Origin of the sequence: Solitalea lacus (genome assembly GCF_022014595.1) — a bacterium.
Classification (GTDB): Bacteria; Bacteroidota; Bacteroidia; order Sphingobacteriales; family Sphingobacteriaceae; genus Solitalea; species Solitalea lacus.
In genome coordinates this window covers 2,479,872-2,537,542 of the sequence record NZ_CP091740.1, presented here as the reverse complement: position 1 = coordinate 2,537,542, position 57,671 = coordinate 2,479,872, and the positions used below count along the sequence as shown (strand labels likewise).

General features: G+C 36.1%; 50 protein-coding genes and 1 pseudogene (1 of these 51 only partly in view). 24 read left to right on the top strand and 27 right to left on the bottom strand.

All coding sequences use genetic code 11. The features are described from left to right. The 3 genes from L2B55_RS10755 to L2B55_RS10745 form a co-directional block, all read left to right on the top strand. On the top strand, positions 1-282 hold the end of the coding sequence (locus tag L2B55_RS10755) for an ABC transporter ATP-binding protein (protein ID WP_237845432.1). The gene continues 1,542 nt to the left of window position 1, outside the view; the window shows 282 of its 1,824 coding nt (coding positions 1,543-1,824); its start codon lies beyond the left edge, outside the window; it ends in the stop codon at positions 280-282. A 170-nt stretch (positions 283-452) separates the two neighbouring features. Then, positions 453-761: a hypothetical protein gene (locus tag L2B55_RS10750; protein ID WP_237845429.1), complete on the top strand. Its 309-nt coding sequence runs from the start codon at positions 453-455 to the stop codon at positions 759-761. Between the two features lie 185 nt (positions 762-946). After that, positions 947-3,187 (top strand): bifunctional SulP family inorganic anion transporter/carbonic anhydrase, encoded by a 2,241-nt coding sequence (locus tag L2B55_RS10745; protein ID WP_237845427.1) that lies wholly within the window; start codon positions 947-949, stop codon positions 3,185-3,187. Between the two features lie 199 nt (positions 3,188-3,386). On the opposite strand, the gene pnp is transcribed toward L2B55_RS10745, so the two are convergent. The 6 genes from pnp to ribD form a co-directional block, all read right to left on the bottom strand. Continuing rightward, the gene (gene pnp, locus L2B55_RS10740) at positions 3,387-5,579 is read right to left on the bottom strand and encodes a polyribonucleotide nucleotidyltransferase (protein WP_237845425.1); all 2,193 of its coding nucleotides are present in this window, start codon (positions 5,577-5,579) and stop codon (positions 3,387-3,389) included. 213 nt (positions 5,580-5,792) lie between these two features. Beyond that, complete coding sequence (gene rpsO, locus L2B55_RS10735; protein WP_237845424.1) at positions 5,793-6,062, bottom strand: 30S ribosomal protein S15; 270 nt, start codon at positions 6,060-6,062, stop codon at positions 5,793-5,795. A 100-nt stretch (positions 6,063-6,162) separates the two neighbouring features. Then, complete coding sequence (locus L2B55_RS10730; protein WP_237845422.1) at positions 6,163-6,633, bottom strand: hypothetical protein; 471 nt, start codon at positions 6,631-6,633, stop codon at positions 6,163-6,165. Positions 6,634-6,826: 193 nt separating this feature from the next. After that, positions 6,827-7,825 carry a zinc-binding dehydrogenase gene (locus L2B55_RS10725; RefSeq protein ID WP_237845421.1) on the bottom strand — a complete coding sequence of 333 codons (999 nt, stop codon included), beginning with the start codon at positions 7,823-7,825 and terminating at the stop codon, positions 6,827-6,829. A 124-nt stretch (positions 7,826-7,949) separates the two neighbouring features. Further along, positions 7,950-8,564, bottom strand: a complete 615-nt coding sequence (locus L2B55_RS10720; RefSeq protein ID WP_237845420.1) for a YigZ family protein — start codon at positions 8,562-8,564, stop codon at positions 7,950-7,952. Positions 8,565-8,599: 35 nt separating this feature from the next. Further along, positions 8,600-9,655 (bottom strand): bifunctional diaminohydroxyphosphoribosylaminopyrimidine deaminase/5-amino-6-(5-phosphoribosylamino)uracil reductase RibD, encoded by a 1,056-nt coding sequence (gene ribD, locus L2B55_RS10715; protein WP_237845418.1) that lies wholly within the window; start codon positions 9,653-9,655, stop codon positions 8,600-8,602. Between the two features lie 81 nt (positions 9,656-9,736). Between ribD and prmC the strand changes: the two genes are divergently transcribed. The 3 genes from prmC to L2B55_RS10700 are packed head-to-tail and all read left to right on the top strand — an operon-like array spanning position 9,737 to position 11,874. Continuing rightward, positions 9,737-10,597: a peptide chain release factor N(5)-glutamine methyltransferase gene (prmC, locus tag L2B55_RS10710; RefSeq protein WP_237845416.1), complete on the top strand. Its 861-nt coding sequence runs from the start codon at positions 9,737-9,739 to the stop codon at positions 10,595-10,597. Positions 10,598-10,606: 9 nt separating this feature from the next. Next, positions 10,607-11,185: an acyl-CoA thioesterase gene (locus L2B55_RS10705; RefSeq protein WP_237845410.1), complete on the top strand. Its 579-nt coding sequence runs from the start codon at positions 10,607-10,609 to the stop codon at positions 11,183-11,185. A 2-nt stretch (positions 11,186-11,187) separates the two neighbouring features. After that, positions 11,188-11,874 (top strand): TlpA family protein disulfide reductase, encoded by a 687-nt coding sequence (locus L2B55_RS10700; RefSeq protein WP_237845409.1) that lies wholly within the window; start codon positions 11,188-11,190, stop codon positions 11,872-11,874. 46 nt (positions 11,875-11,920) lie between these two features. On the opposite strand, the gene L2B55_RS10695 is transcribed toward L2B55_RS10700, so the two are convergent. The 4 genes from L2B55_RS10695 to L2B55_RS10680 form a co-directional block, all read right to left on the bottom strand. After that, positions 11,921-12,673, bottom strand: coding sequence for a DUF3307 domain-containing protein (locus tag L2B55_RS10695; RefSeq protein ID WP_237845407.1), 753 nt, complete (start codon positions 12,671-12,673; stop codon positions 11,921-11,923). After that, a complete protein-coding gene (locus tag L2B55_RS10690) occupies positions 12,666-13,301 on the bottom strand; it encodes a SatD family protein (protein ID WP_237845404.1) in 636 nt (211 codons plus the stop codon). Before L2B55_RS10690 ends, L2B55_RS10695 begins: the two co-directional genes overlap by 8 nt. 147 nt (positions 13,302-13,448) lie before the next feature. Further along, on the bottom strand, positions 13,449-13,904 hold the full coding sequence (locus tag L2B55_RS10685; protein ID WP_237845397.1) for a hypothetical protein: 456 nt from the start codon (positions 13,902-13,904) through the stop codon (positions 13,449-13,451). 29 nt (positions 13,905-13,933) lie between these two features. Then, the gene (locus L2B55_RS10680) at positions 13,934-14,890 is read right to left on the bottom strand and encodes an ABC transporter substrate-binding protein (RefSeq protein WP_237845390.1); all 957 of its coding nucleotides are present in this window, start codon (positions 14,888-14,890) and stop codon (positions 13,934-13,936) included. Between the two features lie 132 nt (positions 14,891-15,022). Between L2B55_RS10680 and L2B55_RS10675 the strand changes: the two genes are divergently transcribed. Beyond that, a complete protein-coding gene (locus L2B55_RS10675) occupies positions 15,023-16,168 on the top strand; it encodes a methionine aminotransferase (protein ID WP_237845388.1) in 1,146 nt (381 codons plus the stop codon). A gap of 26 nt (positions 16,169-16,194) precedes the next feature. Then, entirely contained in the window at positions 16,195-16,983 is a 789-nt protein-coding gene (locus tag L2B55_RS10670; RefSeq protein ID WP_237845381.1) for an amidohydrolase, read from the top strand. A 1,207-nt stretch (positions 16,984-18,190) separates the two neighbouring features. Here L2B55_RS10670 and fbp read toward each other — a convergent pair. The 6 genes from fbp to L2B55_RS10640 form a co-directional block, all read right to left on the bottom strand. Next, entirely contained in the window at positions 18,191-19,231 is a 1,041-nt protein-coding gene (gene fbp, locus L2B55_RS10665; protein ID WP_237845379.1) for a class 1 fructose-bisphosphatase, read from the bottom strand. A 222-nt stretch (positions 19,232-19,453) separates the two neighbouring features. Next, complete coding sequence (locus L2B55_RS10660) at positions 19,454-19,948, bottom strand: metallophosphoesterase family protein (protein WP_237845377.1); 495 nt, start codon at positions 19,946-19,948, stop codon at positions 19,454-19,456. A 17-nt stretch (positions 19,949-19,965) separates the two neighbouring features. After that, positions 19,966-20,673, bottom strand: coding sequence for a tRNA1(Val) (adenine(37)-N6)-methyltransferase (locus L2B55_RS10655; RefSeq protein ID WP_237845370.1), 708 nt, complete (start codon positions 20,671-20,673; stop codon positions 19,966-19,968). Positions 20,674-20,683: 10 nt separating this feature from the next. Further along, complete coding sequence (locus tag L2B55_RS10650) at positions 20,684-21,322, bottom strand: YiiX/YebB-like N1pC/P60 family cysteine hydrolase (RefSeq protein WP_237845362.1); 639 nt, start codon at positions 21,320-21,322, stop codon at positions 20,684-20,686. Positions 21,323-21,390: 68 nt separating this feature from the next. Beyond that, positions 21,391-23,616 (bottom strand): phosphoribosylformylglycinamidine synthase subunit PurL, encoded by a 2,226-nt coding sequence (gene purL / locus L2B55_RS10645; RefSeq protein WP_237845355.1) that lies wholly within the window; start codon positions 23,614-23,616, stop codon positions 21,391-21,393. Positions 23,617-23,736: 120 nt separating this feature from the next. Continuing rightward, entirely contained in the window at positions 23,737-24,252 is a 516-nt protein-coding gene (locus L2B55_RS10640) for a ferritin (RefSeq protein WP_237845353.1), read from the bottom strand. Positions 24,253-24,350: 98 nt separating this feature from the next. Here L2B55_RS10640 and L2B55_RS10635 point away from each other — a divergent pair, with 98 nt between their 5' ends. The 4 genes from L2B55_RS10635 (at position 24,351) to L2B55_RS10620 (ending at position 33,267) form a co-directional block, all read left to right on the top strand. Further along, positions 24,351-25,250, top strand: coding sequence for a 3-hydroxybutyryl-CoA dehydrogenase (locus L2B55_RS10635; protein WP_237845351.1), 900 nt, complete (start codon positions 24,351-24,353; stop codon positions 25,248-25,250). Between the two features lie 315 nt (positions 25,251-25,565). Next, on the top strand, positions 25,566-30,143 hold the full coding sequence (gene gltB / locus L2B55_RS10630) for a glutamate synthase large subunit (RefSeq protein WP_237845349.1): 4,578 nt from the start codon (positions 25,566-25,568) through the stop codon (positions 30,141-30,143). Positions 30,144-30,224: 81 nt separating this feature from the next. Continuing rightward, the gene (locus L2B55_RS10625; RefSeq protein WP_237845341.1) at positions 30,225-31,649 is read left to right on the top strand and encodes a glutamate synthase subunit beta; all 1,425 of its coding nucleotides are present in this window, start codon (positions 30,225-30,227) and stop codon (positions 31,647-31,649) included. Positions 31,650-31,827: 178 nt separating this feature from the next. Further along, a complete protein-coding gene (locus L2B55_RS10620; protein ID WP_237845339.1) occupies positions 31,828-33,267 on the top strand; it encodes a M20 family peptidase in 1,440 nt (479 codons plus the stop codon). Positions 33,268-33,349: 82 nt separating this feature from the next. On the opposite strand, the pseudogene L2B55_RS19050 reads toward L2B55_RS10620, so the two are convergent. The 4 genes and pseudogenes from L2B55_RS19050 to proS form a co-directional block, all read right to left on the bottom strand. Continuing rightward, positions 33,350-33,601: pseudogene (locus tag L2B55_RS19050) on the bottom strand (hypothetical protein); the annotation flags it as partial. Then, positions 33,540-34,565, bottom strand: coding sequence for a group II intron reverse transcriptase/maturase (gene ltrA / locus L2B55_RS10615; RefSeq protein WP_420854503.1), 1,026 nt, complete (start codon positions 34,563-34,565; stop codon positions 33,540-33,542). The gene ltrA and the pseudogene L2B55_RS19050, both read right to left, overlap by 62 nt. After that, on the bottom strand, positions 34,523-34,744 hold the full coding sequence (locus tag L2B55_RS10610; RefSeq protein WP_237845335.1) for a hypothetical protein: 222 nt from the start codon (positions 34,742-34,744) through the stop codon (positions 34,523-34,525). Before L2B55_RS10610 ends, ltrA begins: the two co-directional genes overlap by 43 nt. Before the next feature lie 505 nt (positions 34,745-35,249). Further along, a complete protein-coding gene (gene proS / locus L2B55_RS10605; protein ID WP_237845333.1) occupies positions 35,250-36,725 on the bottom strand; it encodes a proline--tRNA ligase in 1,476 nt (491 codons plus the stop codon). Between the two features lie 147 nt (positions 36,726-36,872). Here proS and L2B55_RS10600 point away from each other — a divergent pair, with 147 nt between their 5' ends. The 5 genes from L2B55_RS10600 to L2B55_RS10580 all read left to right on the top strand — a co-directional run bounded on the left by L2B55_RS10600 (position 36,873) and on the right by L2B55_RS10580 (position 42,055). Next, on the top strand, positions 36,873-37,796 hold the full coding sequence (locus L2B55_RS10600) for a hypothetical protein (RefSeq protein ID WP_237845331.1): 924 nt from the start codon (positions 36,873-36,875) through the stop codon (positions 37,794-37,796). 122 nt (positions 37,797-37,918) lie between these two features. Then, entirely contained in the window at positions 37,919-39,421 is a 1,503-nt protein-coding gene (locus L2B55_RS10595) for an OmpP1/FadL family transporter (RefSeq protein ID WP_237845323.1), read from the top strand. A gap of 126 nt (positions 39,422-39,547) precedes the next feature. Continuing rightward, entirely contained in the window at positions 39,548-41,458 is a 1,911-nt protein-coding gene (locus tag L2B55_RS10590) for a menaquinone biosynthesis decarboxylase (protein ID WP_237845321.1), read from the top strand. A gap of 74 nt (positions 41,459-41,532) precedes the next feature. Beyond that, the gene (locus L2B55_RS10585) at positions 41,533-41,754 is read left to right on the top strand and encodes an SRPBCC family protein (protein WP_237845313.1); all 222 of its coding nucleotides are present in this window, start codon (positions 41,533-41,535) and stop codon (positions 41,752-41,754) included. A 40-nt stretch (positions 41,755-41,794) separates the two neighbouring features. Then, positions 41,795-42,055 (top strand): SRPBCC family protein, encoded by a 261-nt coding sequence (locus L2B55_RS10580; RefSeq protein ID WP_237845305.1) that lies wholly within the window; start codon positions 41,795-41,797, stop codon positions 42,053-42,055. Between the two features lie 44 nt (positions 42,056-42,099). On the opposite strand, the gene L2B55_RS10575 is transcribed toward L2B55_RS10580, so the two are convergent. Together L2B55_RS10575 and L2B55_RS10570 are read right to left on the bottom strand one after the other, a co-directional pair. Further along, positions 42,100-43,203, bottom strand: coding sequence for a fatty acid desaturase family protein (locus L2B55_RS10575; RefSeq protein ID WP_237845303.1), 1,104 nt, complete (start codon positions 43,201-43,203; stop codon positions 42,100-42,102). A gap of 78 nt (positions 43,204-43,281) precedes the next feature. Further along, entirely contained in the window at positions 43,282-44,622 is a 1,341-nt protein-coding gene (locus L2B55_RS10570) for an NfeD family protein (RefSeq protein ID WP_237845295.1), read from the bottom strand. Between the two features lie 46 nt (positions 44,623-44,668). Here L2B55_RS10570 and L2B55_RS10565 point away from each other — a divergent pair, with 46 nt between their 5' ends. The 3 genes from L2B55_RS10565 to L2B55_RS10555 are packed head-to-tail and all read left to right on the top strand — an operon-like array spanning position 44,669 to position 46,997. Beyond that, the gene (locus L2B55_RS10565) at positions 44,669-45,445 is read left to right on the top strand and encodes a DUF4905 domain-containing protein (RefSeq protein WP_237845293.1); all 777 of its coding nucleotides are present in this window, start codon (positions 44,669-44,671) and stop codon (positions 45,443-45,445) included. Between the two features lie 21 nt (positions 45,446-45,466). After that, entirely contained in the window at positions 45,467-46,357 is an 891-nt protein-coding gene (locus L2B55_RS10560) for a LysM peptidoglycan-binding domain-containing protein (RefSeq protein WP_237845286.1), read from the top strand. Positions 46,358-46,364: 7 nt separating this feature from the next. After that, positions 46,365-46,997, top strand: coding sequence for a uridine kinase family protein (locus tag L2B55_RS10555; protein WP_237845281.1), 633 nt, complete (start codon positions 46,365-46,367; stop codon positions 46,995-46,997). A 46-nt stretch (positions 46,998-47,043) separates the two neighbouring features. On the opposite strand, the gene L2B55_RS10550 is transcribed toward L2B55_RS10555, so the two are convergent. After that, positions 47,044-47,427 (bottom strand): hypothetical protein, encoded by a 384-nt coding sequence (locus L2B55_RS10550; protein WP_237845276.1) that lies wholly within the window; start codon positions 47,425-47,427, stop codon positions 47,044-47,046. 215 nt (positions 47,428-47,642) lie between these two features. Between L2B55_RS10550 and L2B55_RS10545 the strand changes: the two genes are divergently transcribed. Continuing rightward, positions 47,643-48,983, top strand: coding sequence for a cytochrome ubiquinol oxidase subunit I (locus L2B55_RS10545; RefSeq protein WP_237845274.1), 1,341 nt, complete (start codon positions 47,643-47,645; stop codon positions 48,981-48,983). A 59-nt stretch (positions 48,984-49,042) separates the two neighbouring features. After that, entirely contained in the window at positions 49,043-50,056 is a 1,014-nt protein-coding gene (locus tag L2B55_RS10540) for a cytochrome d ubiquinol oxidase subunit II (RefSeq protein ID WP_237845272.1), read from the top strand. Between the two features lie 235 nt (positions 50,057-50,291). Here the strand turns inward: L2B55_RS10540 and L2B55_RS10535 are convergent, their stop codons facing one another. From L2B55_RS10535 to L2B55_RS10525, 3 genes are all read right to left on the bottom strand, one after another. Then, entirely contained in the window at positions 50,292-51,596 is a 1,305-nt protein-coding gene (locus tag L2B55_RS10535; RefSeq protein ID WP_237845259.1) for a TolC family protein, read from the bottom strand. Between the two features lie 117 nt (positions 51,597-51,713). After that, positions 51,714-53,291 (bottom strand): DHA2 family efflux MFS transporter permease subunit, encoded by a 1,578-nt coding sequence (locus L2B55_RS10530; RefSeq protein ID WP_237845252.1) that lies wholly within the window; start codon positions 53,289-53,291, stop codon positions 51,714-51,716. A gap of 5 nt (positions 53,292-53,296) precedes the next feature. After that, a complete protein-coding gene (locus tag L2B55_RS10525) occupies positions 53,297-54,346 on the bottom strand; it encodes an HlyD family secretion protein (RefSeq protein ID WP_237845245.1) in 1,050 nt (349 codons plus the stop codon). A gap of 84 nt (positions 54,347-54,430) precedes the next feature. Between L2B55_RS10525 and L2B55_RS10520 the strand changes: the two genes are divergently transcribed. Together L2B55_RS10520 and L2B55_RS10515 are read left to right on the top strand one after the other, a co-directional pair. Then, a complete protein-coding gene (locus L2B55_RS10520; protein ID WP_237845244.1) occupies positions 54,431-54,907 on the top strand; it encodes a MarR family winged helix-turn-helix transcriptional regulator in 477 nt (158 codons plus the stop codon). Positions 54,908-55,019: 112 nt separating this feature from the next. Next, positions 55,020-56,405 (top strand): exonuclease domain-containing protein, encoded by a 1,386-nt coding sequence (locus L2B55_RS10515; protein ID WP_237845242.1) that lies wholly within the window; start codon positions 55,020-55,022, stop codon positions 56,403-56,405. Positions 56,406-56,413: 8 nt separating this feature from the next. Here L2B55_RS10515 and L2B55_RS10510 read toward each other — a convergent pair whose 3' ends face one another. Continuing rightward, on the bottom strand, positions 56,414-57,655 hold the full coding sequence (locus L2B55_RS10510; protein WP_237845228.1) for a competence/damage-inducible protein A: 1,242 nt from the start codon (positions 57,653-57,655) through the stop codon (positions 56,414-56,416). Between the last annotated feature and the right edge of the window lie 16 nt (positions 57,656-57,671).

Genomic DNA, 57,671 nt, shown 5'->3' with positions numbered 1-57,671 from the left:
AGAGCATTGCTTAAAAACCCTGTTATTTTAATCTTAGATGAAGCCACAAGCTCGCTTGATTCAGAGTCGGAGCGTTTGGTTCAGGAAGCTTTAGAAGAGTTAATGAAAAACAGAACGTCAATAATTATTGCTCACCGCTTATCCACAATTCGTGAAGCTGATAAAATTGTAGTCCTTGAAAAAGGAAAAGTAATTGAACAGGGCACTCATAATGAGTTGATCTTGAAAGATAATGGTTTGTATCGATATCTTTCTGAATTACAACTGGAATCAAATAATTAATTAGTAAAAGTAATTACTAAAAAAATTATTTGATAGCGATAAATCGAGTCTTGCTCTTAAATTTAAGTTGTCTTATCGACTATCTTGGGCTTGATTAAATAGTCTACTTAGTTTGTAGTAATAATTTTTTTACGAGATTTTTAAAGTAATTATTTCTACTTTTACGGCCGATGTTGAAAAAACTAATACATATTACATTCGTTTTCTTACTGGCAAATATTATGCTGGCTGAGGTTTGTACTATGTATTCGTGGTTCAATTCAACTCAACAGGTTTTTGTTGAAGAAGAAGATCATAAAGACAATCATGATCCAGCTAAAAAGTTAAAGAAAAAAGCATTTGAAGAGTATTTTAATAGAAATGCAGTTCTAATGCAAAGTATTGATGCTTTTCTGCGTTCAAAAAATCCTGGATTTGAATTGATTTTGCATCAAGATCCTCATATAGAGATGCATTGCCCCCCTCCTAACTTATCGTAGTTTCTTCCCTTATTTAACTAATTGCTGTAAGCTTTTGACTCTTGAAATTTCAAGTTATATCAATTGCTTATGCTTAAATGAAACTAAAAGATTGTAAATCTTAGGTTTTAGGTGCTTATCTAATATAGGTATGCCTATTTCTATGAGTTTTACTCAAATTGATCATCTCAACAAAAAATAATTCGATGAACAAATCAGGTTTGTTTTCAAATATAAAAAGCGATTTTCCAGCTAGTATTGTAGTCTTTCTGGTAGCTCTGCCCTTGTGTTTAGGCGTTGCCATGGCCTCGGGGGCACCATCTTTGTTTTCAGGTTTAATTGCCGGTATGGTTGGCGGTATTGTCGTAGCCAGCTTAAGTGGCTCACAATTGAGTGTTAGTGGGCCAGCTGCGGGTTTAACAGCCATTGTATTAAGTGCAATTACTGAGTTAGGAACTTATGAAACATTTTTATTAGCAGTTGTAATAGCAGGAGCTTTACAGCTGATTTTAGGTTTGGCTAAAGCAGGTACAGTTTCAAATTACATTCCTTCAAATGTTATTAAAGGAATGCTTGCAGCTATTGGTATTATTTTGATTTTAAAGCAGGTCCCTTATGCGTTTGGTTATGATGCTAATATTGAGGGTGATATGGCATTTTCTCAGCATGATCAACACAATACTTTCTCTGAATTGTATTTCATGCTTAATAAAATACATTATGGAGCCACTATAATAGCAGCAATCTCCATTGGAATTTTATTGCTTTGGGAGCGTCCTTTCTTCAAGAAGTTTAAATTATTTCCTGCCCCTCTTGCAGTGGTGGCTGTTGGTACAATTTTGAATCAAATATTTATTGGTACCGGTTCAAGCTTGGCTATTCAGGCTTCTCATTTAGTAAATATTCCGGTAAGTGATAGTTTAGGTAGTTTCTTTAATAATTTCACTTCACCTGATTTTTCAGCATTTACAAACCCGCAGGTATATATTGTTGCCATAACATTGGCAATTGTAGCTTCAATAGAATCGTTGTTAAGTTTAGAGGCAGTTGATAAACTTGATCCAGAGCGTAGATATTCTTCTACCAATCAGGAGTTAAAGGCTCAAGGTATTGGCAATATGATTTCGGGTTTAATAGGTGGTTTACCAGTAACATCGGTAATTGTACGTAGCTCGGCAAACGTAAACTCGGGTGCAAAGACCAAACTTTCAGCAATTATGCATGGTGTGCTATTGCTATTATGTGCCATGTTTATCCCTGGACTTTTGAATATGATTCCTCTCTCGGCTTTGGCAGCTATACTAATTATGACAGGCTATAAACTTGCCAAGGTCAAGCTGTTCAAAGAGATGTACAACAATGGTTGGGGACAGTTCATTCCATTTGTTGTTACCATTGTGGCCATTGTATTTACAGACTTATTGATTGGTATTGCAATAGGTATTGCCATTTCTGCATTGAGTATTTTAAATAAGAACTTGCGTAATGCTTATTTCTTCAAAAAGGAACAATTCCATGTTGGAGAGGTTATCCGTGTAGAGCTTTCGGAAGAAGTGTCATTCTTAAATAAAGCATCATTATTGTTAACTCTTGAAAATATTCCTCATAACAGCAATGTGGTTATTGATGCCTCAAAATCTGTTTATATTGATTTTGATGTTATAGAATTAATTAAAGAGTTTAAGGATGTTAAAGCACCTGATAGAAATATTCAACTTAATCTTGTAGGTTTTAAGGATGAATATAAAGATTATAATAATGTAAGCTTTATAAGTAGCGCTCCTACTAAAGAAACACAATCCCAGCTTACTCATCAGCAGGTTTTGCAGATCCTGAAAGATGGTAACGAACGATTTGTAAATAACAGTCGTTTAAATAGAAATCACTCCCATTTGGTGCATACTACTTCTCATGGGCAGTACCCACATGCTGTAATTTTAAGCTGTATTGACTCCAGAACTTCATCAGAGGTAATTTTTGATCAAAGTATCGGTGATATTTTCAGTATTCGTATTGCTGGAAATATTGTAAATGATGATATTCTGGGTAGTATGGAGTTTGCTTGTAAAGTTGCAGGTTCAAAAATCATAGTTGTACTGGGTCATACAAATTGCGGAGCTATTAAAGGGGCTTGTGATTGTGTTGATATGGGGAATTTGACAGCTTTACTAAGCAAAGTTAAACCTGCACTAGATGCCGAAATTGTAACAATAAATAACAGAAATTCTAAGAATGTTGATTTTGTTAATAATGTTACCCGCTTAAATGTTTTCACCACCAAGAAGAAAATTCGTCAGATGAGTCCAATTTTGGATGAAATGATTGCTAATGGTGAAATTGCATTGGTAGGTGGATTGTATAATGTAGAAACAGGTAAAGTAATCTTCTACGATCAAGGTTTGCATAATCAAAAAGATACCCCTATTCAAATTTTACAGGAAGCGTAATAAGTGTCAACTTTTATTACTAAAGAGCTTTTAGTTGTGTTAGTTTTTTGGCAGAGGTGCATGAAAATGCACCTTTTGCTTTTTTAGCCTTCATGTTTAGGATATTACATTTACATAAACAATGATATTCCTATCAATCCTATATATAGAAAAAGGCTGCTTCCATATGGAAGCAGCCTTTTTCTATAGCAATCCTAAATTATTGCTCTGATTTAGGTTGACTGTGATTGTTTTCCTTTTTTTCGCCAGCAGGACGTTCTGGACGAGGAATTAATACTTTACGTGAAAGTTTTAATTTGCCTGTTTTCTTGTCGATATCAAGCAATTTTACTTTAATTTTCTCTCCTATTTCCAACACTCCATCCATGGTTTCAAAGCGTTTCCAGTCAATTTCTGAAATATGCAATAGACCATCTTTGCCTGGTAAAATCTCAACAAAAGCACCAAAAGGTTGAATGTTTTTAACAGTACCTTCATATACCTCACCAATTTCAGGAACTGTAGTGATTCCTTTAATTTTTGCGGTAGCTTTATCAACGCTTTCTTTTTCAGTACCAAAAATTTGCACTTTACCGAACTCACCAACCTCTTCAATGTTGATAGTCGCACCGGTTTCACGTTGCATCTCCTGAATTACTTTACCTCCAGGGCCAATCACTGCACCGATGAATTCACGAGGAATTAGCATTTCAATAATACGTGGTGCATGTGGTTTGTAATCTTCACGAGGCTCTGACAGGGTTTTATTCATTTCACCCAAGATATGTAAACGGCCCTCACGAGCTTGGTTTAATGCCTGAGTTAATGTTTCGTAGGATAAACCATCAATTTTAATGTCCATTTGGCAAGCGGTAATACCATTAGCAGTACCGGTTACTTTAAAGTCCATATCACCCAAGTGATCTTCATCACCTAAGATGTCTGATAAAATAGCGAATTTACCGGTTTCACTATCTGAGATTAAACCCATTGCGATACCAGAAACTGAACCTTTAAGCTTAATACCTGCATCTAATAATGCTAAAGTACCAGCACAAACCGTTGCCATTGATGAAGAACCGTTAGATTCTAAAATGTCAGAAACGATACGGATGGTATAAGGATTTTCGCCTTCAACAGGTAATACTTGTTTCAATGCGCGCATGGCAAGGTTACCATGACCCACTTCACGACGACCTGGACCGCGATTAGGGCGAACTTCACCAGTTGAGAAACCTGGGAAATTGTAGTGTAATAAGAATTTGTTGTAACCGAAGAAAATTGCTCCGTCGATCATTTGCTCATCATCTTTAGCACCTAATGTTACAGTTGTTAAAGATTGAGTTTCACCACGTGTGAACACAGCTGAACCGTGTGCAGCAGGTAAATAATCAACTTCTGACCAGATAGGACGAACTTGAGTTACGCTACGACCATCTAAACGAACTCCTTCGTTTAAAATCATATTACGCATTGCTTCTTTTTCGATATCATGGTAGTAACGTTTAATCAACATTAAGGTCACATCATCAAGACCTTCTTCGCCTTTGGCAGCAGTTTCCTTTTCAATAAAGGCATCAAGTACAGCTTTAAAAGCAACACTGCGTTCATCTTTACCGCTACCACCTTTAGCTACTTCGTAAATTTTAGCATAAAGTTCTTCTCTGATACGGTTTTTAAGATCAGCATCATTGTCTTCGTGATTATATTCACGTTTAGGCTTGTTACCTGTTAATTCACGTAATTCTAATTGAGCCTGAACTTGAATTTTGATAGCATTGTGACCAACTTTAATAGCCTCAATCATATCTTGTTCAGAACACTCTTTCATTTCACCTTCCATCATTACGATGTCTTTGGCAGAACCGGCAAGCATGATATCCATATCAGCTAATTCAAGTTCTTTGATGGTAGGGTTTACAACAAATTTACCATCGATACGAGCAACACGAACTTCAGAGATTGGACCATTAAATGGAATATCACTGATAGTGATCGCTGCAGAAGCAGCTAATGCAGCTAATGCATCTGGCATAATATCTTTATCAGCAGAAATTAAGCTGATCATTACCTGAGTATCAGCATGATAATCATCAGGGAACAATGGACGTAGTGCACGGTCAACTAAACGGCTAATTAACACTTCATAGTCAGAAAGACGAGCTTCACGACGTAAAAATCCACCAGGGATACGACCGGCAGATGCATATTTTTCTTGATAATCTACAGACAAAGGTAAAAAGTCGGTTCCCGGCTTTGCCTCTTTTGCTGACACGACAGTAGCCAATAACATGGTATCACCCATTTTTACCACTACACTGCCGTCAGCTTGTTTTGCCAGTTTACCTGTTTCGATTGATACTAGTCTTCCATCACCAATATCAAACGTTTTTGTAATTCCAATTTGCGACATATTTATTTTTCTACAACTTATTTGCGACTAAAAATAAGTAAAACTTCAATACTTATTAGGTTAATCGCGATTTATATTTTTTAGACTTTTTGATTGCTGAGTTTAATGATAAAGAGCTGCGTAATTGGGTTTCTAAGCTCTTAAATCTAAAGGAGAAGTAAAACAAAAAGAGCCGTCAAAATAAAAAGACGGCTCTTTATGATAAATCTTAAACTATTTTCTTAATTCTAGTTCTTTTACAATTGCACGGTAACGAGCAATGTCTTTCTTCATTAGATAATCTAATTGTGAACGACGTTTACCAACTAGTTTCTGAACGGCTAACTGCGTACCAAAGTCTTTTTTATTCTTCTTTAAGTGTTCAGTCAAATGTTTAATACGGTGAGTAAACAACGCAATTTGACCTTCCGCAGAACCAGTATTGGTTTCGCTTTGACCGTGTTTTTTGAAGATTTCTTTTTTTACTTCTGAACTTAAATACATTTCTTGAATGGTATTAAAGCGTTTAACAAAAATTTAATTAAGGCGCAAAGTTACATTTCTTATACAAAAAAAAGAAACGTATATAAATATTTACTTTAAATTACTTAACTAATGGAATGGTACCTGCCAAGTCATACCTAGCTACTGCATCCAGTTTATGCTCGGCCTGAAAATATTTTGTCACAAGTTTTCCTGGTAATTCTTTTTGAAAACGTTTGATGTATTTGTTTTCAAGATCTAAATACTGCTTTTGAATTACTTGATATTGTTTCAGTAGGGTATTGGCCTGACTGTCAGAAATGGAATCGTATGATTTCGCGTAGTCTTCAATCAACTTAATGCTTTTATCATTTAAGCTAATTTTTGCAGCTTGAAACTCTTTGTATAGGGGCCAAAATTTGGCAGACTGGTCTTCGGATAAATTCATTACCTGTGCAATGACGTCCTGTTTCATAGTTTGTAAGGCACTTCTGGTAACTTCAATCTGAGATTTGGTATCCTGTGCATAGCTTTTATGCAATGGAAAAATACTGATAAACAGTATTAAGAGCGAGAACGTAATTTTTTTCATAGTCTATTTATTTAATTATTTAATCTACTTAAAAAACTTTAAAGTTCGATGGTAAATAAATTATGTTTTAATTAGCCAAATAAAATTCTTTTTGCTTATGTAATAAATTGTATATCAGTAATATATATAGATTTACATAAATTGATTCTTTAATTGTTTTCAACCTGTAAATAATTGGGCCCTTTACAGAAGACTACTCTATCTTTATTATAATTTTTCCAAATTGTTCTGCTTTTTTCATCCGGTCAAGAGCGTCATTTGCCTCCTCAAGAGGAAATACTTTATCTATAACCGGTAACAATTTGTGTTGTTCAATAAAGCGAATCATAGAATCGAAATCAGTCTTATTTCCCATTGTTGATCCTAAAATGTTAAGTTGTTTCCAAAAAATGCGTCTTGGATCTAAGTCTTTAATTGTTCCTTTGGTAGCACCATAAAACACGATTCGGCCACCAGGATTAGCTAATTCTACTAACTCCTTAAAACCCTCTCCGGCAGCGCTGTCTACAATCACATCAAAACCACCTGCTAGTTCTTTCAAATCCTGAACCCAATTGGTTGATTTATAGTTTACACCTCCGTAAGCGCCTAAAAACTTGGCATTTTCAATTTTCTCATTAGAGCCTGAGGTAACATAAACCTCACATCCTTCGGCAACGGCAAATTGCATGGCAAACAAAGCCACTCCACCACCTACTCCATTTATCAAAACTCTTTCTCTTGGTTTTAATTGAGCTCTTGTAAATATTGCCCTGAAAGCCGTTAGGCCTGCCAAAGGTATAGCTGCGGCTTCTTCAAAACTTAGATGCGATGGTTTCTTATAGAGATATTCGGCTTTGCAAAGTGCAAATTCAGCCAATGTTCCATTATCGGGTAGACCTAATATTTTAAACTCTTTTGATTGCGCCTTAGGATTATCACCCCAATTGAATGAAGGGTTAATAATAACTTCCCTGTTTAGCCAATCTTTATCAACATTAAGACCAGTTTCAACAACAATGCCGGATCCATCAGAACCCAAAATTATAGGATATTTAATTCCTGAATATAAGCCTTCCTGTATCCATTTATCTCTATGGTTAAAAGCCGCAGCCTTTATCTTTACAAGTACTTCATCGGGCTCTAATACTGGTTTTTCAACTTCCTTTATCGTTAGAGGTTCTTTTAATCCGTTTAATACTAAGGCTTTCATATTAGTTGTTATTTGTTGGATATACGCTGAAGAAATTGATTCTTTACGCATATTGCTCGATTGGGTTTAGGGATATGTTAAAAATGGTTATGAACTTAATAAATTTACGATTTAGAAATTGTAATTATACTGTTCGTAGGTATTGAATCTTAATGCTTTCTATATCCTCTAGTTTACCTATGATTCGATTTATTTCTGATTTTTTTAACTCAAATTCAATAGTACATGAATTATCAAAATGTTGAATTAGAATCACTACGGAATCGTCTTTCATTACTTTCATAACATCATTCATTTGTAGGTATTCAAAATCAATGCGGTAAGTGTCGTTTACTGTTCGCTGAATAACTTTAGTATTGTTTAAGGCCTCAACGGTTGCTGTTTTATAGGCATTAATCAGCCCAGGAACGCCTAATAAGGTTCCTCCAAAATACCGGACTACAAATACAACAATGTTGGTTAAATCTTTTGAAAGTAATACGTTTAAAATAGGTCTTCCGGCAGAACCAGAGGGTTCACCATCATCATTGGCTCTGAAAACCGTTCTGTCTAATCCCAAACGCCAGGCATAGCAATAATGTCGGGCTGTTGGGTGCTCTTTTTTTAGTTTTTGCAGCCATTCTTTTACTTCATCCTCTGTTTTTATGGGATATGCGTATGCAATGAATTTGCTGCCTCTGTCTCGAAAAATCCCTTCCGATGGTAATTCTATAGTTTGATATGTATCTTCAAAAAGCATTAATTATTGGTGATAATGTGTAAGTTTTTAATCGATTAAGACTGTGTGGATTCGTTAAAAATAATCCGAAGTTCATCATTGCCCACGTTTACCTTCGAGATTAATTTACCTGATAAAATTGGGGCTACAATACCATCAGTTAAAACTTTATCTCCAGTAAAAATACGGGCCTCATCCCATAAATTGTATTTAATGAATTGATTTAAAAGATTAGCTCCACCCTCAATAATCACAGATTGAATATCCTGTAAGTATAATTGATACATCATAAACTGGGGTAAATATTCATTAAACTCAAGTTGATTGTAATATATATTGTCAAACACCTTCGTTTTTTGTTCGTTATAAACTATTGTTTTAGCTGATTTATCAAATAGCTTTAAGGTTGAAGGAAGTTTAAGATTTTTATCAACTACAACTCTAATTGGGTTCCTGCCAATCCATTCTCTTACTGTAAGTTGTGGGTCGTCAATTAAAGCAGTTCTTGAACCAATTAAAATGGCATCTTCCTCGCTACGCCATTTATGAACAAGTTCCATAGCTCGCTTGCCTGTAATCCAAAACTGAGAGCCATCTTTAGGAGCAAAGTAACCATTGGAAGTTTGGGCCCATTTCAGGATAATGTAAGGACGTTTTTGTTTTTGTGAAGTAATAAATCGTTTATTTAACGATAAACAATCCTTCTCTAAAATACCTGATATTACTTCTATGCCATGGCTTTTTAGTTTTTCAATTCCTTTTCCGCTTACTTTTTCAAATGGATCAATACAACCCACAACCACGCGCGGAATTTGGTGTTTGACAATCAAATCAGCGCAGGGTGGAGTTTTGCCATAATGAGAACAAGGTTCTAAACTTACATAAATGGTTGATTGTTTAAGTAATTCAGAAGCATTGCTATATTGCTTAAGTACGGCATTTATAGCATTCACTTCAGCATGTGCCTGTCCAAATTTTTCATGAAAGCCTTCACCAATAATTTTTCCATCACACACGATTACCGATCCAACCATAGGGTTCGGACTTACATTTCCCTGTCCGGTTTGCGCAAGTTCAATACAGCGCTTAATATAAAGTTGATGTTCATTCATGCAGACTGCAAAAATAAGAAACTTGATAATACTCTATCGGTTTAGGCGAAATTATGATTTAGGGAATGTTAACTTTGCTTTATGCCAACAGTAAAAGACTTTGAAAGTCATCTTAGCCAAAAATTAGTTGATTTATACGATACGGTAGAGGCTAAAAGTATCTCACAATTAGTGTTAATGCACGTATTGAATGTGAATAAGACTCAGCTGTCTATGAAGGGTCTAAGAGAACTTAATGTACAGGAAATTATCTCTTTAGAGATGATACTTGAAGAGCTACTTTCAGCAAAACCGGTACAATATGTTTTGGGTGAAACTGAATTTTATGGTTGTAGAATTAAGGTGAACGAACACGTACTAATTCCTCGTCAGGAAACAGAAGAATTGGTGCATTGGATATTGGCCGATTTAAAATACAATAAAGCTGGTGATTTAAACATCTTAGATATTTGTACGGGTAGCGGCTGTATTCCAATCGCTTTAAAGAAGAATTTACCTAATGCTAAATTAAGTGGACTGGATATCTCTTATAACGCATTGGAAACGGCAACACAAAACGCAGTACTAAATAAAGCGGAAGTGCAGTTTTATTATCAGGATATACTAAATGCCGAAGCTTCGACCCCAAACTCCTTTGACATTATTGTTAGTAATCCTCCGTATGTAAGAGAGCTAGAAAAGGAGAAAATGCATAAGAATGTATTGGATTTTGAACCTCACCTGGCTTTGTTTGTAACAGATAACAACCCATTGATTTTTTATAAGGCCATAGCCGATTATGCTTCTAAATACTTAAAAAAAGGTGGTAGCCTTTACTTTGAGATAAATGAAGTGCTTGGTTCAGAAACTAAAGCTGTTATGGAAGCCGCAGGTTTTTATAATGTTGAAGTAAGAAAAGACCTGTACGATAAAGACAGAATGATAAAAGGAATTTTAAAATAACACATCCTAATGAAACCAAACAATCCTAAAGAGTTTTATTCAGTTAAACATTCTCAAACAACAATTACAGAATTGATGATCCCATCTTACGCTAATTTTGGAGGGAAAATTCATGGTGGGATATTGCTTTCATTGATGGATAAAGTTGCTTATGCTTGCGCTTCCCGTCATGCAGGTACTTATTGTGTAACAGTTTCGGTTGATGAAGTTAACTTCTTGGCGCCTGTTGAGGTGGGTGATCTCGTGTCAATGCATGCTTCTGTTAATTATGTGGGTAATACCTCTTTGGTTGTGGGGATAAGAGTTGAAAGTGAAAATGTAAAAACACGTGAGGTGAAACACACAAATACCTCCTATTTTACAATGGTAGCTAAAGATGAGGATACTAATAAACCTAAGCAGGTGCCAGGACTGATATTGGAAAACCATGTGCAATTACGACGTTTTATTGAAGCAATTAAAAGAAGGGAAATAAAAAAGCGTTATGCTCATGAGTTTGATAATATAAAGGCTTTCGAAAATCTGGATGATGAAATTAGTCTTTTGGATAATGAACGCTGTATTTTAGATCTTAACCACGCAAAATAATAATGAGAACATTATTGTTGATGCTTTTGTTGGTGCCGATTTTAAGTTGCGGGCAACAAAAGAAACAGGAGATTATAATAAAAGACGCTAATAATAAGGTTATTTCTTATGATGAAATGAGTTACTTATTGTTGACAGGTGATTATAAAATGCAGAACGTTCAAAATGATGCAGGCGAGTTTACTGAAATTAAATTGCAGAAAAACTCGCTGGAGGAAAAAGACGCAGCATTAACAGCCATAATGACTCCCAATCGCTTTTTCACAAAGGATGTTCGGGTTCCGAATTTTCAGTTTACAACGCTAGATGGAAAATCCTTAAGTTTTGAACAGTTGAAAGGAAAGGTAATTGTTGTAAACTTTTGGTTTACAACCTGTGCACCTTGTTTAAAGGAATTACCCGAATTGAACGAAATAGCTGAATATTATAAACAGAATCCGAATGTGGTTTTTCTGGCTTTTTCAACAGATAAAAAAGAAAAGGTCGAACTGTTTTTAGCAAAGAGGGAATTTAATTACCAGCAAGTTGTTGATGCGGAGAAGCAGATTGAAGAGTTAGAAATAGGCACTTTTCCAACTAACCTCATTATTACTCCTCAAGGTAAAACTCAATTCATTGTCGGTGGTTTCATCCCTCCTATTAAATCAATTTTGATGTATCAAATTGATAAAGCGTTAAGAATTAAATAGTTCTAATTTTTTATTTAAAGTAATTAAATAGATAGAATACTTGATTTTATTTTAAAAGTAGGTTTATAGCCACTCCTATTAGTATACTTAATGAAAAGCTGATTAATGTGCCAATAAGCACATATTCGGTTTGTTTTCGAGCTTTGTTCTTATCGGTATCCTGATCACTGTAACGCAATATCGATTTGGCAGCAATCAGAAATCCTATGCCTTCGAATTGTTGCATTAACAAAAAAGTAAGCACCATAATACGCTCAAAAATACCGATCCACTTACCGGCATTTTCCAAACTTGCCAGGTCATCATTGATTTTTTCGCGCCAGTGCTTTGTAGCTATATTAATGATGATGCCCAGTGGCCATATCACCATTAGGTAAGCAGCAAGGATTAGTATGATTTTAAAATTACTTAACTGTTGTATGATGATGTTGATGAATAATCCCCAACCTTTAATTAACCAAAGCCAAACAATTAGAATAACAACAAGGTGAAGTAGTTGGTCAATAAGGAAGATTGATAAGCTGTATTTGTGTTGGCGAACCTTCCAGTAATCAATTAAGGTATGTGAAATGGCTAAAATAATTCCTGCGGTTACTACCTTTCCTCCTAATGTTACCAATAAAAGAACAGAGATTAGTCCTGAAAGAAATCCATGTAAATATAAAAAGCCTGTTGAGGCTTTAATGCTTTGTTTATGTTGTACCCATTTTTTGGGTTGAAAAACGAAATCAACCAATAGGTGTGCAATTAATAATCTAACTAAAATAGACCCTTGTTCATAGGTAAATAAATCATGCATTGGATTTAGTTTTTGCTTGTATAATTGTTTGGTAGCGGTTTAATACAGTCTGTAAAGCATCAAATTCAGCTAATTTTAGGCGATTGTTTACCGAGGCTTGTGAAATCCCAAGCTTTTGGGCTATGGCCATTTGGTTAAACCCATTTAAACGTTCCCAGATAACTTCTGCTTGCGCCAATGTCCATTTATTGATAATTACGTCGAGTAATATGCAAAGTACTTGCATTTCGGCATTAATCTCCTCCCAAGGACTTTTAAATAATAACCTTTTAGAGCTTTTTTCATCCAGAAGTTGACCTGAGTTTCGGAAAGCCTCCCCGTCTGATTCTTCAATGGTCTCAGCTTTGAGGCTAACGCCTCCCAGTCCAATAGCCATTCGTGCATCAAAACACACCGAGCGTGATGATGTGTTTGTTTTTAGAAGATAAGCGCGAGTTTTAATACATTGTTCTAAGGCTAGCCAAGGTTTCTCACTTAAACCTTGAAAGGCATCTCCCCTGAAAATATGAAATTCAATTCCGTCGATTTGGCTTGATAATCCTTTTAGTGTATTCAATAAAAGTTCCCTGTCGGCTTTATCCAAACTAGTTGAATTTACAATATCTGCTGTTAGTACTGCATAAATCATCACTCTAATATAGATTAATTAATCTATAAAGTAAAATTATAGTCTAATTAAACTATAATTAATTATTATAGACTTAATAATCTATAATTTAAAGGTTTTATGAAGAGGAAGAAATGCTTAACAGAACAAATACCGTTGATATTTAGTTTATTCCAATGTTAATCTACTATCATTTGCAATGTCTGTTCTTTTATCAAAATGAAAATCAACATACTTTGCTTCATCTTTAATACCTTTAATGTTTATTTTAACTCTACCCATTTCAAGGTTGTTTTTATCAAATGCTTTTGCAGTTATAGTCCCTTTATAATTTTCATTAAATATTAAATAGGCAGTTAAAATATTGTCAATATTAGATGAATCACCGGAAACAGTCATTTTGCCAAAATCAATACCAACCTTTTTTAACCTAGCATTTATTTCAATTTTAGGTTCAACAGCTTTTTCTACACCTGTTTTTACACCACTACTAAACTCTCCCAAAGCCTGCCCTGCAACGTCTCCTGTTTTATTTATTTTTTCCTTAATCTTATCTGTAGTACAAGAGTTAAAGATTATAAATGAAATGCTAAATAGTAAATAGTGTAGGTTCAACTTTTTCATATTTCGTTTAATTGTCCTTGTATTAAAGTTTACTTTACCTCCTCAAACCCTTCACCCACTTTAATTCCGAATTTGGAAGCAACAGTTGGGTTATATACACGCTTACGAACTTTCACCACTTCAGGTTTGAGATTACTTGTTTTAGGATCTTTTAAATAAGCAACGGCTTGCTCACCCGATTGATACCCCCATTGATACAAATCTGCTCCAAAGGCTGCAACAGCACCACGTTTAACCAAGCCGGCTTCACTAGTAAATACTGGAACATTGGCTTTGTCACAACTTTTTACAATGGTTTCAAAGGAAGCAAACACAGTATTGTCGGGTAAGGCAAAAAAGGCATCCACCTTCTTAGACAATAATGATTCAACAACCAATTGGGTTTCAGCAGAGCTATTTACAGGCAAAACTACCAATTCCATTCCCGAAGCTTTTGATTGTTTAACAATACTATTGTAGGCATCCACAGATTGCGGTTCTGATTGATTGTAAATTGCGGCCAGGCGTTTAACAGATGGTTTTAGGATTTTTATGAGTGCAACTGACGTGTCTATGTAATTCGTAGTTTCATATACTCCATATAAATTTGCAGGCGGATTGCCAGCCTGATCAGTTAAACCAGCCATTTTAGGGCTTGAAGAAACCATCATAAAAATTGGAATGGATCGCTCTCGTTGTGCTGCAGTAATGGTTGGCAAAGTTGCATTAGTCGCAATTAGTTCAACCTTTTCACTAACGGCATAATTTATAGATTGTATAAGCGTTGGGATATTATTTTGTGCATTACTATAAATAATTTCAATATTTTTTTTGTCTTCAAATCCTCCTTTTTTCAATGCATCATAAAAGCCTTGCTTGGCTTGAGCTAAAGTGGCATCTTCAAAGGCATCAACAAAAGCAATTTTGCGCAATTTTGATTTGCTTGAATTTGAAGTACATCCGAATAAAAAAATAACACAGTAAAGTAAAAGAAATCCTTTTTTCATCTGTTTAATTTGTTTTTTATAGTTTAGGCAACGTTTTTAAAAATCTTTTAATAAAAATCATTACGTTAAACATTGGCATATGTTGATGTAAAGATAAATTTTGAAATCAAAAATTCTGTACGCTACTAAAATATGATTGCAATTAATTCTAAACTACCTCAGGTTGGTGCTTCAATTTTTCCTGTTATGACGGGATTGGCAATTGAGTATAAGGCAGTTAATTTAGCTCAAGGGTTTCCTGACTTTCCTACTTCGCCCCAATTAATCAGTTTGGTGAATGACTATATGAAAAAGGGCATGAACCAATATGCCCCACCTGCAGGAATATTGCCTCTCCGCGAGCGCATAGCTGAAATGACCTATAGCTTAACAGGGAAAAATTACTGTGCAGATACAGAAGTGACCATTACTGCCGGAGGTACTCAAGCTATATTTTCTGTAATTGAGGCCTTTATTAGAGATGGTGACGAAGTAATCATTTTTGAGCCTGCTTACGATTGTTATTCGCCAAACATCCGCGTACATGGTGGTATTCCACGGCCTATCGAACTAGCTCCTCCTGATTATAAAATTGACTGGGAGAAAGTAAAAAAGTTGATTTCGCATAAAACACGAATGATTATGCTCAATACTCCACATAATCCTACAGGAACAGTTTTGAGTAAGAGTGATATTGATGAACTCATTAAGATTGTGAAAGGTACCGATATTTTGATTTTGAGCGATGAAGTGTATGAGCATATTATTTTCGACGGTAAAACTCATCATAGTGTTGCAAAATATCCCGAACTGGCAGAACGTAGTTTGATTGTTTCATCATTTGGAAAAACATTTCATACTACAGGTTGGCGTATGGGGTACTTATTAGGTCCGGATTATTTAATGGCTGAAATTCGTAAGTTGCAACAGTTCGCAATTTATACTTGCGTTACCCCTATTCAATATGCCCTCGCCGATTTTATGGCTATCCCTGATAATTACTTAAGTATAAAAGAGATGTATCAGCAAAAGCGAGATTATTTTGCTGGTTTAATGAAAAATACCAAGTTTGATTTGCTACCAGTGGCAGGTTCTTATTTTCAGACGGCTCATTACAACAAAATTTCAGATGAAGGTGATTATGATTTTGCTGTTCGTATAACAAAAGAGTTTGGTGTAGCAACTATTCCTACTTCTGTTTTTTATACAAGTTCAGCTGATCATAAAGTAATCCGTTTTTGTTTTGCTAAAACTGAGGAGACACTGAATAAAGCGGTAGAAAGATTGATGAAAATTTAAGGTTCTTTGATGATCATAACATAAACATGAAATCTAATATAACCATAACTATCATACAAACTGCATTGTATTGGGAGAACATTGATGCCAATTTATCAATGTTGGGGCAAAAAATGCTTGCATTAAAAGAAAAAACAGACCTAATAATTTTACCGGAAATGTTCAGTACCGGTTTTACCATGAATGCATCAATGTTGGCAGAACAAGCCAAAGGTAAAACCGTAAGATGGTTAGCTGAAATGGCTGGCCATATGAACGCCGTAATAACAGGAAGCATAATTGTTGAAGAGCAGAATAAGTTCTACAATCGTTTGGTTTGGATGCGTCCGGATGGCAGTTTTGAAACATATGATAAACGGCATCTTTTTGGTTTAGGTAAAGAGGATGATACCTATGCAGCTGGAGATAAAAAGCTATTGGTTGATCTTAAGGGCTGGAATATATGCCCGATGATTTGTTATGATCTGCGTTTTCCTGTTTGGGCTCGAAATAAAAAAGATAATCCGTATGATTTATATCTGATTGTGGCCAACTGGCCTGAGCGTCGCTCCCTGCATTGGAAAACTCTTTTGCCAGCCAGAGCTATTGAAAATCAGAGTTATGTTGTAGGTGTGAATCGGGTTGGTAATGATGGAAATGAAATTTACCATAGCGGAAATAGTATGATTATTGCTCCTGATGGCGTTGTGTTATATCATAAAGAACATGATGAAGATATGTTTACTTTAGAGCTATCTGGTGAGACCTTGGAATTTGTGCGTAGAGCATTTCCCTTTTTAAAAGATCAGGACGATTTTAATATAAAGAGAGTGTAAGCACTATCCAGTGATAAAAACGAAAAAGGGCAATTTTACAATTGCCCAGGCTCTTGGTTTTGATTAAATTATGCCTTTTACAAGGCTAATGTTTTGTGTTTCAGTATAATAAATTAATCCTCTTTTTGAAAGAAGGATTAAGTATTTAGCTTTGAGAACAACTACGACAACAAGTGCCGCAGTTGTAACTATGAAGAAAAGAAGGTTATTTTATTCCTTTTAAAATCCCCTACTGGGATTAAGACAAATATCCTCATTCTTACCACCCAAACAAATGGACTATGCAAGGGAATTCATGTACTTTTCATACGATTTTCGCCGTGATTCTAATCGTTATATGTTAATTATCAGGTATTTATATTTAGTGGTAAGGTTTTTATAGTAAGAAAACAAATGAGAATGTAACTTATTTATACGAACGAAGGGCAATTGTATAATTGCCCTTGATCTTGGTCTTTCGGTTAAATTATGCCTTATGGCTAATATTTTGTTTTTCTTACTTAAAAAACAACTACGACAACGAGTGCCGCAGTTGTTACTATGAAGAAAATTTGATTAATTGTCTAATTATCAACTTTTTGTACTGATGCAAATTTCCCCTTAATTGCCTTTTGAATCAATGGACTATGCTAGGGAATGCATGTACTTTTCACACGATTTTTGGTGTAGTTATAATTTTATACATTCATTATCAAATAGTTGTGATTTAATGATTAGGTTTTTATGGGAAGAAAACAAATGAGAATGTAATTTATTTAGACGAACAAAGGGCAATTGTAAAATTGCCCTTCTTGGTTTTTCGGTTAAATTATGCCAATGGCTAATATTTTGTGTTTCTTACTTTAAAAAACAACTACGACAACGAGTGTCGCAGTTGTATCTATGAAGAAAATTTATTAATGGTCTTATTATCAGTTGTTTGTATTGATGCAAATTTCATCTTAATTACCTTTTGAATCAATGGACTATGCGAGGGAATGCATGTACTTTTAATATGATTTTTGATTGAAAAATAATATTATCTTCTAATTATCAATTATTTATGATTTTTTAATGGGTTTTATAACTGAACAAGTACTGTGAAATTGATAATCAAAAGTTTTAAGAAGTTTGAAAGATTCTGTGTGTTAGAAATGAAACAAAAAAAGAGTCCGCCTTTATAAAGACGAACTCTTTAGTATTGAATCTACTTTGCTTAAGTTAAAAATTATGCTTCTGCAATCTGCAGTGTTTCTTCTAATTCAGGTGAATACTCGCGCATAAATTCTTCTGCCTTTTTAACCATTTCTTCTGAACCGATAAAAATTGGCGTACGTTGATGAACTTCTTTAACAGGTAGCTCCATAATTCTACTGAACCCATTTGTTGCCCTACCTCCGGCTTGTTCTACAATAAATGCTAAAGGATTACATTCATAAACTAAACGTAATTTTCCTTTAGGTGAACTTGCTGTAGTAGGATAAATAAAGATACCGCCTTTAATCATGTTACGATGAATATCTGCTACCATTGAACCGATATAACGTGAGGTGTAAGGACGATTGGTTTCTGTATCTTCTACCTGGCAATATTTAAGATATTTTTTTACTCCTTCCGGAAAATGAACATAGTTACCTTCGTTTAAGGAATATAATTTACCGGTTTTAGGAAACTGCATGTTAGGGTGAGATAGACAAAATTCACCGATTGATGGATCGAGTGTGAAGCCATTTACACCATGTCCAGTGGTATAAACTAACATGGTTGATGAGCCATAAATCACATAGCCGGCAGCAATTTGCTCAACACCTTTTTGTAAAACATCTACTTTGGTGCAAGGACCACTTTCAGTTTTACGGCGATAAATAGAGAAGATTGTTCCAACGGCAACATTCACATCAATGTTTGAAGAACCGTCTAAAGGGTCAATGGCTACAATGTATTTAGCATTGCGAGAAACCTCGCTGTCAATGCGAATTACATCTTCATTTTCCTCCGATGCGATGAGGCAACATTCGCCACCACTTTGTAAAGCAGAGATAAATTGGTCGTTGGCATAAACATCTAGCTTTTTAACGGCTTCGCCTTGCACATTCATTGTGCCAGCCTCGCCTAAAATGTCAACAAGTCCTGCTTTGTTTACTTCACGGTTAACAATTTTGGCAGCAATGCCAATGTCTCGTAATAGGCGTGAAAGCTCCCCCTTCGCATAAGGAAACTCAGCTTGGCGCTCAATGATAAACTGTCCAAGCGTCATTACTTTTGTCATAAAGTTTATTGAAATGGTGCTTCGAAATTAAGTCAAATTTTATGCTTAGAGAAATAAGCAGATGCTTTAAAAATAGTCTTAGTGTATACTGTACACCTAATTTTAATGCAAATAAGCTAAACTATTTATAGGTTCTGTGTATAATTTTGAAACCTTTAGCTAAAAGTATAAGAACATGCGAAAAGTTAAGGATTTTTTAAGTTTTGTGCATTTCAGTTAAAATTACCGCCTTTTTAACTCAATGATCTCCAAATTGTGTATTTGTTTACCTGTAATTGAAAATCGAAGTAAGGTGCGAACTTGGTGAAAGCCTTCTTTACCATACGCTCCCGGATTCATATGGAGGAAGCCATATTGCTTATCGTACATCACTTTTAAAATATGTGAGTGGCCACAAATGAATAAGTCAATTGGTTCTTTTAATAATTCTGCTTTGATTTTGGGGATATACTTGCCAGGGTAACCTCCAATATGGGTCATCATTACATTCACCTCTTCACAAACAAATCTGTTGATAAATGGGAGCATTGCTCTGACGTCTTTACCATCAATATTTCCCCAAACGCCTTTTACAGGTTTAAAGGCAATTAATTTTTCCAATACTTCCGGAGCTCCTACATCACCAGCATGCCAAATCTCATCTACATCTTTAAAATGCTCAAAGAGTTCATCGTCAATATAACTATGTGTATCTGATAGTAGTCCGATTTTTTTCATTTATTCTAGAGACGAGATTAAAAGATGCTGAGAAAATCCTTTGCTATATTTTTATATTGTGAGGAATGTTTTCCAGGAGAATCATAGATTATAAATTTATAGGCTTCTGGTTCTATATCTTTTTCTCTTGAAAATGAACGAATGATTCTTTTTACAGGAGAATGATCAAATGAATGAATTTCAATTGATTTAATATGATTCAATCCCATTTTCAAAGCCTCTTTCGTAAAATGCTCCATTTCAATAACCGGAAGTATAATCCAGCATGTCCCATTATCAGCTAGAAACTCTTCAATTTTTTTGCATAGGTTTAGGAAGAATTCATCATCAACATGGCGGGCAATTTCTTTTTTCTTCCCTTCTGATTTTAATGAATTGATAAAATAAGGTGGATTGGAAACGATCAAATCATATTTTTTATCGTTTTTAAAATCGAAGATTGAAGAATGAAAAGAAGACAATCGTTTACTCCAAGGAGATATGGAAAAGTTAAATCCGGATTGATTTGCAGCTTCATTATCAATCTCAACCGCATCAATCTGAGCATCCGTTCGTTGGGCCAAAATTAAGGCTATCAATCCAGTGCCTGTACCTATATCAAGTATTTGTTTGCTGTTTTGGGTTTCTGTTAATGTACCAAGCAACACACCATCCGTTCCCACTTTCATTGCACATTTGTCATGAAAGACCTTAAACTGTTTAAACTGAAAATACTCTTTTGACATTACTTCCCAATTAATTTAATAATACAATCTTTTTAGAACGAGAAATACCACCCGGGTTTATTCCAGGTTTTCCTTCTGGGATATTAATATTTAATTTTTGATAGTATTCAATCCAAACAGGATAAAACTCATTGCTGCCTGGCTTTTTAAAGGTCATGGGTTCCAGTTTGAAAAATGGCTTTTTATTATTTGCAGCTTTAAATGCATCGTAAATTAGTTCTGAACAATAATATTTATCGTTATCGTACAAAAAAGCTTCATCATATTTAGTACCTAACTTATCAGTAGCAAATTTTACTGCCTGGGTAATCAAATATTGTTTCGATGGTTTTAATCTGCCAATACAAATTTTATGTTCCGTTCTATCTGCAAAAATAGCCATTGGTGTTAATTGCACTCTATTCCCAATTGCTTCAATTACAAATGCAGTGTCAACTTTTAAATAAACCAAACCAATATGTGAAAAGTGATTACTTCCGTGGCTTATTGTTACCTCTTCGATGGCATCGCAAAGTGGGCCGCAATCCAAATCCACAAATAACAAATCACCATTTTGCAATTTAATGCCGTTTAGCGTTTGGGCTGATAAGTGATAATTATGAAATGAAATTAAGAGAAGAATTATAATAATGGTATTTCGAAACATCATGAACCTATTTTAAGAAAAAAGCCTCGATAAACGAGGCTTTTTCATTAAATAATATTAATGTTTTGAGGTTATTCGCCTAAATAGCTATGTAAAACATTATCATAAACATGTTTAGTCGCTGGTACAGCCCCAAATGATTCACCATCAATAAGCATTTCAGGGTTTTCATTTACTTTACCTAATAAGCTAAATTCAACACCGCTGGTTGACATGAACTCTATGAATTGTTCTTGTAATTCAGGTTTTACTGATACCACAACACGGCCTTGAGCTTCTCCGAATAAGAAAGCATCCTTACGCACGCTTTCATCAGATTCAATTTCAAAACCGAAGCCTTTGTGCATAGCCGATTCAAATAAAGCGATAAATAAACCACCGTCCGCAACATCATGTGCAGAAGCAATTAATTCTTCTTTAATTAAACCTTTAATGGCTTGGTGCATATCATATTCTTTTTCCAAATCAAAATACGGAGCAGGATATTTCTCAATATTATGATACGACGCCAAGTATTGTGAAGCTGCAATGTCATTTTTAGATTCACCAACAAGGTAAATTAAATCACCTTCGTTTTTGAAATCTAAAGTAGTTAAGGACTTTTTATTATCCAATATACCCAACATACCAATAGTTGGTGTAGGGAATACAGGTCCTTCATCGCTTGACTGGTTGTAGAAACTTACGTTACCGCCAGTAACAGGAGTTTCGAACTTGGTACAAGCTTTCCCCATACCTTTAATAGCACTAACAAACTGCCAATAAACCTCAGGAATATACGGGTTACCGAAGTTCAAACAATTGGTAATTGCAACAGGTTCACCACCTGCACAAACAATGTTACGGGCCGCTTCCGCAACAGCGATAGCGCAGCCTTCTTCAGGGTCAGCGTAAACGTAACGAGAGTTACAATCTACTGTTAATGCCAAGGCTTTGTCTGTACCACGAACATCAACCACACCTGCATCGCTTGGACGGTTGGTTGTCATATTTAGAGTACCAACTGTTGAATCATATTGATTGTACACCCAACGTTTTGAAGCAATATTTGGATGTGAAATTAAATGTTCAGCAACTTCTTTTAAATTCTCAGGTTGCTTAATATCTTCAATCTTAAAGGACTTGTGCTCAGCCATGTATGCTGGTTCACGGAATTCGCGGTGATATACAGGAGCTCCACCACCTAATACTAGGTCTTCGGCTGGAACATCTGCAACCAAGGTACCGTGCATATAGTAATGCAAGCGTTTGGTGTTGGTTACTTCACCGATAATAGCACAATTCAAATCCCATTTATCAAAGATAGCTTCAACAATCGCTTCTTTGCCTTTTTCTACCACAATAAGCATACGCTCTTGTGATTCTGAAAGCAGGATTTCCCATGGCTTCATGTTTTCCTGGCGAGTTGGTACTTTATCCAAATCGATGCGCATACCGTGTTCGCCTTTAGCTGACATTTCTGAGTTTGAACAGATGATACCTGCAGCACCCATGTCTTGCATTCCTACAACCGCTCCTGATTGAATTACTTCAAGCGTAGCTTCCAATAAGAGTTTTTCCTGGAATGGGTCTCCAACCTGAACCGATGGTAAGTCATTTACCGAATCTTCGGTGATATCTTTAGAGGCAAAAGCCGCTCCGTGAATGCCATCTTTACCGGTAGCAGAACCTACAATATACACAGGGTTGCCAACACCGTGAGATGTTGCAGAAACAGTTTCTCCTACTTTAACAATACCAGCTGACATGGCATTAACCAATGGATTTACGTTAAAGCTCTCATCAAAGAAAACTTCACCGCCAACGGTAGGGATACCAAAAGCATTTCCATAATCGCCGATACCTTTAACAACGCCTTTTACAAGCCATTTGGTACGGTCAAGGTTAATATCGCCAAAACGTAATGAGTTTAATTGAGCAACCGGACGGGCGCCCATAGTAAAAATATCACGGTTAATACCACCAACACCGGTAGCCGCACCTTGATAAGGTTCTAAGGCTGATGGGTGGTTATGAGATTCAATTTTAAAACAGCAAGCCAAGCCGTCACCTATATCAACTAATCCGGCATTCTCCTCACCTGCTTTGGCCAACATACGTGGACCTTCTTTTGGTAAGGTTTTCAACCAAACGATTGAATTTTTGTACGAACAGTGCTCACTCCACATTACGGCAAAAATGCTCAGTTCGTTAAAGTTAGGGGTGCGTCCTAAAATTTCTTTGATTTTATCAAATTCTTCAGGCAAAAGTCCAAGATCTTTTGCCGTTTCAACAGTGGTTAACTCCAGATGTTCCAATGTTACAGTGGTTTTTTTGAATGAAAGCGCAAAGATATAAAAAGAAAATGGAGGGGGAAAACCGAAAAACGAAATGATTGGATTTGTTATTATAAAAATAAAGAGCAATTGAAATCGCTCTTATTTTAAATTTGTCTTTGGTTCAGTAAATGTACGCTGGCCAAGTTCTGTATTTAATAAGTACAAGGCAGAGCTGTTACCACCAATCATCTCAAGTTTCTTTAAAATGTTGGTGATTGATGCTTCTTCTTCTACTTGTTCGGCGATAAACCATTGCAAAAAGTTGTGAGTGGCAAAATCATTTTCTGATAAGGCCAGCTTTACCAGGTTGTTGATGCTTTTTGTTACTTTTTTCTCGTGAGTCAGGGTAACTTCAAAAGTGTGGATAATTGATTTAAATTCGGTTTCTGGAGCTTCAATTGCTTTCATAGTTACTTTACCGCCCACCGCATGGATATAATCAAATTGTTTGCTTGCATGAAACAATTCCTCTTTTGACTGTACCCGAAAGTAATTGGCAAAGCCGTCCAAATCTTGGTCTTGGAAATAAGAACATATTGAAAGGTATAGATTTGCTGAAAACAGTTCGGCATTGATTTGCTCATTGAGCATGTTTTCCATGTTTTTACTAATCATAATTCATCAATTTTTATCAAATTTAGCCCGTGGTTTTTATTTATCCTAATCAGATAATAATTAAACAACCTCATTATATATAATAATCAATAACCTATATGACTACAATTCAAAATGTTGCCGTAATTGGTTCTGGAACCATGGGAAACGGTATAGCTCACACTTTTGCCCAGTTTGGCTTTAAAGTTTCATTAATAGATATTTCTCAGGATGCACTTGATCTTGGATTGAATACTATTGGCAAAAATCTGGAACGCCAAGTTGCAAAGGGAACCTTGACCGAACAAGAGAAGCTTGCCACATTGTCAAATATTACTACTTTCACAGATATGAAGGCAGGGGTAGCCAATGTTGACTTGGTGGTTGAAGCCGCAACGGAAAATATCGACCTAAAACTAAAGATATTTAAAGACCTTGATTCATTTACAACTGATCAAACCATTTTAGCAACAAACACGTCATCTATCTCTATAACCAAAATTGCTTCTGTAACATCAAAAGCTGACAAGGTAATCGGTATGCATTTTATGAATCCGGTGCCGATTATGAAACTGGTAGAGGTAATCCGGGGATATGCAACAAGTGATGAAGTGGCTAGTTTGACTATGGAACTTTCCAAAAAGCTCGGTAAGATTCCTACAGAGGTAAACGATTATCCGGGTTTTGTTGCAAACCGCATTTTAATGCCCATGATCAATGAAGCTATTTACTCCTTGTACGAAAGTGTAGCAGGGGTTGAAGAAATTGACACAGTAATGAAATTGGGTATGGCTCACCCAATGGGTCCACTTCAATTAGCCGATTTTATTGGACTTGATGTGTGTCTGTCAATATTAAATGTATTACATGAAGGTTTTGGTAATCCTAAATATGCTCCATGTCCATTATTAGTTAATATGGTAACAGCTGGTTACAAAGGAATGAAGACAGGTGAAGGCTTTTATAAATATACGGCCGGTAGCAAAGAATTGGAAGTTTCATCAAAATTTAAAATGTAAAATATTTGCTTCTTTTTATATTATTTTGATTGAAATAAAATTTTTTATAACACACAAAGCCAGGTTGAAAATTTCAACTTGGCTTTATTTTTAAAATTATATTCTGGCTTTATATTAATTTGCAATATATATGCTGAGTTTCACGCATACGATTGACAATAAAATTTGTTAATGCTATAATTTTTATAAATTAACTAATTTTATGTATAGTATTTTGAAATAATAATAAACATTCCTATTTTTAGGAACCAATTTTTCAATACCCTTGTGGAGTTCTCATACAAGATTAAGTAAAGTAAGTTAGGAGAACCCAGAATGATCAACCACGGATTACCAGAGAAGCAGGGCTTGTACGACCCTGCACATGAAAAGGATGCTTGCGGAGTTGGCTGTATCGTACAAAAGAACGGTGAACGTTCTCATGAAATCGTTTATAACGGTTTACAGATTCTTAAAAACTTGCAACATCGCGGGGCTTCAGGTGAAGATCCATATGCAGGTGATGGAGCAGGTATTTTAACTCAACTTCCTCATAATTTCTTCAAAAAGGCTTTAGTTAATGCAGATTTTCAATTGCCTGATGAAGAAGAATATGCTGTAGGCATGACTTTTCTTCCGCAGGATGAAAATGATGCTAATGCATGTAGAAAAATCATTGAAGAAATTGTAATTGAAGAAAAGGAAACCTTTTTAGGTTGGAGACAGGTTCCTTGTGACAACTCTTGCTTATCTAAAAATTTACTTCATCTTGAACCTTCTATTTATCAGTTTTTCGTTCAGCGGAATGAAGTTGATTCAGAAGCCTTTGAGCGTAAATTATATCTTATCCGCCGGCAAATTGAAAAGAAAATTGCCGCAAGCGATATTCAGCAAAAGAAATTCTTTTACATTACTACACTTTCATCTCGTGTAATTGTCTATAAAGGAATGTTTAATGCATGGCAATTGGAAGATTACTTTCCAGACTTCCGGGACGAATCGTTTGAAAGTTCCCTTGCATTAATTCACCAGCGTTATTCTACAAACACCTTCCCTACTTGGAGTTTGGCGCAGCCGTTTCGTTATGTTGCCCATAACGGGGAAATCAATACGTTACAAGGAAACGTAAACTGGGCAAAATCTCGTGAGAAAAATCTTGAGTCAAGTTTGTTTGGTAATGATTTAGAGCGATTATTTCCAACGATTCAAAAGGGAAATTCAGATTCAGCTTCATTTGATAACTATCTGGAGTTATTGATTCAATGCGGACGGGATTTGGATCATGCAATGATGATGATGATGCCGCAGGCTTGGGAAAACGATGATCAGCTTCACCCTGATTTACGTGGTTTTTATGAGTATTCCAATTCAAATATGGAACCATGGGACGGTCCGGCAGCAATGATGTTTACTAACGGATTGCAAATTGGAGCTTGTTTAGATAGAAATGGTTTGCGTCCGGTTCGTTTCACTGAAACATATGATGGGTATTTCATAATGGCATCTGAAAGTGGTGTGCTTCCTATTCCTGAAGATAAAATCAAGCGAAAAGGCAATCTGGGTTCTGGCCGTATGATTTTAATAGATACGACAACAGGCGACATTTTTGATGATAAGGCAATAAAGAAACGTGTTTCAGAAAAAGCTCCATATAAACAATGGATAGACGAACACCGTATCAGGTTGAAAGATCTTCCGGCCCCGGCTCATGTAAATCAACCAAACCATGAGAATTTGCGTTTAGCACAGCGCGTATTTGGTTATACATACGAAGAATTGCATATGCTTATGAAGCCAATGGCCGATGAAGGGCAAGAGGCAACATATGCAATGGGGAATGACACACCTTTAGCCGTACTTTCAGATCGACCTAAATTATTATATAATTACTTTAAACAGCGGTTTGCTCAAGTTACCAACCCTCCAATCGATTCAATTCGTGAAGATTTGGTGATGTCATTGCGTATCCCAATCGGTGGAGCCAGCAATGTGCTTGAAGATAATCCTATTAATTGTAAAATGCTCGAAATTAACCAACCGGTGTTTACCAATGATGAATTAGAGCAGTTAAAGCAACTAAAAACAGGAGGATTCAGATCAAAAGTATTGAATGTTTGTTATCCTATTTATGAGCAATCGTTAGAATTTGCATTAGACGAATTGTGTAAAAAGGTTGAAGCAATAGTAGATCAAGGATATCGTCTGGTTATTCTATCTGACCGTAATCATTCCCATACCCATGCACCAATTCCTACCTTATTGGTTGTTTCTGCAGTTCATCATTATTTGATACGTGTAAATAAGCGTGGTAAAATCGGAATCGTAGTAGAGAGCGGTGAAGTGCGCGAAGTTCATCACTTGGCCTTGTTGCTTTCGTTTGGTGCAGGTGGTGTAAACCCTTATCTGGCATTTGAATCATTGACTGATATGGAAATGAGTGGCCAATTGGAAAAGGGTATTAATGAAAGTAAAGCGCATAAAAATTATATAAGCGCTCTCAAAAAAGGCTTATTGAAGATTATGGCCAAAATGGGAATTTCAACCTTATTGAGTTACCAAGGTGGGCAAATCTTTGAAGCAATTGGGATTAATCAAGACTTAATTGAAAAATACTTTGAGGGCACATTCTCAATGATTGGGGGTGTAGGTATAGAACAATTAGAACAGGAACTTAAAACCCGTCATGAAAATGCGTACAAAGTTGAAAAGCACTATTTTGACAAGCTCTCCACGGGTGGAGAATATCACTGGCGCCAACAAGGCGAATATCATGCTTACAACCCTGAAACTGTTCACTTACTGCAACAGGCTGCATGGAAAAATGATCCGGAAATTTATAACCGATTTGCAAAACTAGTTAACGATCGCACTGAAGAGCTAAGTTTTTTAAGGGGGTTGTTTGATATCGATGAAACAGAACTTCCTACTGTTCCGTTGGAAGAGGTTGAACCTGCTAAAGAAATTGTTAAACGCTTCACTTCAGGGGCGATGTCAATTGGTTCAATTTCACGCGAAGCGCATGAGACATTGGCCATCGCCATGAATAATTTAGGGGGTAAAAGTAATACCGGTGAAGGTGGTGAGGATGAGATTAGATTTAAACCGGATGCCAATGGAAACCTTCGTCGTTCTGCCATTAAGCAAGTGGCCTCAGGACGATTTGGAGTAACTTCCAATTATTTGGTAAATGCAGATGAGTTACAGATAAAAGTAGCTCAAGGTGCAAAACCTGGTGAAGGAGGTCAACTTCCCGGCTTTAAGGTTGATGATTATATTGCTAAACTTCGTCATACTATACCAGGAGTTTCACTGATCTCCCCTCCTCCTCATCACGATATCTACTCAATTGAGGATTTATCACAACTAATCTTCGATTTAAAGAATGCCAACCGATGGGCTGATATCAGTGTAAAATTGGTTTCATCAACTGGTGTAGGGACTGTGGCTGCCGGGGTTGCTAAGGCTTTGGCTGATTCAATAACAATTTCTGGCTATGATGGTGGTACCGGGGCCTCTCCTGCGACTTCAATTAAGCATGCGGGAATGCCTTGGGAATTAGGTTTAGCTGAAGCGCAGCAAACTTTGGTGTTGAACAAACTACGTGGTCAAGTGCGTTTGCAGGTGGATGGACAATTAAAAACCGGACGTGATGTGGTTATAGGTGCATTATTAGGTGCAGAAGAGTTTGGATTTGCAACATCAGTGTTAATTGCCACGGGCTGTATCATGATGCGAAAGTGTCATTTAAACACATGTCCGGTAGGTATTGCTACGCAAGACAAATACCTTAGAAACAAGTATCATGGAAAGCCGGAATATGTTCAGAACTATTTAATGTTTGTCGCAGAAGAAGTTCGTCAGGTTATGGCAAAGCTTGGTTATCGCAAGTTTGAAGACATGATAGGCCAAGTACAGCGTTTAAAAACCCATAAAGCTGTGGATCATTACAAAGCTCAAGGTTTGGATTTCAGCCCTCTATTTGTTAAACCTGTTTCTGCTGATAACGTTTACCGAAATGTTAAAAAACAAGTTCATGCAATTGGTGAAGCTATTGATAATGAATTGATTGGTGTGGTAAAAACTGCTCTTGATGGAAAAGAATCAATAGTAGTTGAAAAGAAAATATATAATGTTTATCGCACCTTCGGCACTATGCTGGGAAGTGAAATTACACTTCGTCATGGTTCAAAAGGGTTACCTGAGGATCATATCTTGTTGAATCTTACAGGTACAGCCGGACAAAGCTTTGGAGCATTTATACCTTCTGGATTAACCTTGAACCTAAGAGGAGATGCAAATGATTATGTAGGAAAAGGTTTATCGGGAGGAAAGATCATTGTCGCTCCACCTCAAAAATCATCATTGGAGCCACATAAAAATGTGATTGTTGGGAACACTTGTTTATATGGCGCAACCTCTGGTAAAGCATTCTTCTCTGGTATGGCTGGACAGCGCTTTGGTGTTCGTAACTCCGGGGCTCATGCTGTAGTTGAAGGCTTGGGAGATCACGGATGCGAATATATGACCGGCGGTATTGTTGTAGTGCTTGGCTCAACAGGTAAAAACTTTGCTGCGGGTATGAGCGGTGGTATAGCTTATGTTTTTGATCAGGATAGAACGTTTAAGAAGCATTGTAACCTTAGTATGGTAGCTGTTGAAAAGGTAACAGATGAAGCCCGTCAGCAAGAGCTATATAACTTAATCAAAGAGCACTATGAGTATACCGGTAGTCCTAAAGCCAAAGTGATTTTGAATAACTGGGCTCGCCGTGTTGAAGATTTTGTTATGGTAATTCCTTTCGAATACCGTAAGATTCAGGTTCAGCTCGACAGAAGAAAAGCTTCAGTAGCAAGTTTACCTCCATCTGTGTTTAGTAATCAGGTGGGGAAAACTGAGGCAATTGAAAGCAAATAATTGATTGCAAACGAGTGATTTAAAAAGGTAACACAATAAGGGTATTTGACCGAATGTCTTTACCCTTAAATCTGAAATACAATGGGAAAACCTACAGGATTTATTGAATATCCAAGAGAAGATATGCAGAAAGCGCCGGTTACCGAGCGTGTTCAACACTATAATGAGTTTGAAAAGCCACAAAGTGAACAACGTGTAAAAACACAAGCTGCACGATGTATGGGTTGCGGAATCCCGTTTTGTAATTGGGGTTGTCCGGTTTCAAATCTTATTCCTGAGTTTAACGACTTTGTTTACAAGGGTCAATGGAAAAACGCTTATGGTACGTTAATGAGTACAAACAACTTCCCTGAGTTTACAGGCAGGGTGTGCCCGGCTCCTTGTGAACCGGCTTGTACGGCCTCATTAGTCGAAAAACCTATCAGCATTAAACAAATAGAGTTATCAATTATAGAGAAAGCTTTTGCAGAAGGATGGGTGAAGCCAAATCAGGTTCCTTATCGAACTGGAATTAAGATAGCTGTAATTGGTTCAGGTCCTGCGGGATTATCGGCTGCGCAACAACTTAATTTAGTGGGACACACGGTTACTGTTTTTGAAAAGAACGACCGATTAGGAGGCTTACTACGTTATGGAATTCCTGATTTTAAATTGGAGAAATGGGTAATTGATCGCCGTATTGCATTGATGGAAGAAGAAGGGATTACCTTTAAAACTAATTCAAACGTTGGTGAGAACATTTCTATTGACGACCTGAAAGCTGAATTTGATTATATCTGCTTGTGTTGTGGAGCTGAAAAGCCTCGTGGGCTTGGTAATATCAAGGGAGCTGACAAAAAGGGAATCTATTTTGCCATGGAATTTTTATCTCAACAAAACAAAGAAAATCATGGTGATCAATTGCATCCTGAGGTAAAGATTAGCGCTAAAGATAAGCATGTTGTAGTTTTAGGAGGTGGAGATACCGGTTCCGACTGTATTGGTACTGCAATTCGTCAAGGAGCTAAAAGTGTTACTCAAATTCAGATTCACAAACCTTTGCCTGAAGAGCGTTATGAGACCAACCCTTGGCCTATGTGGCCCAAAACCTTTACCACTTCTTCTTCGCAGGCAGAAGGTTGCGAGCGATTATTCTCTGTTGTAACTTCTGCTGTTAAGGGTGGTGATAAAGTTGAAGCATTGGAACTTCAAAATATTAAATGGCCTGAAGGTGAAATCAAATCTGGTCAACGTAATTATGAAATCAGTGGTGAGAAATACGATATTCCATGTGACTTGTTGTTAATTTCTTTAGGTTTTGAGCATACCATACACGAAGGATTGGTAGACTATTTAAACCTTGAAAAAGATAACCGTGGGAATGTGAAAGTTGATAATTTCCATACTTCTGATCCTCAAATTTGGGCAGCAGGTGACATGATTGAAGGCGCAAACCTTATTGTAACTGCGATTAACAGTGGTCGTCAAATGGCAAGCACCTTGAAAAAATACATTAAGGCCCATTAAAATTTAAAATTATCAGTTGATGCATTGAAAGTGCTGCGTACAATCAATCATCAACCAATTCTCATAGCTTACTTAAGCATCGGCTTTTTTTAGTCGATGCTTTTTTATTATTGAGATTTCTTTTATGCCTGCATAATTAATTTAAAATACCTATGTTAGATTAGAAACATCTGGAAATATGATAAAAAGATTCCTGCTTTTTTTATTGATCACTATTGGAGTATTGGTTGGAATTATTGCCTTTAAAACACTTACGTTCAAATCTAAACAGCCTGAAGTAGAGGTTATTAATCCTATTGAAGTGGGGCAAAAGGCTGTTGTGAATTTTCAAACTGCAATTAAACTTAAAACAATTTCATATGACGATACTTCAAAAATTGATACAACTCAGTTTACAGCCAATCTTAAATTTATGGAAACAGCCTACCCTAATGTCAATAAATTTCTTCAAAAGGAAGTTGTAAACAAATATAGCCTGTTATATACCTGGCAAGGCAAAAATCCAAAACTTAAACCCATAATATTAATGGGACACATGGATGTCGTGCCTGTTGAAGAAGAATCAAAACAGTATTGGAAAGCCGATCCATTTGGTGGTGAAATTAAACAAGATACTATTTGGGGTCGTGGCTGTGTAGATGATAAAATAACAGTAATAACAATTATGGAAGCTGTTGAAAGATTGACAGCTGAAGGGTTTCAGCCTGAACAAACAATTTATTTAGCATTTGGGCATGATGAGGAAATCAGTGGAAAACAAGGGGCTGCAGAAATTGCCTCATTATTAAAAAGCAGAGGCGTAAAAGCCGAGTTTGTTATGGATGAAGGAGGGCTGATTATTGACGGTATTTTGCCCGGAAAACCAATTGCTTTGATTGGTACTGCAGAGAAAGGTTATTTAACAATTGATTTGGATGTGAACTCCCCAGGTGGTCATTCTTCAGCACCAGGAAAAGAGACTGCTATTGATATTATTTCTTCAACGATTGAAAAGATTCGTAATAACCCTTTTAAGGGTACATTCACTACTCCTACTCTTGAGTTAACTGAATATTTGGGGCCAGAGATGTCACCTTTTTTGAAAGTGATATTTGCCAACCGGTGGTTAACCAAACCGTTGATCCAAAGAGAGTACGAAAAGACAGACAGAGGATACGCGCAATTTCATACAACCATTGCTCCTACCATTCTGAAAAGTGGTTTTAAGGACAATGTAATTCCCTCAGTAGCAACTGCTGCCATTAATTTTAGAATTTTGCCGGGAGAAACCCCTGAGACGGTAATTGAACAAGTAAGAAAAGTTGTAAATGATGCAAGGGTGAAAATTACACCGCGTGAAGTATCAAAAGCTAATCCTTCAAAAATTTCATCAACCACAGCCAAAGGTTTCATAGCTATTGCAAAAACCAATCGGCAATTACACCCCGATATGCCTGTAAGCCCTTTTTTATTAATTGCCCTTACTGATTCTCGTCATTATGCTGATATAACTGAAAATATTTATCGGTATGCTCCTTCAAAGCTTATTGGTTACCACGATATTAATGAGCGAATTGCTGTCACCGATTATAAAAGTGCTATTGCATTTTATTATCAGCTAATCAAAAATTTGAATTAAGTTTAGTTCCATATCGAGTAGGTAGGGGGATTACTCCCCCGTCCTCTCACACCACCCTGCGTACTTTCGTACAGGGCGGTTTCTAATAATTGTTTAACAGTTTATAATTACACCATAAGCTGTACAAACCTAGTCCCTCAAACCATTTTAGATTCATTGCCTGATGGGCTTGGGGAGCACCTGACTTGCGCCAATGCCCTTTTCCCGAAAGAGCCAGTATCCAACTCTGCCATTTTGCAACACCTAAACCATGGAGAAATTCCTGTATGGTTTTAACGCGCTTGCATTGTTTGAGTCGGTAGCAACGAAGCTTTCTGCGTATCCAGCTGTCCGTATCTTGTAAGAAACGACTGCTTTTGGCATATCGGAAATAAACTAACCAGCCTGATAATTTGGATTAAACTCCGGCCTCGGTTCCGTTTCGTTATTTTCCGAATCTTCGCTTTCAAGTTCTCTTTGCTTTGTTTGGCAATCGTTAACCGACCATCATCTTGAATGGTGTAACCTAAAAACTTGCTTTGATTGACCGGGCAAACCTTACTCTTTTCTCTGTTGATTTTCAGTTTTAGTGTACTTTCAATGAAGTTGCTTATCGACCCAAATACCCTCTCACTGGCCGCTTGGCTGCGAACAAAGATATTGCAGTCGTCTGCGTAGCGAACAAATTTATGACCCCGCCTTTCTAGCTCTTTGTCCAGTTCGTCTAACACGATATTGGATAAGATCGGTGAAAGTGGGCTCCCTTGTGGCGTGCCGGAGGTACGTACTCCGATGACTCCATCGACCAGTATTCCACTACCAAGGTACCTTCGTATCAAGTTCAATAACACCGTGTCATTGATGTCCTGATGCAGCCGGTACATCAATCGGTCGTGGTTTACTTCATCGAAAAAGTTCTTCAAATCCACATCGATCACTATGGCGTAGCCTTCCCGCACGTAATCACTCGCCTTTTTCAAGGCCTGATGAGCGTTTCTTTTGGGACGAAAACCGTAGCTGTTTTCCGAGAATTTAGGCTCGTAAATCCGGCTTATCACTTGGCTGATGGCCTGTTGGATGATGCGGTCCTTGACCGTGGGAATTCCTAACTTCCTGAAACCTACTGACTTTTTAGGCATTTCCACTTCCTTCACCGCGTCCGGTTGGTAAGTTCCCTTCAGTAAGCTTTCAATCAGGTTCGCGCCTTCTTTCAAATACCATTGCGGAAATTCACCTACCGGAACCTGATCGATACCGGCTACTCCTTTGTTGCTCTTCACTTGCTTATAAGCGAGCTGGATGTTGCACCATCCGAACATACCGCTTGCATTAATGTTCCTGCTAAGGCTCGTCTTTGTTTAGCCTGACCGGTTATTTGCAAGTCCTTTCCTGCGGTTGCTCCGTGTACGTCTTCACAACTTTCTGAATGGAGAATAGCGTTCATCTTTTGTTCCATGAACAAATCCAGTTGATACCCTATTGCTTGCTCTTGCTCCATAAACACAGTGACTTTACCGACTGCTCCTTAAATTACTAGATTCAGACCTTCCAGTTTAGTGAGACCCTCCGAGTTTTTTTTTTCGGCTCGTATCGGCTGTACTACGTCGTCTGCTGACTCCTCCGTGTCCTTTTGCCCATTTCGCAACGCGCATAGTTCCACTAAAAACAGACACTGAGGTCTCTCGGGATAAGATTCCTATTCTTTCAACAGGTTCTGCTTGATTTACTCCATGAGGTTACGATTGACTTTCGGGCTTTCCCGATCCATTACTCGGTGACCCACTCATTGAGCTTTGTATCAATTTTCTGTGCGTCAGAACCTTGCCTTTGCTAATGGCTTCCTTCAGATTCGCAGTCACCCGCGACACCCTTGCCAATCGCTAGTACTTCCTGTCAACTGGGCGTACGCAAGGATTTGCACCTTGTTAGAATAGTACCGTGCCCGACATACGAAAAAGCGGCTTTCTTTTCATTGAAGCCGCTTTTTTTATCATATATTAATTTTAATATGCTATAGCAAACAATACTCTTTGAGATGAAGGTTTGCCAGTTAATATACATTTTCCTTCTTCCTGAGGATTATTCAATGGGATACAACGGATGGTTGCTTTGGTTTCATCTTTAATTTGTTGCTCTGTTTCAGCTGTTCCATCCCAATGTGCAGATACAAAACCTCCTTTGTTTCCTAACACTTGTTTAAACTCTTCGTAAGTATCCACACGAGTAATGTTTTCTTCTCTGAAAGAGTTGGCTTTTTGGAAAATGTTTACTTGAATTTCTTCTAGCAAGAATTCCACCTTATTAGCCAAATCGTTCATTTGAAGCACCATTTTCTCTTTTGTATCACGACGGGCTACTTCTACCGTTTGGTTTTCAAGGTCACGGGCACCAATTGCAATACGTACAGGAACACCTTTCAGTTCCCATTCAGCAAACTTAAAGCCTGGACGTTGTGTGTCACGATTGTCATATTTCACAGAAATACCTTTTGCATCAAACTCTTTTTTAAGCTTATTTACAACTTCGGTAATTTTATCGGCTTCTTCATCGTTTTTAAATATCGGAACAATAACAACTTGTATCGGAGCTAATTTAGGAGGAAGTACTAAACCGTCATCATCAGAATGTGCCATAATCAAAGCCCCCATTAAACGGGTTGATACACCCCATGAAGTTGCCCATACAAAATCTTGCTTACCGTCTTTGCCTGTAAATCGCACATCAAACGCTTTAGCAAAATTCTGACCCAAGAAGTGTGATGTTCCGGCTTGTAAAGCTTTTCCGTCTTGCATTAAGGCTTCAATACAATACGTATCAAGAGCACCGGCAAAGCGCTCATTAGGAGTCTTCCTGCCTTTTACAACAGGTAGAGCCATCCAATTTTCAACGAAATCACTATAAACATCCAACATTTGCTCTGTTTCAGCAATAGCCTCATCAGCGGTAGCATGAGCTGTGTGTCCTTCCTGCCATAAGAATTCGGCTGTACGTAAGAACAAACGGGTACGCATTTCCCAACGCACAACATTGGCCCATTGGTTAACCAAAATTGGCAGATCACGGTACGATTGGATCCAACCTTTATAAGTATTCCAGATAATGGTTTCTGAAGTAGGACGAACTATTAATTCTTCCTCCAGCTTTGCCTCAGGATCAACAATTACCCCTCCGGTTTCAGGGTCGTTCTTTAAACGATAATGCGTTACTACTGCACATTCTTTAGCGAAACCTTCAACGTGATCAGCCTCTTTAGATAAAAAAGATTTGGGGATAAACAAGGGGAAATAAGCATTTGAGTGGCCTGTATCTTTAAATTTCTTATCCAGGACAGCTTGCATTTTTTCCCAAATTGAATACCCATAGGGCTTAATAACCATACATCCGCGAACTGAAGAATGTTCGGCTAGGTCAGCCTTTGTTACCAATTCATTATACCATTGAGAATAATCTTTGTCTCTACTCGTGAGGTCTTTTGCCATAAAAAATGTTTAACTAATACTTTTAATTATTGCATTTACGGTTAGATATGTAAATACTCTGTTAATTTTAAGGTTTTGAGCAACCAAAAATAGAAATTTGTCATCTAACTATAGAATGATTATTTTTAGAATCTAATATTTGAAGCCATGAAAAGGTTTTTAACGCTTGCTATTGTGTCGATAGTGGTACTGAGTTCCTGCTCAACAACCAAAACGACTCAAAATACCCCATCTAAAGAATCGGTGGATAATGACCTTTATTTTACCAATGTAAAAGTTGCAGAGCATCAGGTTTATGCATCGTCTTCTTCTCAAAGTCAGGGTGAAGTGAACGACGGCCCATTAACTCGCTACTATGATCCAAACGATCCTGACTATTATTACGCAAATCGTATCAATAAGTTTTACTATCCTAATAGTTACGATGCCTATTTTGATGATTTCTATAATCCATACCATCCATACTCTTCATGGTATTTTGGTGTAGGATCTTATTGGGGTAATCCTTATTACAATAGTGCATACTTTTGGAATCGTCCTTATTATTGGGGAATGCCTTCAACCTATTACTCAATGTCCTTTGGCTGGGGGTATCCTTCTTATGGTTATGGATATTGTTCTCCTTATCAATATAATAGTTATTTAGGATATTATTATAATAATCCATGGTACTCAGGTGTTTACTACCCTGGATATTATGTTTATAATGTGGCTCCTAATAACGTATATAACAATTATGGACCGCGCGCTGCAGGAGGAGGCACAAATATTAACAGACCAAGAACTTACAGAGGAAATGATTCTTTTGCTCCAAGACCAGGAGGTGAATTAGGAACTAGTAGTACCAGGCCGGCTTGGCGTCCTGATAACTCTTCAGGAAGAAGAGAGGTTGGGGATAGTGATGCCCGTCCTCGTCAACGTACATATGATCAAGGATCAAATTCAAGAGAAAGTTCAAGGCCTACATATACTACTCCTAGGTCAAACGAAGGAAGTCGTTCAACAGGTGGAGAAAGTCGAAGTAATGGAGGCAGTAGTAATAGCAATGCAAGACCTAGATCAAGAAATTAATTGTAAATAATTCAATTACTGCATATTCATTCTACGTTCACGTAAATTGATTATGCAGTATTTTTTTGCCCAATTCAAACTAAAACAGAAAATAATAATTAAGTACCGTAACAATAAAGTAAATGAATAAATTTAAAAATATAGTTTATATACTACTTTTTATCTCTTTCCCATTTGCAGCAAATGCCCAATATGCTGAGGATGGTTTGAAATTTACCCAGCAATTTTTAAGGGGAACAGCAAGATATATGTCAATAGGCGGTGCAGAAACCTCTCTTGGCGGTGATTTAGGGGCATTGAGTGGTAACCCTGCCGGGGTTGGAATGTTTCGTAAGTCAGATATTGGACTAAGTTTACAATATAATAACAACAGTGCTTCAGCCAGTTACCTTTCAAATCCCGAGCAAAAGTCATCTGTAAATAATTTTAAGCTAAGTAACTTAAGTGTAGCATTGCCAGTTTATGTTAACAGGGAAAAAATAAATGAGATTTGTAATGAATGGATTGGGGTTACGTTAGGTGTAGGCTATAATAGAACAAACGATCTTTATTCTGAGTACAGTTTTGGTGGAAGGAACCCTAATAATTCAATCACCCAGTCTTTTGCTCAAAGAGCAAGTAAAATTGGGGTGCAAAATGAAGATCTTCCAGATGATTTAGGATTTGCTTATGATAATTATTTAATTGATGAAGAAACAACTAATCCAGTGACAGGTAAAATCCTTTATGTTCCTATTTCAACCGGAAATGTAAACCAAAGGCTTCAAAATAACTATAAAGGTAGTCAGAATGAAACGAATATAGTATTGGCTGCAAATTATGGTAACAAGCTTTATTTTGGAGCTTCATTAAAGTTTACCAACCAGAATTATGATTCTGAAAACTATTTTAAGGAGGATGGGATCAATAGTATTTTTCAAAATCCATCCGAAAGTGTAGTGATGTTAAATCAATTTCAGAAGCAATCGGTAGATGGAAGCGGATTTACGGGTAAAATTGGAGCTATTTTTCGTCCTCTTGATGAGGTGCGATTAGGAGGATCAATTGAATTTCCAACGTCCTGGAAAATGAAGGAAGATTACAGTTATGATCTAAACTCAACAACTGTAAACGGAACATTTTATGAGCCTAACTCCCCTTCTACCTCTTACTTTGAGTATACACTTACAACACCTTTTCGATATAGTTTGGGAGCTTCTTACTTTATAGGTAAAATGGCATTTATTTCGGCAGATGTTGAGTTTATTGATTATACAGCGTTGAAGATGAAATCGTCAGATTTTGATACCGATCAAAACTTTAAAGATGATGTAAATGCATTTTACAGATCAGTGGTGAACATTCATCTTGGAGGAGAAGTTAAATTAGATCAATTAAGCTTGCGTGCAGGTTTTGCAAATTATGGCAATCCGTTTTCAGATAATTCAGCTAATGATGGTAAGCGTAATTTTTATACAGGAGGTGTCGGTTATAGAATCAATAACTTTTATATAGATGCTGCATACATCAATTCTTCATATAAAACCACTCTCCGCCCGTATTTGCTTGATGATTTTTCAGAGCCAGTATTGAATGTAAAGCAAAGAACTAATTCTGTTGTCTTAACCATTGGTACTCGATTCTAAATGTATTTTTAGTTAATGAAATTAGGAAAGGTTGCAGTTTATTGCTGTAACCTTTCTTATTTTTGATCCCCAATCGAATGATTTAAAGTATTCGATCAATTTCGTTTTAATTCTATTATCAATATAATGGCTTATAAAAACCTTCAGCATTTCATTGAAACGCTCGAAAAAAATAATCAACTGGTTCGAATAAAGGAGTATGTAAATCCCGAATTAGAGATTACTGAAATTACTGATCGTGTTTCAAAGGTGTACGGACCGGCATTGTTATTCGAAAATACAGGTTATGATTTTCCACTGCTAATTAACTCAATGGGTAATTACGAGCGAATGTGTATGGCCCTTGGCGTAAAACACATGGATGAAATAACCGTTGAAATTGAAAATCTGTTTAAGACATTAACTGGGCCCAAAGAGGGAATTTTAGATAAGTTGAAATTACTTCCTAAGTTGGGACAAATTGCATCATGGATGCCTAAAGTGATTTCAGGCAAAGGTGAATGTCAGGAAGTGGTAATGACTAATCCGGATATCACAAAGTTCCCGGTTTTGAAATGCTGGCCTGAAGATGGAGGCCCGTTTATAACATTACCTGTAATCCATACAAAAGATCCTCTTACCGGAATCAGAAATGTAGGTATGTACCGCATGCAAGTGTTCGGTCCACAGCTAACAGCTTTGCATTGGCATAAGCATAAGGTTTCTGCCCGTCATTTTAATGAGTACAAAAAATTAGGTCAGAAAATGCCTGTTGCTGTTGCTTTAGGTGGTGATCCGGTTTACACCTATGCAGCTACTGCTCCACTACCTGATGGTATTGATGAATATATGCTTGCCGGTTTTCTGCGCAAGAAGCGTGTAGAATTAGTACAATGTTTAACCCAGGATGTTCAGGTGCCTGCTGATGCCGACATAATTATTGAAGGTTATGTCGATCCGGAAGAAGATTTCATTTGGGAAGGCCCGTTTGGCGATCACACCGGTTATTACTCTCTGGCAGATTGGTATCCTCGTTTTCATATTACTGCTATTACTCATCGTAAAAATGCAGTTTATCCCGCAACCATTGTAGGCATTCCTCCTCAGGAAGATGCCTGGATTGGAAAGGCAACCGAACGTATATTTTTAGGCCCTATTAAAATGACAATGGCTCCTGAAATAGTTGATATGGTTTTACCTATGGAAGGGGTTTTTCATAATTTAGTAATTGCTAAGATTAAAAAAGATTACCCAGGGCAGGCATTAAAGGTTATGAATTCAATGTGGGGAGCCGGACAAATGATGTTTACCAAAATGATTGTCGTGGTTGATGGTGATGTTGATATTCATGATAATGCTGCTGTAGCCAATTATATTTCAGACAATGTAGATCCTCAAACTGATATAATTTTTACGCAAGGACCTATGGATGTATTGGATCATTCATGTTCAAAAATGGCCTTTGGCGGAAAAATGGGGATAGATGCTACTAAAAAATTTGATGAGGAGTTGAGAGGAGATCTGCAACAGAAGTCAGATTCTAAACAAATAAATATAAATGCAGAAGCAGTTCAATCACGGTTCCCTGAAATAAAAGCTATTAATGCTGATCTGCTAAAACTTGGAATTTCTTTGGTTTTTGTTTCCATAGAGAAGAACAGAAAAGGTCATATAGAGGAGTTAAACAGAGAGCTGTTCAAAACAGATTCATTTAAAAATGTTAAGGTGGTTATTTTTCTTGAACATACGATCGACATTTCTGACGTAGCAGATGCAGTTTGGCGTTTCTCAAATAATGTTGATCCTCGCCGTGATGGATTCATTGTTAAGGCAGACGATAATCAATCTCTTTCGCATATTGGTTTGGATGGTACTCGCAAAACCAAGGAATTTGATGGTTTTGAACGTGATTGGCCTAATATTTTAGCTTCTGCAACTCAAACTATTGAACATATTGATAGGATTTGGGATAAACTAGGTTTAGGAGCATTCATTCCATCTCCTTCGTTGAAATACCAGAAACAATTGTACAAAGGCGGAGCAGTTGTAGAAGAATAATTAATTTTTCATTGATTCAGTAACTGTTAAAATTAGATTTTTATCTTTAGTCAAACTAATCAACTTATAATTATATGAAAATTCTTAAAAAGCTGTTTCTTGGAATTATTGCAATTTTAGTTTTATTGGTAGTAGTGTCATTATTTTTGCCATCTACTTACAAAGTTGAGCGTTCAGCTGTAATTAAGGCGCCAGTTGCGAAAGTATTTAATGAGTTTAATGATTTGAATAATTGGCCTAACTGGAATGCATTTGACGACGAGTTTACTGATAAAATATACAACCTCAACACCTAGCAGCGGTGTAAATGCCAAACAAAGCTGGGAAAGTAAGAAAATGAATGGCTCTATGACAATTGTTGAGAGTGTGCCAGATAAATCAGTAAAGCTGAAATTAATGTTTGAAGGTTTTGATGATCCCTTAATGGTTAATATTCAATTAGAACCGGTTGCTGAAGGTACGAAAGTTACCTGGACTGATGAAGGAAAATCGGGGAATAATCCAATTTATAAATATATGTGCCTGATGATGGATAGTATGATAGGTGGGAGCATGGAGAAATCATTTGATAACATTAAGAAAATCTGCGAAGAATAATTAGTTAAAAATGGCCACATAGAAAATGTGGCCATTTTGTTTTGTCAAGCTTCGTTTAAAATAGATTGAGCATCTACCCCACTATTTTTCTTTAGCAATTTCCAGTGCGAAATCATCGCTTCCCCTAAACTCATGCTTCTGTACTTAATACCAAATTCTTCAGCCGTTTCTTTTACAATTTTAGTTAATGCAGGATAATGAACGTGAGAAACGGTTGGAAAAAGGTGATGAACAACATGCAGGTTGAATCCGCCCATTAAAGAAGTTACAATCTTACTGTTAGGAGCAAAATCAGAAGTAACCAATAGTTGATGCTCTGACCAGGTATGCTCCAGTTTTCCGTCTTCACTTGCTTGGGGGAATACTGCATTTTCACCCACGTGGGATGAAATTAAGGCTAATAAGGCTAAGAAGCTTGATGTAATGTGCATTGCTAAAAAGCCACCGAAAATAGTCCAAAAACTAAATGGTAAAAGTATGGCCGGCAGCACCAACATATAAAAAAAATAAAACAGTTTAGCGGCTAATAAAATAATTAGCTGCATAATTGGGTGTTTAATCCCTTTTTTAGGACCCATTTCAGAGTTAAAAATATCTTTAAAGTCACGTACTAATGTCCAATTTAGTGTATAAGAAAAATACAGCAAAGGCATATAAAGATGCTGGAAGCGGTGAAATTTCAAGTAAGGGCTATTATCAGCAATACGAACAATTTTTGATTGCTTTATATCCACATCATAGCCAAACATGTTAGGATAAATATGATGTGATTCCAGATGCCGCATTTTCCATATATAATTATTGGTGCCAAACACCTCAAGGAAATAAACCATCACATTGTTGGCTTTTTTACTCTTAAAAATGGCTAGGTGTGCAGCATCATGGACAATGTTTAAAAAAATCATCACCACAAGAGTTCCCAAAACTATGTATGAAAGGAATACTTCTATTTTGCTTTCAACATTAAAAATGAAATTTAGATAGGTTGAAACGAAGGCGATCACTAGTAGCGCAATTTTTATGAAATAGGACATGTTAGCATAGCGCGAAAGTTGATTTTCATCAAAATAACTATTAACACGTTGTTTTAAAGTTGGGTAGAAATCGTTGATGCCTTCCTTTTTAAATTTTATTGATTGTGTATGCATGTTTAAGCAAGGTTGATTTACAAAACAAACACTTATTGGTAACACTTGTTTAATGAATGGTAGCTACTAGATTGATGATTAAGAATCTTTCCTTACAAAAATAGAAATTGTTTCGTGTTTTATCACGACAACTTTTGTGCCTTTTACTATGAACTCTCCTTCTGATAAAGCATCATATCGATTGTTATCAATTATTATTTTTCCTGCTGGACGCAAATCAGTTGCCGCAATTCCAGTTCTTCCTGTTAAATTAACTTGAGGTATTGAACTGACATATCCTTCTGTTGCTCTTTGCTCATCTTTCAGAACGGCTTGCTGAAACAATGGACTTTTAAATAAGTTTTTGCCGAATATTAAGGCTAAAATTATTGAGCCAAACATTGAACCAATTACTATCATAAAAGAGCTCATCAGTTTTTCTCCTGTAAATCTAAAGTCAAACATATCATTGGCAACCAGACTAAAGGCAAGCCCACAAATAATAAAAATGATACCTGCAATACCCGCAATTCCAAATCCAGGGATAATAAAAATTTCTGCCAATAGCAGTAATACTCCTACAACAAATAAAAGGATTTCCCAGTTTGCTGCCAGACCCTCTAAATAAAGAGGTGCAAAAAAGAGCAACGCAGCAATTACAGAAACCAATAGTGCAAAACCGATTCCTGGAGCTTGTAATTCGAAGTAAATACCTCCAATAATGAGTAGTATTAACAGGCCGCTAACTGCCGGTTTGGTTAGGAAATCTAATAAGTGGTCAATCCATGTTAGCTGTTGCTTCTTTATTTCAAAGCTGGTTATCTTCTCTTTCATTAATACCTCTTTAATGCTTTCGGCTGTACCCTCGCAATAATTGTTTTTTATGGCTTCTGAAGTAGTGAATGTTAGCACTGTACCGCGTTGTTTTACTCCGGGCACTAAGGTATTAGAGTCTACAAAAGCTTCTGCAATCAAAGGATTACGTCCATTGGCTTCAGCAGTTGAACGCATTAATGAGCGCATATATGATTGATATTTTTCAGGCATCACTTGCCCGGTTTGGTTAACAACACTGGCAGCACCCAAACTTGCTGCAGTACGCATATAAATTCTATCACAAGCAATGGCAATCAATGCTCCAGCTGATGCAGCATTATTATTTATAAATACAATGGTTTTAATTGGTGATTCGAGTATTTTAGTTCTAATGGAATCCGCAATTTCCAACATTCCACCATAGGTATTCAAGTCAATAACAATTATCTCGGCTTTATAACTTTCAGCTTCGGAAAATGCTTGTTTGACTTTTCTCCAGGTACCGGGAGCAATTTCTTCATTTATTCTAAACTGATAAACTCTAACTTTACTTGTTTCTTGAGCCAATGAATAGTAACAGATTGATAATAAGGAGATAATAGAAATAATTAAACCTCTGATCATAGTTTTTGTTTTGGTTCTGTTAACTTAGTTAAATTTTTAAAGCCTGATGGAATTACTTAAAGATAATCGAAATACTCATCTTTCTAAAGTGTTTAGCGGAATTGTATGGCGGATTTGCATTGATGAAGAAAATGATCTTGTAGCTTTAGAGATTCGTAATCAGGAAATTAAAACCACTACTTTTTCTTGTATTGACCTAAAAAAAAGGAAAATCACTTTTAACGAATTAAAACTGGAAGAAAACTGGTTCTGTGGAATTGAAACTATTTCAAGTGGAGTATTGCTACTGCATTATTATGTTGGTGAAACTACACCAGAACATAAAGGAATGCTTGCTTATGATGCCTTTAACGGTACAAAGCTTTGGGAAAACTATAGTCTGACCTATGATGGAGATACAGTAGGTTGTTTTAAAGCATTTAATCCTAAGTTTGAGCCAAGAAAAAATGTTTTTCTAAATAAGTTTACAGGGGAGGAAATTAAGAATTTGATTGCAGGTGATAGTCCTATGTTTCAGAACAGGTCTGTTAAAATGCCCTTTGAAATTCCCATTGAGCAAATACCTCAACAAATCGGTGACAAATGTGATGTAATTTCGGCCGAGTATTTAACTATTGATAAAAAAAGTATCTATTCTGTTTATTTGCAAGATAATCAGTTTATTACAAGTTCGGTTTATGTTTTTGATGATGGAGATATTCCTATTTGGGAAGATAAAATGCGAACAGGGATACAAAAAACAGGATTTGACACGTTTTTTGTTTACAAAAACTACTTAATGTATTTAAAAAACCAAACAGAATTTGTGTGTTATTTCTTATAATTGCGCTTACAATTAATCATTATGAAGAGATTTGGACTACTACTATTTACGGTTTTGGGTGCTAGCAGCTTAGCCAAAGCCTCAACTATTGATTCACTTGGTATTGGTGAGTTTAAAGGAAAACCTGTAATTCTTCATATCATCGAGTCAAAAGAAAATTATTATTCTATTAGTAGGAAATATCATGTAAGTCCATCTGAACTTATGGAATTCAATGATAAGGCTCCAATTAGAATTGGCGATACTTTAAAAGTTTATAAAAAGAACCTTGCCTTAAAAAAAAGTAATACGACTGTTGTTGGAGGTAAATCTATTGAACATACAGTTACTACTGGGGAAACTATGTTTTCAATTTCAAGAAAGTATGGGGTTGCTGTTGAGGATATTTTAACCTTGAATAATCTTTCTTCTAACAGTGTTAAAATAGGTCAGAAATTAAAAATTATACCAGGTTCAAAAGGTACATTAACTGCTTCGACGGCTGCTAAACCAGTAGATACACCTGTTAAGGTTGAGAAGCAGGAAGAAGTAAAACCGGTTATGAAACCGGCAGCTGTAAAAGTTGAAACTAAAGAAGAAGCCACGGTAGTTGAAAACACTGAATCAGTTAGTCCTGTTTCTCAACCTGGAAAGGTTGGAAAAGAAATCCATGAAACAGGTTTGGCAACATGGATCAACGATAATGATTTGAATCAAGCAAAAAGTGTTGCATTGCACCGTTCTGCTCCCATCGGAACAATTATAAAAATTACCAACCCTATGACCAATAAAAGTGGTTATGTAAAAGTAGTAGGTAATTTCCCGGAAAGTTCTGATACTAAAAATGTTTTGATTGTTATTTCCAAATCAGCTGCCAGCACTTTAGGAGTGCGTGATCAGAAATTCCGTATTGAATTATCTTACGCGTTGTAGAAATAAAATGACCAAGCCTTTTGTAATTGGAATTGCAGGTGGAAGTGGCTCTGGCAAAACCTATTTTTTACGTTCTTTATATAAATATTTTGATCAGGATCAACTAGTAATAATATCGCAAGATGATTACTACATTCCTGTAGGAGAATTAACACCTGAGGAAAATAAGCTTTATAACTTTGATCTTCCGCGAACTATTGATAATGATAAATTTCAGTCGGATGTTGAAAAGCTTTTACATTGGGAATCGGTATTAAAAAAAGAATATACTTTTAACAATCCTAATGCAATACCTCGAATGTTGGAATGTAGACCTGCTCCTATTGTTGTAATTGAAGGTTTATTCATTTTTCATTTTGCTGGTATTAACCAAATACTTGATATGCGTATTTTTATAGATGCGCACGAGGAGTTAGCCCTTAAGCGTCGTTTAAAACGCGATCAGGAAGAACGCGGTTATTCACATGAAGACATTATGTATAAATGGGAAAATCATGTAATGCCTGCTTATAGCGAGTTTTTGTTACCTCATAAATTAAAGGCTGACATTATAATTGATAACAATGAAATTGAAGATATTGATTTTATAGGGTTTAAGCATGCAGTAGAAGAAAGGCTGCTGAAAAAGAACACACCTTAACAATACATTAAAAAAGGCCTTTTAATTAGTTAAAAGGCCTTTTTAATTAATTCTGGTATTTAGATAGAAAGTTATGATATTCCACTTTTAGTTCATTAAATAGCTTTCTATAGGAGTCTGTTCTACTTCTTAACTCTATTGGATTATCTACTACTAATTGTTCAATTTCCGTTCCATCTTCCTCCGCCTTTGTTTTGATAGCCTTATCGGCTTGTTTCAAATCGTGGAAGAGTTCGTCTGAAACTTCATTTTGTCTGATAAACTGATTCTGAAAATGTTCAACATAAGGCATGGCTTCAGAAGTATTCTTTTTGACCACTTCCGTTAAACTGTGATTGAACATTTTTAGTTCATCGCGAATCAAGTTTACCAGGTTTTTCCACTCTGTAATTTCACCGTGAAGTTCGGTTGCTGGCATTGTGCTGCTCATAAGCGTAAAATTTAGTTAATACCTAACATTTATTCGATAATCTGATCGATTTATCTTATATAAATTTTATAAAAAAAATGAACTTTTCGAAATCATATTTCAATTGTTTTATCTGTTACCAAAGACCGTTTTTAAATTGATATGACTCGAATTATTTTATTGCAAACAAATCTTTTTAAGTGCTTATAAGATGTTCTTTTAATAAATTTGGTAACATGGAAAATCTACTAGCTGCCCGTTCCCAAATGGCCCTTTCTTTGGGTTTTCATATTATATTTTCTTGTATAGGCATGGCAATGCCTTTTTTCATGGCCGTTTCTCATTATAAATGGATTAAATCAGGTGATATTCAGTACAAAAACCTGACCAAAGCTTGGAGTAAAGGAGTGGCAATTTTTTTTGTTACAGGGGCGGTTTCTGGTACCATGCTTTCTTTTGAGTTGGGTCTGCTCTGGCCTGCTTTTATGAAACATGCAGGGCCAATTTTTGGTATGCCCTTTTCGCTTGAAGGTACTGCATTCTTTATTGAAGCGATAGCGCTGGGCTTTTATCTGTACGGATGGAATAAGTTTAGTGCATGGTTTCATTGGTTTACCGGACTAATGGTGGGTATAACTGGTTTAGCTTCTGGGATTTTGGTTGTTGCTGCTAATGCATGGATGAACAGCCCTTCCGGATTTGATTTTGCGAATGGTCAGTATTTAAATGTTGATCCTATTAAAGCAATGTTAAATGATGCCTGGTTCTCGCAAGCACTGCACATGACAATAGCGGCTTTTGTTTCTACTGGTTTTGCAGTAGCCGGCATTCATGCTTTAATGATCCTAAGAGGCAGGAATTCTCTGTTTCATTGGAAGGCTTTTAAAATTGCGGCATCTTTTGGTTCGGTATTCGCCATTTTACAGCCCATAAGCGGCGATATTTCGGCAAAGGATGTTGCAGTTCGTCAACCAGCAAAACTTGCAGCTATGGAGGCGCATTTTAAAACTGAAAAAAGAGCATCACTAATTATTGGAGGGATTCCTAATGTAAAGGAAAAGAAGATTGACTACGCAATTAAAATCCCTGGAGCTTTAAGTTATTTGGCACATGGAAACTTTAATGCTGAAGTAAAAGGCTTGGACAGTATTCCTGAGGTAGAACACCCTCCCGTAGCAATTACTCATTTTGCATTTCAAGTTATGGTGGGTTGTGGTATGGTTTTAATGATTGCAGGCATTTTATTTCATATTGCTCTATTCAAGAAGAAGAACTGGCTGCAAGCGAGCTGGTTTTTTAAGTTATTCGTGGTGTTAACTCCTCTTGGATATATTGCCTTGGAGGCCGGGTGGATGGTGACAGAAATTGGTCGTCAGCCCTGGATAATTTATGGGGTAATGCGCACTGCTGAAGCTGTAACTCCAATGCCAGGTATCCAGTATTCCTTTTACCTATATTCAGCTGTGTACGTCTCATTAAGTATAATGGTGACATTTCTGCTTTATCGTCAGATCAGAAGTATTCCATTAAAATATGATAAAGATGAAAACTCTTCATTTAAAATAAATTTGATGTAGAAGATTACATGGATGATAAAAGCTGAGGTAGATTTAAAACCCTTATAAACTGTTATTAAATGCTTTATATAGATATACTTTTTTTAGGACTTTCTATTCTGTTATACTTGCTATTAGGTGGTGCTGATTTTGGGGCCGGGATTATTGAGTTATTTAGTTCAGAGGTTACAAAAAATAAAACAAGACAGCTCACTTATCGTGCTATTGGGCCAATTTGGGAAGCCAATCACATGTGGCTTATTATTACCATTGTTATTCTGTTTGTTGGCTTTCCAGTAGTTTATTCAACATTATCGGTTCATTTGCATATTCCTTTACTTGTAATGCTTTTTGGTATTATTGCTCGTGGCACCGCTTTTGTCTTTCGTCATTATGATGCGGTGAAAGATGATATGCAAAAAGTATATAACCTGATTTTTGTTTATTCAAGCTTTATCACTCCTTTTTTCTTAGGTATAATAGCTGGTTCTTTAATCGGAGGGAAAATTAATTTGCAAGCAACTACTTTTCAAGACGCATTTATAGCTCCCTGGTTTAACCTTTTCTCTATTAGTGTTGGTTTGTTTACGGTTTGTATTTGCGGTTTTTTGGCTGCTGTTTATTTAATTGGAGAAGCTCAAAACCAAGAGGATATAAAGATTTTTATCCGTAAAGCCAAGCGAATGAATATATTAACCGTTTTAGCTGGTGCACTTGTTTTTGTTATTGCTGAAGTAGATGGTATTCCGCTTTATAGAGGGTTGTTGACAAATAAAATAAGTTTATTGGCAATTATTGCTGCCTCGATATCATTATTTTTCCTTTGGGACTATTTATTGAAAAACAAAGCCAAGAACATTGTTCGAATACTTTCCGGCTTTCAAATTACAATGATATTATTTGCAGTCGGGTATGAATATTTTCCTGCCTTTATAATGTTAAGCGATGGAAACTACATCACATTAATTGAAGATACTGCGCCGCAAAGTACCTTATCTGCTCTTGCTTGGGCGTTAATCATTGGGAGTGTTTTTATACTTCCTGCTTTATTTTATCTCTATTATAGTTTTCAGCATAAAGAGCATGAATATTAGGTTGTAATGCGGGTTCTTTATTAAATAATTTCCAATTTTAATCTGCTAGATTATTCGGATCGCCACAGCCCAAGATTCTATTTTCTGGCCTCGTTTTCAAGTTTTTACATTGCTTAAAAAAATAGGGATAAGATTGCTAAAAGTTTGGTCATAGTAATGAATGTTGAATCATTAAAAACCGACATTCATGTATGTGAATGTCGGCTCGAAAATACAATCTATTGATGAAACAGTTTTATTTACCCCAAAATTGAATACCCATTAATCGTTTTAATTCAAGCTGAGTTGTGGCCAATTGATACTCAAATTGAATTTTATCTACTTTAGCCTTTAGTAAGTTACTTTGAGCATCTAACAGCTCTATATTAGTAATGACTCCATTCTTAAAACGTGAATTAGCTATATCAAGGGCTTTTTGAGCTTGTTCTAACTGGGTTGATGAAAAAATTACTTTTTGTTTGGCTGTGCTTTCATCTGCAATGTTTTGTTCAATGTCTTTTTTTAGGTTGATACTTACTGCATCTAAATTATATTGAGCAGCCTTATAATTTACCTTTGAAATGTTGTGCTGATTGTCGTTTCTTCCGCCAGTATAGATTGGAATGGAAAGACCGGCTCCGACATTATAATTAAATTTCATATCATAAAGACTACCGGGTAAATAACCATTTTTATATCCTAAGCCGCCCATAAAAACCAGTGAAGGTGCCCAGTTTTTTTCAGTAACCTTTAATTCAGTGGCTGCTACATTTTGTTTTGAACGTGCTGTTGTTAGTTCTGTATTGTTGCTTTGAGCAATAGAGAAAACTGAATCGGCATTGTGCTCTGTTAATTCATAATCAAAAAGTTTATAACCTTTAGAATCAGTTGTTGTGGCAGTTCCAGAAAGTGTGTTTAAGAGAATAACCTGTTTTTTTAAGCCGTTTTCTAATTCAGTTTTTCTATTCAATGCATCGTTTAGTTTAACCTGGGTAGAAACTAAATCAAACTCAATACCTACACCGTACTTAATCCGACTTTCAATCATTTTCTTTGTTCCATTCAGTACCTCTATTTGTGCATCAATAGCATCAATGCTTTTGTTTAAGAAAACAATGCCATTGTACACATTTGCAACCTGATATGCGAAATTGAAAGAGGTGTTTTTGAATAAATTTTCAGATAACACTTTCTCACTTTTGCTTTTGGCTATCTCGGAATTCGTCTTTCCAAAATCAAAAACCAGCTGACTCATATTCACAGCTGTATTCCATTGATTCAAAGGGAAAAACTCTAACTTATTTCCTCCCTGCTCAACATATGAGTTGGGGTAAACGTGATGGTATGAAGCATCAGCGGTGACATTGGGCCTGAATTTACTTTTACTGATATCAGTTTTAATATCACCTATTTCCAGCTGGGCCTTTTGCTCTTTTAGTTTAGGATAGTAATCTATTGCCTTTGCAACAATCTCATTTAAGGCTGATGATTGATTGTTTTGCGCTAATACTGGAAGTGACACTACCAATGAAAATATGCTGAATAAATATTTTTTGTTCATTTAGCTTATAATTTTTATTTGCTGTTAATCCTTAGGTAAATATTACCAAGTATTATACAACATCTTATGAATAAGTTTTTACTAACTAATACAATAGGAAAAGTAGTGCTGTATTTCCTAATGAGCGGCCTCAGCAGCTGCTTTTATAGCTTCTTCAGATGGTTTCTTGCCTTTTTTTACCAATAAAATTAAAGGTATGCATATCACAAAAAACAAACCAACTAATCTAAATGCATCTAAGTAACTCATTAAAAAAGCCTGCTTAGTTACCATACCATCCAGTACATGCATTGCTTGATTTTTAGCAACATCAAATGAAAATCCTTTTGAATAAAAGGCTTGAGTAAGTTGGTTGATTCTTTCTGAAGCCAGGAAGTTTCCTTCGGTAACATTTGAAATCAAATCATTTCTATGTACGGCAACACGGTTAGCCACATATGTATTGGTTAATGCAATCCCGAAGGAACCACCCAATTGTCGCATCATATTGTTTATTGCAATTCCCTGAGGTATATCTTTGGGTGCTAATCCCATTATAGCTTGATTAGTTAAAGGAACAGTTAACAATGCCACACCTAACCCCCGGAAAATCAATGGTAAAAAAAAATCACCACTACTGGCTTCTGCTGTAAAAGACCCCATCCAAAAGGTAAAAACAATATAAGCTACAAATCCTAACGAAATAAATACTTTGGGTGAAACGCCTTTTGTCATTGCTTTACCTATAATTGGTAAAATGAAAAATGCACTTAAAGTTCCGGGAATAAGTGACATGCCTGTCATTGTTGGGGTGTAACCCATTATCCTTTGCACCATAACCGGGTAAATAAATACTGCAGCAAATAAACCGTATCCCAAAATGAATGTTAAAACTGTTGTAAAGGCCAAAGTTTTATTTTGCATTACACGAATATTCACCACCGGATTATCAGTTTTTAATTCCCACAAAATGAATCCGATAATACCTATGATTGCCAATACACATGTCCAGGAAATATATGATGTTTGAAACCAGTCTTCGGATTCTCCCTTTTCCAATACAAATTGTAAGGCTCCAACACCAACAGCTAATAATACAATTCCAACTATGTCGATTCGAATACTTTTTCGGTCAATATTGTATTCTTCAGACTTTTTGTCAACGAAGAAATAAACCAGTATTGCAGCTATAATGCCAAAAGGGATATTGATATCAAAAATGAGTGGCCAGGAATAATTGTCAATAATAATCCCCCCTAAAGTTGGGCCAAATGCCGGACCCATAATAACACCCATACCAAATAAAGCCGAAGCAAGCGGTCGCTCTTCAACTTTAAAATTATCAAATAATATAGCCTGTGATGTTGATAATAAAGCCCCTCCACCTATACCTTGAACAAATCTGAAAAATACCAGTTCCCATAAATTTGTAGATTGGCCACAAAAATATGAGGCAACAGTAAATAAAATTATAGAACCTAGGTAATAGTTTTTACGACCAAAATATCTTGCCAAAAAACCCGTGATTGGAATAATAATTACGTTAGCAATAGCATATGAAGTAATCACCCATGCAATATCTTCAATAGAGGCTCCCAAACTACCACTCATTTGTGATAAAGCTACATTTACAATTGAAGTATCGATTAGTTCCATCATTGCTGCCGAAATGACGGTAACTACTACAATCCACTTCTTAAACCCAGATACAGCCATATTGATTAATTGATATTAACTGAGACATCCAAGCTTAAACCTGATTTTAGATATTCCCGATATTTTTCCGGATTATTCAATTGAATTTTAACCGGTACTCGTTGAGTTACCTTTACAAAGTTTCCTGTAGCATTATCTGGTGGAAGTAATGAGAATTTTGCTCCTGTGGCTTCTGAAATTGAAATAATTTTACCCATAATATCCAAATCAGGATAGCTATCAATTATAATCTTAGCTGTTTGACCAACTCGCATTTTCCCTATTTGAGTTTCTTTAAAATTGGCAACAACCCAAAATTCATTTCCATCAATAATGGTCATTAATGGTTGTCCGGGTTGTATAAACTGCCCTCTTTCAATATTCTTCTTTCCAATTTTTCCTGAGGAAGTTGCTAGTACTGCTGTGTAAGAAAGCTTCAGTCGTTGTTCTTCTATTTTAGCTTTTTTCTGGGCAACGTTCGCTTGTGCCTTTGCAACGACAGCCTCCATCATCGGAATTTTTGATGCGGAAATTTCTACATCTTCGGCAGATGCCACGAGTTGTTTTTGACTTAATTCCTGATTAATTTTTGAGTCTTCAACTTGTTTCGAAGTAATAGCTTGATCGTTGAATAGATTCTGATCCCGTTTATAGTCAGTCGATGCTTTATTGGCCTTAATCTGATTTAAACTTAAGTTAGTTCTGCTTAAATTATGCACTAGTTGTGCATTTTTCAATGATGCTTTTGCGTTTTCCAAATCAGCAAGTGCAGTCAAATAATCTGCTTCTAATTGCTGCATGGCAATTTGAAGTTCGGAGTCGTCAATAGTAGCTATTGTGTCACCAATCTTGACGTTTTGATAGTCTTGAACTTTTACATTCTTTACATAACCCGAAACCCTAGATAAGATTGGGGTCATATGGCCTTCAACCTGCGCATTATCGGTTGTTTCATGTGTAAAAAAGAAGTTTAACTTTTTAAATCCAATAATTGCTATTGCAATAATTGCCAGCACTATTAGTACTCTGCTAATTAGTTTCTTTGCCGGCTTAGGTGCTTTATTTGTACTATCCATATATCTAAAATCAGCGCAAAAGTAAACCAAGTTGACTATATTGTCAACTATATTGACTATTTTTGTGAAAATTATTGAATCGATATGCAGGATACAATTCGAAAAGATTTAGAAAATTTACGTGAAAGCCGTATTAACAGTATGGGAAGAACAGTCAATCGGTTGAGAATGCATTTCAGTTCTCGAGTGATGATTAAAATGCAAGAATTGGGGTATTCAACATGTACCTATCAGCATACGGCAGTGTTTGCCAATATTGATATAGAAGGATCCAATATCGTTACACTTGCTGACCGTGCAAAGATTTCTAAACAGGCAATGAGCAAATTAGTAAAGGATATTGAAGAAAAGGGATATGTTGAAACTATTAAAGACCCTAAAGATTCGAGGGCTGTTTTGGTTTTATTAACTGATAAAGGGGCAAAATTGATTATAGATGTTCAACAATGTATAAATGAAATAAGAGCAGAAATGGACGCTGCTTTAGGTAAAGAAAAAGTAGACATTTTTTTATCTATTGCCAATGAAATGAGCAACCATTTTGAAGAAAAGCAAAAATAAAAACTAATAAAAATAGTTTATTGTAGATATACAGTAAGTTAATTACTAAAAATTAATTTATAGCTAAAATAATTAGCAATCTATTATCTTTGCGTCAACTTATTTTTTCGTTATGCAGGCGGAAAGAAATTTATACGCAATAGTCGATATTGAAACTACCGGTGGCTACGCTAGTGGGAATAACATTATAGAAGTCGCCGTATTTGTTCATGATGGCTTCACTATCGTTGATAAATATGAAACCTTGGTAAATCCTGGTGTTCCTATTCCAATACATATACAGGCTCTAACAGGTATTACCAATGAAATGGTGAGTAATGCTCCCCTATTCAGGGAAATTGCTGGAGACCTTTTTGAAATATTAGAAGACAAAATTTTTGTTGCTCACAATGTAAATTTTGATTACTCCTTCCTGCATCATCAATTCGATTTATTAAACTATAAACTACAAACCAAGAAGCTTTGTACTGTCCGTTTAGCGCGTAAGATATTTCCTGGATTTCCCTCTTATAGCTTGGGTAAATTATGTAAACAGTTATCCATTACATTGGAAAACAGACATCGCGCGGGAGGAGATGCATGTGCAACTACTGTTTTATTCTCAAAATTGCTTGATAATGATTTTGATGGATTTATTGAACTTTCGCTTAAAAAAGGTTCGAAGGAGGCTTCCTTGCCGGCAAATCTACCTAAAGAACATGTTGAGAACCTTCCCCATGCACCGGGAGTCTACTATTTCTATGATAAGAAAGGCAAAATTATATATATAGGCAAAGCTGTAGATCTAAAAAAAAGGGTTTTAAGTCATTTTACAAACAATAAACCTAATCAGCAAAAACAAGAGTTTTTGAGAAATATTTACAGTATTTCATTTACTGAATGTGGAACTGAGTTATATTCCTTTGTTCTTGAAGCATTGGAAATAAAGAAGTATTGGCCTAAATACAATCGTTCTTTAAAGCAGTATGATCAGTTGTATGGACTGTATTTGTTTGACGCACAGAACGGATATAAAAGATTGGCGATTAGTAAAAAAATCAAGAATTTTACAGCTCTTGCAACATTCAATACATTAAATGAGGGATATAGATTTCTACACCAATTAACAGAGGATTATGAATTGTGCAGCAAGCTATGCTTTTTAGGCAATCATTCAGAAATGTGTTCTCCAGAATGCAGAGGTGCTTGTAAAGGGGATGAGTCTTTTGTAACCTATAATGAACGAGTAGAAATGGCCCTAGCTGCAGTAAGCAACTATTTACCATCTTTTGCCATCATTGATGATGGTCGTAATGAAAATGAAAAAAGTTGTTTGCTAGTGCTAAAAGGCGAATTTTACGGTATGGGATTTATTGATGACCATACTATCTGGAATAATGTAGATTCCTTAAAACAAACCTTAACGGTATGTTCATCGTATGATTACGTTAAAAACCTACTTTACCAATATGTAATTAATAATCCAGGGAAATGTGTTTACTTTAATAGTTGCTTTTGAGTTTTTTATTATTGGGTTTTGATCAACTTCCAAAGCATATATAATCCGTTTATCGCTGTTCGTTCTATATTTTGAATGCGTTTGTTTCCAAACAAGAATTTTTTTGCAATAACATCATTTTTACTAGCTACTGCTACCCAAACTGTTCCTACAGGTTTTTCTGGTGTTCCTCCATCCGGACCGGCAATTCCCGAACAGGCAATAGAATAATCAGTGTTATAAGTTTTAAGAGCGCCAATGGCCATTTCTTTTACAGTTTCTTCACTTACGGCACCATGGTTTTCTAAAGTTTCAGCTTTAACGCCTACCATTTGTTGCTTTAATTCATTGCTATAAGTAACCGCACCTCCCATAAAAGCTTTTGAAGAACCTGGAATACTGGTAATTAAATGTGCAATATAGCCACCGGTACAACTTTCGGCAGTTGAAAGTGTTTTATTATTTTCTGATAATGTCTTTAATATTGCTTCTTGAATACTTATATCATCTACAGCAATTACATGTTCATTTACTTTTTCAATAATTTGTTTAGCAAAATGGTTTACTTCATTATTTAATTGTTCTTTATTAGTTCCTGTTGCACTTAATCTAAGTCTAACCTGACCTAATTTTGGCAGATAAGCAAGCTTTATATTTGATGGCAGATTGTCTTCAATTTCTTCAATTTCTTTCGCTAAAAACGATTCTCCTATTCCAGCAGTAATAATGGTTTTATGGATTATATTATTGATATTGAAACGTTCTTTTAGTTGTGGCAAAACATAGCTTTCCATCATCCCGATCATTTCAAATGGTACGCCTGGCATTGATACTATAATTTTATTATTATAATCAAACCACATACCCGGAGCTGTTCCATTCTGGTTTTGAATTACCGAACAATTATCAGGTACCTCTGCCTGTTTTAAATTTACTTCCAGCATAGGCCTGTTAAATCGTTTAAATAGTCCTTTTACGTTTTCAAGAGCAGCTTCGTCAACTCTTAGTTTTGATCCAAAAAAATCACATAAAGAATGTTTGGTAATATCATCTTTTGTAGGGCCCAAACCACCTGTTATCAAAATGATATCAGCATGAGCACAAGCTTCAGTTAGTCCTTGTATAATAGCATGCTTATTGTCACTAATCGAGGTGATTTGCTTTACAGAAATGCCAATTTCATTTAGCTTCTCCCCCATCCAGGCTGAATTGGTATCAACTACCTGACCGATTAATATTTCATCTCCTATTGTGATTATTTCAGCTAACATTTGTTAATTAATTTTT

Coding starts and splice junctions, on each gene's coding strand:
- L2B55_RS10725 (WP_237845421.1), bottom strand. CDS start 7,825: ATGAAAGCCTTAGTATTAAACGGATTAAAAGAACCTCTAACGATAAAG.
- pnp (WP_237845425.1), bottom strand. CDS start 5,579: ATGTCGCAAATTGGAATTACAAAAACGTTTGATATTGGTGATGGAAGA.
- ribD (WP_237845418.1), bottom strand. CDS start 9,655: ATGAATGAACATCAACTTTATATTAAGCGCTGTATTGAACTTGCGCAA.
- L2B55_RS10670 (WP_237845381.1), top strand. CDS start 16,195: ATGAAATCTAATATAACCATAACTATCATACAAACTGCATTGTATTGG.
- L2B55_RS10685 (WP_237845397.1), bottom strand. CDS start 13,904: ATGAAAAAGTTGAACCTACACTATTTACTATTTAGCATTTCATTTATA.
- L2B55_RS10575 (WP_237845303.1), bottom strand. CDS start 43,203: ATGCATACACAATCAATAAAATTTAAAAAGGAAGGCATCAACGATTTC.
- L2B55_RS10580 (WP_237845305.1), top strand. CDS start 41,795: ATGAATGGCTCTATGACAATTGTTGAGAGTGTGCCAGATAAATCAGTA.
- L2B55_RS10745 (WP_237845427.1), top strand. CDS start 947: ATGAACAAATCAGGTTTGTTTTCAAATATAAAAAGCGATTTTCCAGCT.
- L2B55_RS10520 (WP_237845244.1), top strand. CDS start 54,431: ATGCAGGATACAATTCGAAAAGATTTAGAAAATTTACGTGAAAGCCGT.
- L2B55_RS10565 (WP_237845293.1), top strand. CDS start 44,669: ATGGAATTACTTAAAGATAATCGAAATACTCATCTTTCTAAAGTGTTT.
- proS (WP_237845333.1), bottom strand. CDS start 36,725: ATGGCAAAAGACCTCACGAGTAGAGACAAAGATTATTCTCAATGGTAT.
- L2B55_RS10730 (WP_237845422.1), bottom strand. CDS start 6,633: ATGAAAAAAATTACGTTCTCGCTCTTAATACTGTTTATCAGTATTTTT.
- L2B55_RS10595 (WP_237845323.1), top strand. CDS start 37,919: ATGAATAAATTTAAAAATATAGTTTATATACTACTTTTTATCTCTTTC.
- ltrA (WP_420854503.1), bottom strand. CDS start 34,565: ATGTTCGGATGGTGCAACATCCAGCTCGCTTATAAGCAAGTGAAGAGC.
- L2B55_RS10720 (WP_237845420.1), bottom strand. CDS start 8,564: ATGCTTTTTGAAGATACATATCAAACTATAGAATTACCATCGGAAGGG.
- L2B55_RS10515 (WP_237845242.1), top strand. CDS start 55,020: ATGCAGGCGGAAAGAAATTTATACGCAATAGTCGATATTGAAACTACC.
- L2B55_RS10510 (WP_237845228.1), bottom strand. CDS start 57,655: ATGTTAGCTGAAATAATCACAATAGGAGATGAAATATTAATCGGTCAG.
- L2B55_RS10660 (WP_237845377.1), bottom strand. CDS start 19,948: ATGAAAAAAATCGGACTACTATCAGATACACATAGTTATATTGACGAT.
- L2B55_RS10700 (WP_237845409.1), top strand. CDS start 11,188: ATGAGAACATTATTGTTGATGCTTTTGTTGGTGCCGATTTTAAGTTGC.
- L2B55_RS10570 (WP_237845295.1), bottom strand. CDS start 44,622: ATGATCAGAGGTTTAATTATTTCTATTATCTCCTTATTATCAATCTGT.
- L2B55_RS10640 (WP_237845353.1), bottom strand. CDS start 24,252: ATGATTAGTAAAAACATGGAAAACATGCTCAATGAGCAAATCAATGCC.
- L2B55_RS10555 (WP_237845281.1), top strand. CDS start 46,365: ATGACCAAGCCTTTTGTAATTGGAATTGCAGGTGGAAGTGGCTCTGGC.
- L2B55_RS10690 (WP_237845404.1), bottom strand. CDS start 13,301: ATGATTTATGCAGTACTAACAGCAGATATTGTAAATTCAACTAGTTTG.
- L2B55_RS10545 (WP_237845274.1), top strand. CDS start 47,643: ATGGAAAATCTACTAGCTGCCCGTTCCCAAATGGCCCTTTCTTTGGGT.
- L2B55_RS10585 (WP_237845313.1), top strand. CDS start 41,533: ATGAAAATTCTTAAAAAGCTGTTTCTTGGAATTATTGCAATTTTAGTT.
- L2B55_RS10680 (WP_237845390.1), bottom strand. CDS start 14,890: ATGAAAAAAGGATTTCTTTTACTTTACTGTGTTATTTTTTTATTCGGA.
- L2B55_RS10655 (WP_237845370.1), bottom strand. CDS start 20,673: ATGTCAAAAGAGTATTTTCAGTTTAAACAGTTTAAGGTCTTTCATGAC.
- L2B55_RS10600 (WP_237845331.1), top strand. CDS start 36,873: ATGAAAAGGTTTTTAACGCTTGCTATTGTGTCGATAGTGGTACTGAGT.
- L2B55_RS10560 (WP_237845286.1), top strand. CDS start 45,467: ATGAAGAGATTTGGACTACTACTATTTACGGTTTTGGGTGCTAGCAGC.
- rpsO (WP_237845424.1), bottom strand. CDS start 6,062: ATGTATTTAAGTTCAGAAGTAAAAAAAGAAATCTTCAAAAAACACGGT.
- L2B55_RS10620 (WP_237845339.1), top strand. CDS start 31,828: ATGATAAAAAGATTCCTGCTTTTTTTATTGATCACTATTGGAGTATTG.
- fbp (WP_237845379.1), bottom strand. CDS start 19,231: ATGACAAAAGTAATGACGCTTGGACAGTTTATCATTGAGCGCCAAGCT.
- prmC (WP_237845416.1), top strand. CDS start 9,737: ATGCCAACAGTAAAAGACTTTGAAAGTCATCTTAGCCAAAAATTAGTT.
- gltB (WP_237845349.1), top strand. CDS start 25,566: ATGATCAACCACGGATTACCAGAGAAGCAGGGCTTGTACGACCCTGCA.
- L2B55_RS10625 (WP_237845341.1), top strand. CDS start 30,225: ATGGGAAAACCTACAGGATTTATTGAATATCCAAGAGAAGATATGCAG.
- L2B55_RS10535 (WP_237845259.1), bottom strand. CDS start 51,596: ATGAACAAAAAATATTTATTCAGCATATTTTCATTGGTAGTGTCACTT.
- L2B55_RS10540 (WP_237845272.1), top strand. CDS start 49,043: ATGCTTTATATAGATATACTTTTTTTAGGACTTTCTATTCTGTTATAC.
- L2B55_RS10750 (WP_237845429.1), top strand. CDS start 453: ATGTTGAAAAAACTAATACATATTACATTCGTTTTCTTACTGGCAAAT.
- L2B55_RS10675 (WP_237845388.1), top strand. CDS start 15,023: ATGATTGCAATTAATTCTAAACTACCTCAGGTTGGTGCTTCAATTTTT.
- L2B55_RS10525 (WP_237845245.1), bottom strand. CDS start 54,346: ATGGATAGTACAAATAAAGCACCTAAGCCGGCAAAGAAACTAATTAGC.
- L2B55_RS10530 (WP_237845252.1), bottom strand. CDS start 53,291: ATGGCTGTATCTGGGTTTAAGAAGTGGATTGTAGTAGTTACCGTCATT.
- L2B55_RS10550 (WP_237845276.1), bottom strand. CDS start 47,427: ATGAGCAGCACAATGCCAGCAACCGAACTTCACGGTGAAATTACAGAG.
- L2B55_RS10695 (WP_237845407.1), bottom strand. CDS start 12,673: ATGCATGATTTATTTACCTATGAACAAGGGTCTATTTTAGTTAGATTA.
- L2B55_RS10590 (WP_237845321.1), top strand. CDS start 39,548: ATGGCTTATAAAAACCTTCAGCATTTCATTGAAACGCTCGAAAAAAAT.
- L2B55_RS10635 (WP_237845351.1), top strand. CDS start 24,351: ATGACTACAATTCAAAATGTTGCCGTAATTGGTTCTGGAACCATGGGA.
- L2B55_RS10650 (WP_237845362.1), bottom strand. CDS start 21,322: ATGATGTTTCGAAATACCATTATTATAATTCTTCTCTTAATTTCATTT.
- L2B55_RS10705 (WP_237845410.1), top strand. CDS start 10,607: ATGAAACCAAACAATCCTAAAGAGTTTTATTCAGTTAAACATTCTCAA.
- L2B55_RS10610 (WP_237845335.1), bottom strand. CDS start 34,744: ATGGAGCAAGAGCAAGCAATAGGGTATCAACTGGATTTGTTCATGGAA.